Below are 56,664 nucleotides of genomic sequence, written 5' to 3'. Positions count from 1 at the left end.
CCCAGTTCGTCGCGGAGGCCCGCGCCAACCAGCTCACCGCGAACAGCAGCAGCACGACGACGTTGCCCATGCCGTGGATCGCGCCCACCCGCTTGGCGCGGGTGCCGGACGGGATGGCCCGCCAGTCCGTGAAGCCGAAGACCGCCGCGAGCAGGCCGCCGATGACGCCGGCGCCGATGGTGTACGCGGCGGAGATCTGGAATCCGGCGCGGTCCGTGATCAGGTACAGGATGTCGAAGATCACCGCCGTGGCGAGCAGTCCCAGCGGGAAGACGATCATCATGGGATGGATCCCGTGGCCCAACGCCTTGGCTCGACTCTCCACCGTGACCTCCCGACAGACGGATGCTGGCCGCGCGGGATACCCCTCTCAGGCGCGGGTACACCTACCGGTACCTGCCTTGTCGGTGGCGCCGGCTATGGCGTCCCGTACGGCGAAGGCGGAACGGCGGGTCCCACGGGCGCGTGCCGGCCGACCGCCTGCCGGTCGGCCGGTCCCCCGACGGAGGACCGGCCGCGACACGCCGGTGTGGCGAGGTCAGCCCCAGATGGCGGTCGCCCACTCCGGGTGGTCGACGAACGGGTTACGGTTGCCCTGCCAGCGCTCGTAGATCCGCTGGTTGCGGCGCTTCTCGAAGGTGTCCGGCGGGTCGGCCTGGTTCCACTGGAGCAGCACCGACATCTTGCCGTGGTACGGCGCGCTGCCGTTGTTGACCGACTGGTTCAGCTCCAGGTTGGGCCAGCCGTCGGTGCCCTCGTACCGGATCGCCATGTACATCAGCATGCGTGCCACGTCGCCCTTGACCGCGTTGCGCGGCTCCCACGAGTCGGCGTCGGTGTAGCAGCCCGGCGCCTCGGCGACGGGGCTGCCGCCGGTGTCGAAGTCCTTGTTGCCGCGCGTCGAGTTGACCGAGACGTCCTCCGGCCGGAGGTGGTGGACGTCCGTGCCCGGGCCGGTCGCGGTGCCGAAGTCGCCGTGCGACTTGGCCCAGACGTGCTCGCGGTTCCAGTCGTTCACGCCGCCGCCGTTGCTGCTCTTGCTCTGCGACCGGCCGGTGTTGAGCAGGATGACGTTGTTGGTGTTGGCCGGGTCCTGGTCGGTGTCCTTCAGCGCCTCCCACACCTGGTCGTAGGAGAGCTTCGTCTGCACCTTGATGATCGTGTGCAGCGAGCTGCGCAGCGCCGTGCCGGACTTGCCGATCGCGTTGGCGTAGTAGGTGGAGTCGTAGTCGCCGCCGGGTACCGGGGTGCTCGTCGGGACCGGAGTCGGCGACTGGCTCGGCGATGGCGTGGTGCCGCCGAGGGTCATCGCCGTCGGGTTCTTCAGGCCGCCGTGGCTGAAGTAGGCGGTGAGCGCACCGGTGGCGGTGATCCGTTGGCCCCGCAGGCCCGGGTTGGTGAGCAGCCCGAACGTGCTCCGGTAGGCGGCGGTGACCTGGACGTAGAGCATCCTGCTCGCGCCGGTCTCGGCGGCCGTGTCGGCGATCGCGATCGCGGTGTCCGAGGTGAAGCCGGACCTGAGCACCGTCGTGGTGCTGGTCGGCTGGCCGATGACGTAGCCGGTCACGGCGGCCGTCCGGCCGTCCTGCGCGGCGAGCGCCTGGGCCACGGTAAGGGGGCCGGCGGCCGACGCCGCCGCCGTCACCGCCACGGGCGCCACCAGGACGACGGCCAGCGCGAACGCCATCGCCAGCCTTCTGGGGCCCGAGCGGGTACTGCTCGTCGTATTCATGAGCAGCGATGCTAGCGGGGCGCGGGTGAACAGCGGGAGATCGGGACCGCAACTTTTCGGCGCGGCGGCTGCGGCTGCCCGGCGCACGGCCGCGCCGGAGCCGGCTGCCAGGCGCGCCGGTGCCGGCTACCGGGGCGGCGGGCCCGCGCGCAGGTAGGTGAGGGCCGCCAGCACCCGGCGGTTGGTGTCGTCGCTGGGCGGCAGGCCGAGCTTCGCCAGGACGTTGCCGATGTGCTTGCCGATGGCCGCCTCGGTGACGTGCAGCCGGGCGGCGATCGCCGCGTTGGAGTGCCCCTCGGCGAGCAGCGTCAGCACCTCGCGCTCCCGGGCGGACAGGGCCGCGAGCGGGTCGCGCGGGCGGTGCAGCAGCCGCCGCACCACGTCGGGGTCGACGACCGTGCCGCCGCCGGCGACCGTACGCAGCTGCCCGGCGAACTCGGCGACCTCGGCGATCCGGTCCTTGAGCAGGTAGCCGACGCCCCGGCCGTCGCCGCTGGCGAGCAGGGCGGAGGCGTACTCGGCCTGCACGTGCTGGCTCAGCACCATGACGGCGAGCCGCGGCCGTTCGGCGCGCAGGTCGACGGCGGCCCGCAGTCCGTCGTCGTGCAGGCCGGGCGGCATCCGGATGTCGGTCACCACCAGGTCCGGCTCGTGCGTCCGGACCGCGTCGCGCAACTGCGGTGCCGTGCCGACGGCGGCGACCACTTCGAAGTCGAACCGGGCCAGCAGGCCGGCGAGGCCCTCGCGCAGGAGGACCTCGTCCTCGGCGAGCACGACGCGCGTCATCGGTGGCACGGCAACTCCACCCGGACGAGCGTGGGGCCACCGGGCGGGCTGGCGAGCAGCAGCCGCCCGTCGACCGCGGCGACCCGGTCGGCGAGGCCGGTCAGGCCGGTGCCCCGCGCCGGGTCGGCCCCGCCGTGGCCGTCGTCGGAGATCTCCACGACGAGTTCGCCGTCGGCCTGGACGAGCCGGACCTCGGCCCGGGTCGCCCCGGCGTGCCGGACGACGTTGCCCAGCGCCTCCGACACCACGAAGTACGCGGTGCTCTCGACGAGTTCGGGCAGCGGCCGCCCGAGGTCGGCCTGGACGGTGACCGGGACGGTGGCCTCGCCGGCCAGCTCCCGTACCGCGCCGGCCAGGCCGAGGTCGGTGAGGCTCTGCGGGCGGATGCCCTGCACGATCTGCCGGAGCTCGACCATCAGGTTCTTGGCCTGGTCGTGCGCCACGGCGAGCGGGGCGGCGGACGGGGACGGTGGTGAGCAGGTAGGCCAGCGCGCGCCACGGCCACGGGGAGAGCAGGTATCCGGGCCGGCGCAGCGCCTCGGCCAGGCACAGGGGACGAGCTGTCGTCATGCCGCTGACGCTAACCGTGGGTCACGCGCCGACCCAGCCGTCTGGAGGTAGTTCCCGGGTAGGGCCAGCACTACCCGGTGGCCGGCGGGCACCGCGCCGGGCCAGCGGCGGTCGCGACGGTGCGGCGCCCCGCCGGGGGTAGGCTGACCTGCGTGGATCACGAAGACCGCATCGCCCTCTTCCTCGACTACGAGAACCTCGCGCTGGGGGCCCGCGACCACCTCGGAGGCGTGGCCTTCGACTTCCGTCCCATCGCCGACGCCCTCGCCGAGCGCGGCCGGGTGGTGGTGCGCCGGGCGTACGCGGACTGGTCGTACTTCGACGAGGACCGGCGGATGCTCACCCGGTCGCATGTCGAGCTCATCGAGATCCCCCAGCGGATGGGGGCCTCGCGCAAGAACGCCGCCGACATCAAGATGGCCGTGGACGCGGTGGAGCTGGCCTTCGAGCGCGGGTACATCTCGACCTTCGTGATCTGCACCGGCGACAGCGACTTCACCCCGTTGGTCCACAAGCTCCGCGAGCTGAACAAGCGCGTCATCGGGGTGGGCGTGGAGAACTCGACCTCGGCGCTGCTGCCGCCCGCGTGCGACGAGTTCCTCTACTACGACCGGTTGGAGGGCGTCGACATCCCTCCCGCCCGGGGCCGGCGGGGCCGCCCGGCCCGCCTGCCCAGCCCCGACGTGCCGCGGGTGGAGCAGGAGCCCGAGCCCGAGCCGCAGCCGGCGGCCGAGGAGCCCGGCCGGGACGTCGACACGCTCGCCGTGTTCGTGGCGCAGACCGTCGCCGGCCTCCAGGGCAGTTCGAGCGGCGAGGTGACGGCCTCGACGTTGAAGCGCACCCTGCTGCGGAAGGACCCGACGTTCAGCGAGTCCGACTACGGGTTCCGCACCTTCGGCGAGCTCATGCGGCACCTCGCCCAGCACAACGTGGTCGAGCTGGCGGAGGGACCCGCCAAGGGCGACCCCGAGGTCTCCCTGCCCGAGCACGGCGACCGGGAGGTGGCGTTCGGGCTGCTCGGCTCGGTGGTGTCGGACCTCGCCGGAGACGAGGGCGCGGTGGCCCTCTCCGGGCTGAAGAACCAGCTGCGCCGGGCGCGGCCCGACTTCAGCGAGAAGAAGCTGGGTTACCGCAGCTTCCTCCAGTTCTGCAAGGCGGCCGCCACCAGCGGCGTCGTCGACCTGCGGTGGAGTCCGGAGGCCGACGACTACCTGCTCACCCCCCGGGCCGCCTGAGCGGCCGCCGCCCGGCGGCGTCGTTCCTGCTCTCGCTCGTGCCGATGCTCGTGCTGTTCTTCCTCGCCCAGCGGCACTTCGTCGAGGGCATCGCCACCACCGGCCGCGAGGGCTGACCGCCGCGCCCGGCCCGGCCCGTCGCACGGGCCGGGCCGGGCCTCGGCGGGTCAGGGGATGGTCACGCCGTACGCGGCGAGGATCTCCATGATCGGCTGGTAGTAGGTGGTGCCGCCGCTGGTGCAGTTGCCGCTGCCACCGGAGAGGATGCCGAGGACGGTGCCGGTGCCGGCGGCGTAGAGCGGCCCGCCGCTGTCACCCGGCTCGGCGCAGATGTTGGTGCGGATCAGGCCGGAGACGCTGCCCTGGGCGTAGTTGACGGTCGCGTTGAGCCCGGTGACCGTGCCGCAGCGCACCCCCGTCGTGGAGCCGCTGCGACAGACCGCCTGGCCGACGTAGGCGTTGCCGGCGCCGTTGATGGTGAGCAGGCCGGGGTACGTGTAGACGGCGCTGGGGTGGGCGACCAGGCTCGTGTAGCGGACCAGCCCGTAGTCGTTGCCGGGGAAGCTGCTGCCCGTCCGGCTGCCGAGGACGGTGGTCTGCGCGCTGTTGGCGTACCAGGTCGCGCCGGCGGCGGTGCAGTGGCCGGCGGTGACGAAGTAGTAGGTGGTGCCGCTGCGGACGTTGGCGCCGAGGGAGCACCGGCCACCGCCGCCGTAGATCGCCTGCCCGCCGGCGATGAGGATGCGCAGCTCGCCCGGCTCGTGCCGGAGCACCGCACCGGCCCGGGCGGCGGTCGCGCGCAGTGCGGCGACGTCCCGGGCGGAGACGGTGTCGTCGACGGTCAGGGTCATCCGGCCGGTGGCGGGGTCGAGCCCCCAGGCGGTGCCGGCGGTGCGGACCTGCGCGAGCGCGGCCGTGGCGCGGCCGGTGTCGTGGTCGGGGGCGGCCTCGCCGTGGCCGGGGGCGGCCTGGGCGGGTGCCGGCAGGCCGAGCAGCAGCGCGGCGAGCGGGAGCAGGGCGAGCGGGAGACGACGCATCGAACCTCCATAGATTCGTTTCTGTCGATTCCCTACAGGATCCACCCCCGGCGTGACACGGACAAGCGGCTCGTCGTGCCGGCGACCCGTCCGCGGTCCGGCTACGGCAACGGGTGGGAGATGCCCCGGGCGTGGTCGGTGAGGGCCGCGCCGACCACGGTCGCCTCCAGCGGCAGCATCTCCAGGCAGCGGCGTACGGCGGCGGCCATCAGGGCGTTCGGCACCCGCATCGACAAGGTGCAGTGCGGCACCCAACGCCCCGGCCGGTAGTGCTCGACCAGCCCGATCCCGGCCTCGGCCAGCCGGCCATGCACCCGCGCGTGGTGCGCGAGCAGTTCGGCGGTGGGGGTCGGGCCCAGCCACAGCACCCGGCCGACGAACTGCCCGGCATGCTCGAAGCTCAGCCGCAGCGGCGCGGCCACCACCGTCCCGCGCAACGCCGCCGCGACCCGCTCCGGATCGAAGCGGGTCGCGACGGCGAGTGAGACGTGTGGCCGGTGACGCTGCTCCAGCAGCGACCGCATGCTCTGCACGCCCTCGGACTCCAGCGCGTCCCAGAGCACCCGGATCCGCCGGGTGGCGTCGGTGTCCAGGTAGAGCTCCAGCGCCGCGACCACATGATCATCCTAGGGTCGCGGTGGTCACGGCACGACGACGGCCCGGCCCTCCAGCGTGCCGTCGCGCATCTTCCGGTACGCGAGGACCGCCTCGTCCAGCGAGAAGGTGCTGGCCTTCGGCTTCACCAGGCCCCGGGCGCCCAGTTCGAGCACCTCGATGAGTTCCGGCCGGCTGCCCCAGTACGTGGTCTGGATGCTCACCTCGTACGGCACCGAGAAGAAGCCCACCGGCAGGGTGCCGCCGCCGATGCCGACGATGGTGAGGTCGCCGACGGTGCGGGCGGCGGCGGCGCCGAGCGCGAGGGTCGGGTCGGCGCCGACGAAGTCCAGGACCACGTCGGCGCCCCGACCGCCGGTGGCCTGGCGGATCTCCTGGGCGGTGTCCGCGCCGGAGAGCATGGTGAGGTCGGCGCCGCACTCCTCGCCGAGCTTCAGCGCCTCCTCGCGGGTGTCCACCGCGATCACCCGGGCCGCGGTGGTCGCCTTGAGGATCTGCACGCCGACGTGCCCGAGCCCACCCACGCCGATCACCACGGCGGTGCTGGTCGGGCCCAGTTTCGACCAGGACCGGCGGATCGCGTGGTACGGGGTGAGCCCCGCGTCGGTCAGCGGCGCCGCCAGCACCGGGTCGAGCCCGTCGGGCAGCGGCACGACGAGCCGGGCGTGCGGCACCAGCATGTACTCGGCCATGCCGCCGTCCAGGCCGAGGCCGCCGCCCCCGCCGGGTACCGGCGCCTCGGCGACGTTCTCGCAGTACGACTCGACGCCCACCCGGCACCGTTCGCAGGTGCCGCAGCCCCACGGCCCGTAGACGGCCACCGGCTGGCCCACCGTCAGCCCGCTCACCCCGTCGCCGAGGGCGTGCACCCAGCCGGCGTTCTCGTGGCCGAGGGTGAACGGCGGGTTCCAGGGCACCGTGCCGGCCTCGAAGTCGTGCATCAGGTGCAGGTCGGAGTGGCAGGCGCCGGCACCGCCGATCTTCACGACCACCTGACCCGGGCCCGGGGTCGGCTCGTCGACCTCGAGCAGTTCGGGCTCCGACTTCCAGTTGGGCAATCGCAGCGCGCGCATGACGCCTCCTGTTCTCCCGCTTCCGGTCCGCCTGCCGGCTGCCCGTTCCGCGAGAGCCCAAACGGCCCGCCGCGACCCTCCGTGGCGTGAGCCGCCGCAGGCGTGGACGTCAGGGCAGCGCCGTCGCGTCGGGCCGGGCGGCGTCGGAGGTTGTCGAGGGGGCGTTCAGGGCCATTGAGGCGGCGTTGTGGGCCATCGAGGGGGCGTCTGGGCTGGTCGAGGGGGCGGCCGGCGCTACGGCACGGCGGCCCAGGCCCCGGTCGACGGCGACGAAGAGCAGGCCCAGCAGCCAGAACGCGGCGGCGAAGAAGACCGCGCTGACGGCCACCCCGGCGTAGCCCAACTCGCCCGCGTCGATGAACGGGTACGGGTACCGGTCCACCACCAGCCCGCGCAGCAGCGCGAAGCCGAGGTATCCGAGGGGGAACGCCAGCCACCAGGCCGCGTAGCGCGGGCGGAGCCGGCCCCGGCGGTCGAACAGCGCCCAGTCCGCCACGGCCAGCAGGGGCACGACGGTGTGCAGGAACTGGTTGCCCAGCGCCTCGCCGAGCGTACGGTCGGCCGGCGGCATCGCGAACGGGCTGGCCGGGTTGGCCAACACCAGGTGGTAGACCACGCCGGTGATGGTGATGTAGAGCGTGACCGCGCCCTTGAGCGCCGAGGGCGGCTCGGGCCGGTCCTGCCGGGCCAGCCAGGCGGCGTATCCGGCGAAGAGCCCGACGGCGAGGTTGCTCTGGATCGTGAAGTAGGGCAGCAGGCCGGTGAGCGTGGCGGAACCGAGCGCGGTGAGCACGATCCCGGCCAGCACGCTGATCACGATCGCCAGGCGGAAGACCACCGCCACGCGTCGACGCCGCAAACTCATCGGGGCAAGCTACCAGCCGCCCGGAGCCGAGGTCACCGGCCGACGGCACGCGGGCCACGCCGCCGGGGGAGGGCGCGCCAGCAGGGGCGGGCCATGCCGCCGGGGGGAGGGCGCGCCAGCGGGGGGACGCGCCCCACCCGTCGGCCGCCCGGTCAGCCCGCCTTGCCGCCGCTCGGCGGGGCGGTTCGGCCGTGCGGTCAGCCCGCCTCGCCGCCGCTCGGCCTGGTGGTGTGGTGCCCCTGCGCTGGCGAGACGGGGACGGGGCCGGGCCGGGCCGGTCGCGCGGCCGTGGCCGACGGCGGCGCCGTGGGCGGCCCGGCCCGCCGGCTCGGGCCGACCCCGGGACGGCTGGTCGGGTCGGCTCCGGGATGGCCGGTCGGCTCCGCTCCGGGACGGCCGGTCGGGTCGACCCCGGGATGGCCGGTCGGGTCGACCCCGGGATGGCCGGTCGGCTCCGCTCCGGGTCGGCCGGTCGGGTCGACCCCGGGATGGCCGGTCGGGTCGGCTCCGGGTCGGCCGGTCGGGGTGACTGTCGGCCCGCCGGCGGGGCTGTCGTGCGGGGCGGGGCTCTTCGGCTCGCCGGCCAGCACCCGCTCGCAGTAGCCGGCCACCTCCCGGTGGCCACCGGCGGCGTGGATCAGGTCACCGAAGGCGGCGGCGTCCGGGAGATCGCCCGGGTCGTCACCGACGTCCGCCCGGTACGCCCGGCACAACTCCCGCACCGCCGCGCCCGGCTCCGGCCGACCGTCCACCCCGCCCGTCGGGGCGGACGGCGGATGATGGGCCCTCGTGGGCGCGGCACCCGTGGTGGGGGCGGGCCCGGGAGCGGCGGTGGTGGGTGCCGGACCGCGCAGCGGGTCGGGCAGCGCGCCCCCGGTGGCGGCGAGGGCCACCCCGCCCGTGAGGGCGAGGGCGGCACCGGCCAGCGCGGCGCGGACGCCGAACCCCGCGAGGGCGGGACGGCGGCGCGGCTCCGGCCGGCCGGGCGGGTTGCCGGCCCGGGCCAGCCGGTAGGCCCGTACGGCCGCCTCCTCACCGGCCAGTTCGTCGGCGTGGGGCGTGGCGCGGACCGCCGTCAACAGCGACGTGAGGGGATGCGGGCCGTCCTGCGGGTCGAGGACAGGGCCGTCGAGCAGCCGCTCGACGGTTTCCTGGTCCATCCGGTGTGCGTTCATCTCGTGTCCCTCAGCGCCACGGGCCGTCGGGCCGTCACACGGGTCGGGGTGTGACGTCCGACAAGTGCCGGGCCGGGGGCGGGACGGGACCGACCGGGTCCGCGGGTCCGCCCATGATCACCGGGTCGGTCGATTCGCCTCGCGCAGGATGCCCGGACGCCTGGTTTCCGCCAGCGGTTGCCGATTCGTCCGGTGCGCGGTGCACTGAATCACATGGGTGTGATCAAGGTGGGCACGTCGTCCTGGGCGGACCAGATGCTGCTGCGCTCGGGCTGGTATCCCCGCGCGGCCAACACCCCGGCCGGTCGGCTCGACTTCTACGCCGGGCGCTTCCCGCTGGTCGAGGTGGACACCTCCTACTACGCGGTGCCCGTGCCGGAGACGACACGAGGCTGGGTGGACGCCACGCCCGAGGGCTTCACCTTCGACGTCAAGGCGTTCAGCCTCTTCACCGGTCACCCGACACCGGTGGCGGCGCTGCCCCGCGACCTGCGCCCGGCCGGCGGCCCGAGCCGGATCCGCCGCCGGGACCTCCCCGCGGCCGCGTACGACGAGCTGTGGGACCGGTTCCGGGCGGCGCTGGACCCGATCGCGGCGGCCGGCCGGCTCGGCGCGGTCCTGCTCCAGTTTCCGCCGTGGCTGGCCCGTGGGGCCGCCGCCGAGCGGCGCATCGCCGAGCTGGCGGAGCGGTGCCAGCCGTGGCGGGTCGCCGTCGAGCTGCGCCACGCGTCCTGGTTCGACGGCACCGCCGCGCTGGACACGCTCGGGTTCCTGCGGGAGCGCGGGCTGTCGTTCGTCTGCGTCGACATGCCGCAGGGGCACGCCTCGTCGGTGCCGCCCATCCTGTTCGCCACGGCGGAGCTGGCGGTCGTCCGGTTCCACGGACACAGCACCGCCTGGGAGACGGGGGACAAGCAGGAGAAGTTCCGCTACGCGTACGGCGACGAGGAACTGCGCCGCTGGTCGGAACTCCTGGTCGAGCTGGCCGGGCAGGCGGGGGAGCTGCACGCGCTGTTCAACAACTGCTGCGGCGACCAGGCCCAGCGTGACGCCGCCCGACTCGCGGAGCTGCTCGGGGTCCGCCCGGCGGGACGCGACCGGGCGGGAGCCGGTTCGCCGTCCTGAGCACGCGCCGGCCCCACCCGGGATCGTCGGCGCGGCGCCAGGTTTCCCCGCCGGCCGCCCGGGTACCGGCGGGGCGTGAGCGACGGAAGGGGACGCGGTGATGGGTGAGCAGCGGCAGGAGCACCCCGGGGAGGCGACGCCGGGCGTACCGGAGGACGCGGCGGCGCGCGCGACCCGGGAGGCGCAGGAGGCGCACGGCGGCAGCATGGCGCCCGCTCTGGTGGACGACACCGGTCACCCGGTGACGGCGGACCCCGCCGAGGTCGCCGACGAGGACACCGCCGGCGGCTGACCCCGTGCTGGGAGGTCCAATTCCGTGGACCGGGCCGGTGCCCTCGGGCATGATCGCCGGATGGCGGCAACCTCCCGTGCGCTTCTGCGCTGGCAGTTCGACCTGACGTGGTCGCTGTTCGAGTACCACCTCGAGCGCCTCGACGCGGCGGACTTCCTCTGGGAACCGGCCCCGCTCTGCTGGACGGTGCGTCGCGACCCCGCCGGCGGCTGGACACCCGACTGGGCCGACACCGAACCCGACCCCGTGCCGGTCCCGACGATCGGCTGGCTGTCCTGGCACATCGGCTGGTGGTGGACGGTGACCATGGACCATCTCGGGGGACGGCCAGCACGGCAGCGCACCGACGTGCGCTGGCCGGGCGCGGGCGAGCCGACGGTCGCCTGGCTGCGGGGCCTGCGCGCCGAGTGGCTGGGGCACCTCGACCGGCTCGCCGACGCCGACCTCGACGGCACCGCGCCGTTCCCGTGGCAGGACGACCCGGGCCACACGGTGGCGCACATGCTCGCCTGGGTCAACGCCGAGCTGATGAAGAACGCGGCCGAGATCGGTCAGCTCCGGCTGCTGCGGGCGGCGGGGCGCGCCTGACCGCCGGGCCTTTCGGCGGGGTGGTCCCGTCCGCGCAGCTCGACGTCCAGGTCTCGGAACCACGCCTCGTGCAGCCCCATGCCGGGGCGTGCCGGTCAGGAACGTCGGCCCCTGGTCCGCAGCGCGTCCTCCGTCGGCTCCCCGACGTCGGCGGCGTCGGGGAAGGACCGTCGGGCCGGCGCCGGGTCGGGCGGCGCGCCGGGGCCCGCCGGCCGCGTGGGTGTCGGTTCGACCGGGCCGAAGCCGTGCCGGCCGGCGGGGCCGGACGGTCCGGCCGGCTCGTCGGCCCGCCGCTCCCCGCGCCGCCCCTCCGGCACGGCGGTCTCCTCGCTGCCCTCGTTCATGGGGTCGTGCTCAGCGACGCCCCACGGCGCCTCCACGTCCATGCCGTCCCTGGTCACCCAGGGCGTGGTCGCCTCCGGTGCGCGTCGGCCCCCGCCGCGTTCCTCTCCTGCCGTCATGGCCACCTCGCTGCTCGGTCCGCCGGTACCGGCCCCGAGTGCCCGTCACCGGGGCGGTCATGCCTCGCCGGCGCCCCGGGGTCGCGGTGCCGGTACGGGTGGGGACGCGCGCAGCGGCGCCCCGCCGCCGAGGAGTCGGCGGGACGCCGTCCGGCGGCACGTCGGTCAGCAGCGGCCGGATTTCGCCATCCGCTTCTGCCTGGCCCCACCCATCGCCATGAGCGCGCCCATCCCCTTCGGGGCGTTCCGCATGCCGCCGACGCGCCCGAGCATTCCCCGGAACACCTCGCCGGGCTTCTGCTGCTCGCCCATGTACGCGGTCATCACGATGAGCGCCCCGGTCATCGCCGGGATCGCCCACTGGAGCATCCGCATCTGCCGCTGGCACGACGCCACGTTCGACGGCGTGTGCGAGTTCGGCTCGGTGACCCCCTCGACCGCCGGCCCGCCCGCCTTCTCCAGCTTCATGCCGAGCAGTCGGCTGTAGCCGGTCACCGCCAGCGCGCCGACCGTCAACGCCGTCTTCAGCGTGCTCGCCCGGGCCACCCCCGACTGGGCGGCCACCCGGGGGCTCTCCGTCACCAGTTCCCCGACGGCCCCCGCCAGGTGGGCGCCGATCGCCGCGGCGTTCACCGGGGTCCACCGGGCCCAGCCGGCCGAGGCCATCGGCAACCGCTGGGTCGAGTCGTTCATCTGTGCCGCCGCGCCGTTGACGCCGAACGCTCCCATCAGGGAGCCCCCGAACCAGGCCGCCAGGCCCAGGTCGTGCATCGAGCGCAGTGCGGTGTGCCGTTCGGACATCTGATCCCCTTCCACCGTGTCGGGCGGTGCGGCATACCCGCCGCCCGGCCGGCTAATCCCGCCCGTGACCTGCCGATACGCCGCGGCGGCACAGATACCGGACCCGGAGCGTCGTCGCCGGGCCGGGCCGTCGCCGCAGCCGACCGTGCGCCCGTCGTCGGTGTCACCTGACCGGGGGAGCGGCCCGACGGTCGCCCCGCTCGTGTCGCGTCCCGCCAGGGTCAGCGGGCCGGCAGGTCGGTGGCGAAGCGGGCCACCCGGGCCGCCAGCGGGGCGCTCGCGCGTACCCAGGTGAAGTGGTCCATCGGGGCGCCGGCCTGCGCCGGCGTGTAGCGCTCGCGCGCGACGGGCGCCGCGGCCAGCTTCGCGCACAGGTGGTCGACGGTCTCGTGTGGGGTGTACTGGTCGTCGTCGACGCTGACCGCGAGGACGGGGGTCCGCAGCGCCCGGACGGCCGCCTCGGCGTCCACCCCGTCCAGCTGCGGGAAGCGCCCGGTCCGCGCGGTGTACGCCCAGTCCCGGATGACCCCGCGCGCCTGCCGGCCGCCGAAGCCCCAGCCCGGCCAGACGCCGAGCAGCCGGGCGGTCGCCGCGATCCCCTGGGTGTACGGCAGGACGCCGTACCCGCGCAGGCCCGGGTAGCTGCGCCACCACGGTACGCCGACGGCGACCAGCGCCAGCCCGTCGACGTCGTGGTCGCCGTGCACGGCGAGGTGCAGCAGCGCCGCCTGCCCGCCGAGGGAGTGCCCGAGCAGCAGCGTCCTGCGTCCGTCCCGCCGGGTCTTGAGCGCCGCCAGCGCGGCGCCCACGTCGGCGGCCAGTTCCGGGTAGCCGTACCGGCAGGCGCGGCTCGGCTTCGGGGTGCTCTCCCCGGTGCCGCGCAGGTCGGCCACCGCCACGGCCAGGCCGGCGGCGCGCAGCGCGGCGGCGAACGGCCGGTAGTAGCGCGCCCGGACGCCCATCGCGGGCGTGATCAGCACCAGCGGGGCGTCGGCGACGCCCTCCGGATCCGGATACACCTGTAGCCCGATGCGGGCCCCGTCGACCTCGACGAACTCCTGCCGATATTCCCCCGTCGCGTTCACCGGCCCAGGCTACGGCCCGAGGCTACCGACGGGTAACCGTGGGGTGGGGGGCGTCACGTCCCGGGCGTCGGCCTGGGGGCCCGCCCACCACCACCCGCGCTACGCCACCGCCGGAGCGGGCCGGCCGACCGTGCTGACCGTGGCGTACACCGTGCTCAGCTGCTCGGCGCAGCGCTTCCACGAGTACCGGTTGCGGATCCGGTCCAGTGCCGCCGTCGCGTACGCGAAGCGACGGACCTTGTCGGTGAGCAGCCGGCGGACCGCGGTGCCGAGGGCGCGTGGGTCCCGGGGTGGCACGAGGTCGCCGGTCAGGCCGTCGACCACGGTGTCGGCGATCCCGCCGACGTTCGTGCCGACGACCGGTACGCCGCACGCCATGCCCTCCAGCGGCGTGAACCCGAACGGCTCGTACCAGGGGGCGGCCACCAGCAGGTCCGCCGAGCGGTACCACGGGGCCAACTCCTCCCGGGCCAGCCCGCCCAGCAGCTTCACCCGGTCGGCGACCCCGCAGGACTCGGCGAGCGCGCGGAGCCGGCGGGCGAAGCCGTCCGCGGGGAGCAGCTCCGCCGGCGGGCCGCCGACCACCACGCACTCGGCGTCCGGCACGGCCGGCAGCGCCCGGATGACGTCCTGGATGCCCTTGCGCTCCACCAGCCGGCCGACGGTGATGATGCGGGGACGGGCCGGGTCGCGCGGGGCGACGGGCCCGTCGGGACGGAACAGCTCCTGGTCGACCCCGGCGGGGACCAGCGTCATCCGGGACCGGGGCACGCCGAGGCGGACCAGCTCGCCGACCTCGTCCTGGCACTGCACGATGATCCGGTCGGCGGCCCGGCCCAGGGCCCGCTCGTAGCCCACCCGGCCCGGTGGGCTGGTGTCCCGGGCGCCCTGCAACCGCCGCTTCACCGAGCCGAGGCTGTGGTACGTCAGCACCACCGGCACCCCGGTGCGCCGGCCGGCGTGCAGGGTGGCCAGCCCGCTCGTCCAGAAGTGGGCGTGCGCCACGTCCGGCGCCCAGCCGCCGTCGCGCCACTGACCGGCCAGCCAGCTCCCGAACTCGCCCAGGTGCGGCAGCAGCTCGTCCCTCGGTACCCGCAGCGCCGGGCCGGCCGGCACGTGGCACACCCGGTAGCCGTCCGGGGTGACGACGGAGTCGGGCGGGACGGTGGAGTCCCGGCGGGTGTAGACGCGGACGTCGTGCCCCTCGCCGGCCAGTGCGGCGGCGAGTCCCGCCACGTGCGTGTGCTGACCGCCGGACTCCTCCACCCCTCCGACGGCGAGCGGACTGGCGTGCTCCGAGATCATCGCGATACGCATGTGCTTCCTCCATCGGCCGGCCCGTCGGCGGGGACCCGGTCGAGCCCCGGGGCGTCTCCTCGCCGCCTGGCGGACCCCGCCGCTGGAGTCCCTACCCTCGGCCTTCCCTCCTAACCGCCGCCTGCCCGGCTCGTCCTGACGGACCGTCCGTCGGGTGTGGAGAGACCGGCGGGCGGCGGGGCGAACCGCCCCACCGCCCGTGACCGGCCGGTCGCAGTAGGTCAGGACCGGTCGTCGTGGAGCATGCCTGGCCCGAAGACCTCGTAGGCGATCCGCTCCACCGGCACCCCCCGGCGCAGCAGGCCGCCCCGGACGGTGTTCATGAACGGCAGCGGCCCGCAGAGGTGCACGTGGGCGTCGGGGGAGAGCGGGATCAACGCCGGATCGACCCGGCCGGCGATGACCTCGGCGGTCACCCCGGCCAGTTCGCCGTCGGTGAGGTCCTCGTACCAGAGGGCGGTGCGCAGGTTGGGCAGCGCGGCGTGCAGGCGCGGCAGTTCGCCGCGGAACGCGTGCGCCGCGCCGGCCCGGTCGGCGTGCACCAGCACCACCGGACGCTGCGGCTCGGTGGCGGCCAGGTGCTCCAGGGCGGCCATCGCCGGGGTCAGGCCGATGCCCGCGCTGACCAGCAGCAGCGGGCCCTCCCCGGCCACCGCGCTGACCTCGCCGAACGCCGGGCTGAGCCGGAGGACGTCGTCGACGCCCACGCGCTCGTGCAGGAAGGTGGAGACCATGCCGTCGGGGGCGTCGCCGACACCGCGTACGCGCTTGACGGTGATCCGCCAGTGGTCGGCGCCGGGACGGCCGGAGAGGCTGTACTGGCGGATCTGCTGACCGCGCCCGCCGTCGAGGTCGACGGCGACCGAGGTGTACTGGCCCGGGACGAAGCTGGGCACCGGGCCGCCGTCGGCCGGGACCAGGGTGAACGACACGACGTCCAGCGCCTCGGTGGCCCGGGCGACGACCCGCCAGTCCCGCCAGACCGACTCGCCCTCGGCCAGCCCGGCCACCGTGTAGAGGCGGGCCTCCCGGGCGATCAGCTCGCAGGCCAGCAGCCAGTAGACCTCGTCCCAGGCCGCCGCGACCTCGTCGGTGACGGCGTCGCCGAGCACCTCGCCGACGGCGGCGAGCAGGTGCCGGCCGACGATCGTGTACTGGGTGGCGGTGATGCCGAGCGAGGCGTGCTTGTGCGCGATGCGGTCCAGGATCGGGCCCCACGGTGCGTGGCTGCCGCCGGTCAGGTGCTCCGCGTACGCGACCACGGCGGCGGCGAGGGCGGCCTTCTGCGTGCCGGTGGCCTGGTTGCTGCGGTTGAAGATGTCCAGCAGTTCGGGGTGCGCGTCGAACATCCGCTGGTAGAACCGGCCGGTGATCGCCTCGCCGCGCGCCTGCACGGCGGGCAGGGTCGCCGTCACCACTGCTGCTGAGGACTCCGAGAGCACGACTGTCTCCTTCTGGGCTGAACCGCTCGGGCCCCGACAGCAAAACAGGTATTAGAAATACCTCTTCAGGGCCGAAGGTCCCGGGTCGAGGGTCGTCCGGATCACACCCGGGGTCCGGTCGGCCGTGGTGGGCGGTCGACAGCGCTGGCTAGGGTCGAGGCGTGAAGCTCAACCGGTCCACCGACATGGCGCTGCGCATCGCCATGCTCGCCGCCGCGAACCCGCGACGGATGACCGTGGACGAGCTGTCCGACCAGCTCGACCTGCCCCGCCACCACGTCGCCAAGGTGGTGCAGCGGTTGCAGCGGCTCGGGGTGCTGGTCACCATCCGGGGCCGTTCCGGCGGGGTGGCCTTCGCCGAGGACGGCGGGAACGCCACGGTCGGGCACGTGGTCCGGGCCTTCGAGGGCGACGACGAGGTGGTGTCCTGCGACGAGCCGGCCTGCTCGCTGCGCGCGGCCTGCCGGCTGCGGGGCGAACTGCGCCGCGCCCGGGACGCCTTCCTCGCCGTGCTGGACGACGTGACCCTCGGCGAGCTCGTCGCCGGGCCGACCGGCCCGGCGCTGCTCGCCCTCGGCCTGCCCCGCCCCCGGCCGGCGCCGGGCGCGCCGCCGTCCCCGGTTGGCCGGCAGGCCGTACCCGATCCTGTCTGAGGAGCGACGATGTCCCGTGGCACGGTCTCCCACCCGGTGTTCGCCCGGGTGTTCGAACGGGCGAGCGTGGCGATGGACGCCGCCGGCGCGGCCGCTCACCGGCGGCGCCTCGTCGCCGGCCTCGCGGGCCGGGTGGTCGAGGTCGGCGCCGGCAACGGCCGCACCTTCGCGCACTACCCGGGCACCGTCGAGCGGGTGCTGGCGGTGGAGCCGGAGCCCCGGCTCCGAGCGGCGGCCCGGGAGGCGGCGGGCACGGCTCCCGTACCCGTCGAGGTGGTCGACGGCCTCGCCGAGGCGCTGCCGGCGCCCGACGGCGACGCCGACGCGGTGGTGTTCTCCCTGGTCCTCTGCTCGGTGGCCGACCAGGCCGCCGCGCTGCGCGAGGCACGCCGGGTGCTGCGGCCCGGTGGGCAGGTGCGCTTCTTCGAGCACGTACGCGCGCAGACCCCCGGCCTGCGCCGCGTTCAGCGGCTGGTCGACGCGACCGTGTGGCCGCTGTTCTGCGGCGGCTGCCACACGGGCCGCGACACGGTGGCCGCGATCCGGGCGGCGGGCTTCACCGTCACGGAACTGGACGCGTTCCGCTTCCCCGCCAGCCGACTCCCGGCCCCCGCCGCCCCGCACGTGCTCGGCGTGGCCACCCGCGACTGACCCACCCTCACTTGTGGCCGCGCCGGCCGTCCATGACCGCGCCGGCTGTCGGTGACCGCGCCGGCCGTCCGTGACCGCGCCGGCCGTCCGTGACCGCGCCGGCTGTCCGTGGCCGCGTTGGTCCGCGCGGGCCCGAACGTGGCGGAACCCCGCGCCAGGCGGCACGGGGTTCCGGGACGCGGTCGCGGTCAGGAGACCGTGATCGAGCCGTCCCCGGCGCGGACGCAGGCCACGGAACGCGCACCGGTGGTGGCCGCGCCCGTCAGGCACTGCCCGAGCACCTGGTGGCCGGCGGCGTTCGGGTGCCACGACTCCTGGCAGGTCTGGAAGTAGCTCACGCAGGTGTTCGCGATCCGCTGGATGGCGATCTTGTCCTTGCCGGAGAGGCTGGTGACGAAGACGCCGTTGGGCGGGCTGTCCTGCAGCCGGATCGGGGTGGCCAGGGTGCCGGCCGGGCTGGTTCCCGACTCGCAGAGCCGGGCGCCGTCGAAGGCCCGCTGCACGTTGAGGTAGACCAGGTCCGCGCCGGGGAACTCGGCGGCCAGAGTGTCCCGGGTGGACTTCACCATGGTGCCCAGCCCCTGCGAGAAGCGGTGCCCCGGCAGCAGGCTGGCCCGGTGGATCGGGCAGCCGGCCGCGTACCGCTCGGCGCCGAGCGCGCGGAACTTGTCCCGGGTGTCGTCCCGGCTGTCCTCCTCGTGGAACCCGGGGGCGAGGTCGAACGGCAGCGGGTTGGTGTAGTCCTGCAGGACGATCCGGTGCTGGCCGTCGGCGTCGATCTCGCGCAGCGTGGCGAGGAGCTGGCGTACGGCCGAGGTGGTCTCCGCGGTCGCGGCGCTCCACTGGGCGGCGGTGGCCAGGTCGGCGTCGGTGCAGGGCTTCTGCTCCACCGGCCCGCCCAGGTAGGCCCAGAACTCCCACCAGCCGGTCCAGGCGTCGGCGATGAACCGGTTGGCGCACTTCTCCGCGACGCTGCCGAAGGTGAACGAGCTGTTGTTCGAGCCGAGCCCGAGCAGGACCAGGTCGATGTCGTGGGTCCGGCCGACCGCGCGGAGCTGGTCGAGCTGGGCGGCCACCTGACGGCCGTTCGCCCGGGCCGAGGAGGCGGCGGCGATGTCGTGCGGCTGCCCGCCGGAGCAGGCGAGGTTGAACCGGTCCTGGATGCCCGGCAGGTTGGCCCGGTGCAGTGAGGCGTTCGCCGAGCGGTGGCAGAAGAACGCGTTGTTGTTCGCGGCGGTCCAGCCCGGGAAGCCCTGGGCGACCCCGTTGGCGTCGGCCACCGGGGTGTACGCCCCGGCGCCCTCGCCGCTGATGAAGCTGTCGCCGAGTGCCACCGCGGCGGTGGGCGGGGCTGCCGAGGCCGGGGCGGACAGCCCGACGGCGGTCGACAGCGTGGCGGTGGCCACGGCGAGCGCCGCCGCGAGCGCGGTACGACGGAACCTGGACATCACGTCCTCCATCTGTCCATCGAAATATGAAAGATCCTCTGAGAGCGAGATCACATCATCCGGACGCGACGGGCGTCAATGGACCGGTAACAGAAACTTTCGATGGCGGACACGTCCGCCCCGGCGCGCCGCCCGGTTCCGCCGCCGGGCGGAGGCGGTGGGCCGTCGGGTGGCGGGGTCGCGCGACCGGGTGGGGCGGGCGACCACGGGTCGGCGTGCCGCGCCGGGAACGCCGGCCGGGGTGCAGTTGTTGTCACCGTTGGACCCACCCGCCGCCGGCTCGTTCGCAAACCGGTCACGGTGGCACCGATACGCCGGAACAGGACGGTACGCGCGACCCCGCCGCCCGGTCCCGCCCCGCCACCAGCCGCGTGCCTCGCTGCGGGGCGCCGTCGTCCTGTCGCATCTCCCGGTTAGGCTCGCTGCGGCGCGCCGGCCGACCCGCGACGTCGGACGCGGCACCACATCGCCGAGACCTGGGAGTACGACCAGTTGACCGCAGAGCCTGAGACCCTGTACGGGGCCGACGACCTCACGCACCTCGAGGGGCTGGACGCCGTCCGCAAGCGGCCCGGCATGTACATCGGCTCCACCGACAGCCGTGGCGTGGGTCACCTCGTCAACGAGATCCTCGACAACTCCACCGACGAGGGCGTCGCCGGCCACGCCACGAAGGTGGAGGTGACGCTGCACGCCGACGGCTCGGTCCAGGTCGACGACGACGGGCGGGGCATCCCCACCGACGTGCACGCCAAGTCCGGCATCTCCGGCGTCGAACTGGTGCTCACCCGGCTGCACGCGGGCGGCAAGTTCGGCGGCTCCGGCTACAAGACCTCCGGCGGTCTGCACGGCGTCGGCGCCTCGGCGGTCAACGCGCTGTCCCGCCGCTTCGACGTCACCGTGCGCCGGGGCGGCAAGGTCCACGCGATGTCGTTCCGGCACGGCGTGCCCGGGATCTTCGACGGCGACGGGCCCGACGCCGCGTACACCCCGGGGCCCGGGCTGCAGATCGTCGGCGCGATGAAGCGCGGCCAGCGCACCGGCACGTCGATCCGCTGGTGGCACGACACGCGCTACTTCGAGACCGGCGCCACGCTGGACGCCGACGCGGTGCGGTTGAAGCTGCGCAACACCGCGTTCCTGGTGCCGGGCGTCAGCTACACGCTGCGCGACCACACCGGCGAGGAGCCGACCGAGGAGAGCTTCCACTACCCCAACGGCCTCACCGACATGGTGGAGTTCCTCGCACCGGCCGGCGACCGGCCCGTCTCCGGCATGCTGCTGGTCACCGGCGAGGGCACCTACCGCGAGAACGCCGCCGACGCCAACGGGGTCATGCAGTCCAACGTGCAGCGTCGGGCCGAGGTCGAGGTGGCCTTCCGCTGGGGCACCGGCTACGAGCGCACCGTCGAGTGCTTCACCAACACCATCCGCAACGCGCACGGCGGCACCCACCGCAAGGGCTTCGAGCGGGGCCTGGCGCGTACCCTCGCCGACGCCGTCCGCAACACCCGTGGCCTGCTCAAGGCCAAGGAGGACCCGCCCACCCTCGACGACGTCCTGGAGGGCATGACGGCCGTCGTGCACGTCCGGATCCCCGAGCCGCAGTTCACCTCGCAGACCAAGGACGAGCTCTCCACCGCGGGCATCACCAAGGTGATCCAGACGCTGGTGGAGCAGCACCTGAAGGCGTGGCTGGAGGACCGCCGGACCAAGGCCGAGGCGCGTACTGTCCTGCAGAAGATCGTCGACGCGGCCCGCGTACGGCTGACCCAGAAGCAGCAGAAGGACGCCGCCCGGCGCAAGACCGCCCTGGAGGGCGCGTCGATGCCGCCGAAGCTGGTCGACTGCCGCGCCACCGGAGTCGATCGAAGCGAGCTGTTCATCGTCGAGGGCGACAGCGCGTTGGGGTGCTTTACCGGCGACACCATGGTGGCGCTCGCCTCGGGCGAGGCCAGGTCCTTCGCCGATCTGGCAGCCGACTGGGCTCAGGGAGTGACCCACTTCGGCTACACGACCAACAAGGCTGGCCGCGTGGTGATCGCCCCTCTGGTGGAACCGCGTCTGACCAAGCAAAACGCTGCGCTCGTCCGGGTCACCCTCGACAACGGCGAGTCGGTGCGGTGCACGCCGGACCACCTCTTCCGGCTACGTGACGGCTCATACCGGCGTGCCGACGCCCTGGCTCCCGGCGAATCGCTGATGCCGCTGTACCGAAGCGTCTCCAGCAAGGCCGAGGGACACAAACTGCACGGATACGAACGGATCTGGATGAACGACCGCGAGGAGTGGGTCTACACCCACTACCTCGCGGACGCGTGGAATCTCCGTCACGGAAAGGACAGCACCGCCTACGGCAACGTCCGTCACCACGTCGACATCAACAAGCGCAACAACGATCCGCGGAACATCCAGCGCATGACCTGGGCCGACCATTCGGCACTGCACGCCGCGATGATGGGCGAGCACGTCCAGGCGGGCTGGCGTGAGTGGTTCGACAACGGTGGCCGGGAATTCAAGTCCGCCATGCTCACCGCTCAGTGGCGTGATCCTGCCTTCCGCGAGGCGTGCCTTGCCCGGCTGTTCGCGCTCAACGAGTCACCCGCGTTTCGGGCGAAGATCGAACAGGCCTTCCAGGACTGGTACAACGCGCTCAGCGACGACGAGCGACGCGCCTACGCCGATCGGATGCGCGACCGACAGGCGCAGTACTGGTCGAAGCCCGAGCACCGGGAGGCCGCCGCGGACCGCGTCCGCAGATACTTCGCCGATCCCGCTCGTCGCCAGGAGTGGCGTGACCGTGCGGTACGGCAGTGGGACGATCCCGGGTTGCGTACCTGGCGTTCGCGAAAGAGCATCGAACAGTTCGCCGACCCCGCCGAGCGGGACCGCCAGCGCAACGCGGTGCTGGCCTGGCATGAGGGTAGTCCGGAATTCGGCGAACGCCACTCGCGTCTGATGAAGCGGCGGATGTCGGACCCGGCTACCGGCCACCTCGCCAAGGCTCAGGCTGGCCGGGCCGCATACGTGGCCAACGTGCCCCGGGCGGAACGGGTGGGTCGTCAGCAGGAGGGCAGGCGCCTGGCAGCACTTCGGCGTCTCGCGCCGCTGCTGGCGCTGCCGGACGCCGAACTGGCGCAGGCGTACGAGGCCGAGCGCCTCCGGAGTGCGCGCACCGGTCTGCGGTTCGACCGGCTCCTCGCTCTCTACGACGGCGACTACACCCGTCTGCGGGAGTCGGTCGGCCTGGTCAACCACCATGTCGTGTCGGTGGAGCGACTCGACGAGACAGCAGACGTGTATGACCTGACGATTGAGGGCTACCACAACTTCGCCCTTGAGGCCGGAGTCTTCGTCCACAACAGCGCGCGGGTTGCACGCACCGCCGAATATCAGGCGCTTCTTCCGATCCGGGGCAAGATCCTCAACGTGCAGAAGGCCAACCTCCAGCAGGTGCTGGACAACGCCGAGTGCGCCGCCATCGTGCAGGTGCTCGGCGCCGGCTCCGGCCGCACGTTCGACCTGTCCGCCATGCGCTACGGCCGGGTGCTGATCATGGCGGACGCCGACGTGGACGGCGCGCACATCCGCACCCTGTTGATCACGCTCTTCGCCCGCTACATGCGACCGCTGATCGAGGCCGGCCGGCTCTACGCGGCGATGCCGCCCCTGCACAAGATCACCACCAGGGGGCGCAACCCGCAGACGATCTACACCTACACCCAGGCCGAGATGGAGGCGACGGTCCGCAAGCTGGAGAAGGCCGGCAAGCAGATCGTCACCCCGATCCCGCGGTTCAAGGGTCTCGGCGAGATGGACGCCGACGAGCTGTGGGAGACGACGATGAACCCGGCCACCCGGGCCGTCCGCCGGATCACCCTCGACGACGTCGACGCCGCCGAGCGGATCCTCGAACTGCTGATGGGGGAGAAGGTCGAGCCGCGCCGCAACTGGCTGATCGACTCCGCCGACCGGGTCGACCGCGAGGCGATCGACGCATGAGCACCACCCGCCGAGAGGGAAGCTGAACGATGGCACGCCGCAAGGACGACCGCGCCAAGGCGGACCTGTCCGCCTTCGACCAGGCCGGCGCGCGGGTCTTCGACAACCCGCTGGTCACCGAGGTCTCCGACTCCTACCTGGAGTACGCCTTCTCGGTGATCCACTCCCGGGCCCTGCCCGACGCCCGCGACGGCCTCAAGCCGGTGCACCGGCGGATCCTCTGGTCCATGTACGAGCAGGGCCACCGCCCCGACCGGGGGCACGTGAAGTCCGCCCGCATCGTCGGCGACTGCTTCGTCGCCGGGGCCCTGGTCTCGACGCCCGAGGGCCTGCGGCCGATCGAGGATGTCGACGTCGGTGACCTCGTGTTGGACGGCGACGGGGCTGCCATCCCGGTGGCCGCTGCTTATCGGAATCCGGATTCGGAGCTGGTCCGGGTCACGTGGAGTAACGGCCACACCATGGTCGTGACGCCCGGACAGCGTTTCCGTGTGGTGGATGAGGACCTGGCTGTCCGGTGGGTGGAAGCCCGAGACCTGACTGGGCATTTCACTGTCGCGTACGGGACGCGCCGCGGGGCGGCACCGGCACCGGCACCCGCATCCGGCGGTGACCCGTACGACTATGTCCGTGGGCTCGTGGTGGCCGAAGGTTTCGCCGTCGATCGGTCTCGCGACGCTGACGGCCGCGTACGGCTGCACATGTGCGACGTCGAACCGCTCGACGTCGCCCACGGATGGGCCATCGAGAACGGGTTGAACGCCTCCCGAGGCAAGCGCGAAGCAAGCAATCCGCGCCATCGCGACCAGCACATCCTCACCTTCGCCAGGCACGAGGGGCTGCTCGAGGCCGGCACGCCACTCAGTCACGCGAAGCGCGTGCCCGACGACGTGCTCGCAAATCGTTCCGCGTGGTCGCCGTTCCTCGCCGGCTTCTTCGACGGTGACGGCTACATCCGCAAGCGTTTCCGCGAACTCGTCTTCGTGAGCACCAGCGAGGTGTTGGTGCGTCAGATCTACTCCATGCTCGCCGACCTAGGGGTGCACGGTCACCACTGGAACAGCGGACGCGACGGCCACCGCCCGCTTCTCGGCCTCTCCGTCACCGGCCGGGATGCTGCTGTGGTCGCCGAGTTGCTCCTGCCCTGGGTACGCATCGGTTACAAGAGCGACGGCCTCCGGCGGGTGGTCGAGCTCGGCTATCGATACGGGGGCAAACAGGGCAACGACCGCCTGCCGTGCCGGCCGGTGATGCAGGAGTTCACCACTGCCCATCAGGGCGGTGGATGGTTCCGCGACGAGGACGGCAACGCCTTCCGGGCGTCCCTGTCAGGCCCTGGGAGCAAGGTGCGGTACGGCAAGGACCGCAACGGTCTGCCCTTGTCGGAGCGGTCGTTTCCGCTTTGGCGCGCGGAGCGGGACGGTTGGGTTCGCAAGCTCCGGCGCATCGGTTCGCCCCTCGCCGGCCGACTTGAGGCGTTGGCTGGGCGGTCGTTCCTGCGGGTTGTCTCTGTCGAAGCCGTGGCGTCCGCTACCACCTACGACATCCAGGTCGACTCCGACGAGCACGCCTTCGTAGCTGAGGGCTACGTGGTCCACAACTGCATGGGCAAGTACCACCCGCACGGCGACACCGCGATCTACGACGCGATGGTGCGGCTGGCGCAGAGCTTCTCGTTGAACGTTCCACTCATCGACGGGCATGGAAATTTTGGGAGCCCGGACGATGGACCGGCGGCCTCGAGATACACCGAGGCCCGGATGTCGCGGGAGGCGATGCTGCTCGTCGGCGAGCTGGGCGAGGACACGGTCGACGTCGAGCCCAACTACGACGGCTCGCTGACCCAGCCCACGGTGCTGCCCGCCGCGTTCCCCAACCTGCTGGTCAACGGCGCGTCGGGCATCGCGGTCGGGATGGCGACCAACATGATCCCGCACAACCTCGGCGAGGTGGTCTCCGCCGCCCGCTGGCTGATCAACCACCCGGACGCCACCCTCGACAAGCTCATGGAGTTCGTCCCGGGTCCGGATCTGCCCACCGGTGGGCTGCTGCTCGGGCTCGACGAGGTGCGTCGGGCCTACGAGACCGGGCGCGGCGTCGTGCGGATGCGGGGCAAGGTCGAGATCGGCCCGCTGGAGGGCAGCCGGGGCCGGCAGGCGATCACCGTCGTGGAGCTGCCGTACGGCGTCGGTGCCGAGAAGGTCATCGCGGCCATCACCAACGAGGTCAACAAGACCAAGCGGCTCACCGGCATCGCCGACGTCAAGGACCTCACCGACCGGGAGAACGGCACCCGCCTGGTCGTCGAGTGCAAGGTCGGCGTCAACCCGCAGGCGCTGCTCGCCGACCTCTACCGGCTCACCCCGCTGGAGCAGTCGTTCGGCGTCAACAACCTGGTGCTGGTCGACGGCCAACCGCAGACCCTCGGGCTGAAGGCGCTGCTGGAGGTCTTCCTGGCCCACCGCTACGAGGTCGTGACCCGGCGCAGCTCGTACCGCCGGCGCAAGCGCCAGGAGCGGCTGCACCTGGTCGACGGCCTGCTGGTCGCCCTGCTCGACATCGACAAGGTGGTCAAGCTCATCCGGGCCAGCGACGACGCGCAGGCCGCCAAGGACGGCCTGATGCGCCAGTTCGGCCTCTCGGACATCCAGGCCACCTACATCCTGGACACTCCGCTGCGCCGGCTGACCAAGTACGACCGGATCGAGCTGGAGGCCGAGCAGGAGAAGCTCCGCAAGGAGATCGCCGAGCTCTCCACCATCCTCGACGACCCGAAGGTGCTGAAGAAGGTCGTCTCCGACGAGCTGGCGGCGGTGGTGAAGCAGTTCGGCGCACCGCGGCGCACCACGCTCGTCGACGGGGATCTCAAGGAGGTGCTGGCCGCGTCCGCGCCGGCCGGTCCGCTGGAGGTCGCCGACGACCCCTGCCAGGTGATCCTCTCCGCGACCGGGCTGGTCGCCCGGACGGCGGCGGAGTCGGAGGAGGCGTCCGAGGGCCGCCGGCGGCACGGCCGGGCCAAGCACGATGCCGTACGCGCCGTCGTGCACTCCACCGCCCGGGGGAAGGTGCTGCTGGTGACCAGCGCCGGCCGGGCGTTCAAGGTCGACGTGCTGCCGTTGCCGGTCCTGCCCGAGCAGGCGGGGACGGTGTCGCTGCGCGGCGGGATGGCCGCCGCCGAGCTGGTGCCGCTGGAATCGGGGGAGACCGTGGTCGGGCTGGCACCGCTCGGGCCGACGGCCGAGGGCTCCCCGGGCCTCGCCCTGGGCACCCGGCAGGGCGTGGTCAAGGTCTGCGCACCGGAGTGGCCCGTCCGCTCGGACGAGTTCGAGGTGATCGGCCTGCGGGAGGGCGACGAGGTGGTCGGGGCGACCTGGCTCACCGACGGCACGGAGACGCTCACCTTCGTCACCTCGGAGGCGTCGCTGCTGCGGTTCGCCGCCGGACTGGTCCGGCCACAGGGGACCAAGGGCGGCGGCATGTCGGGCATCAACCTGCCCGCCGGTGCCCGGGTGGTGTTCTTCGGGGCGGTCCGCACCGACGACCCGGGCCACGGCGAGCCGATGGTGGTCACCTCCACGGGTGCCACGGTGAAGGTGACGCCGTTCCAGTCGTACCCGGCGAAGGGGCGGGCGACCGGCGGCGTGCGCGCCCACCGCTTCCTCAAGGGTGAGACCGACGTGGCCGTCGCCTGGGTCGGGTCGCGTCCGGTGGCCGCCACCGCCACCGGCGAGCCGGTGGAGCTGCCGGCGGCGGACCCGCGCCGCGACGGCTCCGGCTTCGCCGTGATGCTGGGCCCCACCGTCGTCGGCCACCAGATCGAACGCGACTGACCCAACCGGCCGGGGGCCGGCCGCTGACGCGGCCGACCCCCGACTCGGCGCGTTGATCATGAAGTTGTTGTCACCCCGCCCGGCGTGTCGCGACAACAACTTCATGATCAACGGGGCGGAGCGGGGGGCGGGGTGGGGCGCCGGGTGGGGGTGGGGGTGCGTAGGTGGGTCAGTAGGCGCATGCCGTGGTGGACGGTCAGGGCGGCGGCGGTGCCCAGGGCGATGCCGTTGAACGAGAGGTCGCCAGCGGTGAGGGTGTAGTTGGCCGCGCCGACGATCACCGCGACGGCGGCGGTCATCAGGTTCACCGGGTCGTGGAAGTCCACCCGGCTCTCGATCCAGATCCGCGCGCCGAGGATGGCGATCAGGCCGTACAGGGCGGTGGTGGCGCCGCCAAGGACGCCGGCCGGCACGGTGAGGATCAGCGCGCCGAACTTCGGGCTGAGCCCGAGCAGCACCGCCGTCAGACCGGCCACCCAGTACGCGGCGGTGGAGTAGACCCGGGTCGCCGCCATCACGCCGATGTTCTCCGCGTAGGTGGTGGTGCCGGAGCCGCCGCCGGAACCGGCGAGCATCGTGGCCAACCCGTCGCCCATGAACGCCCGGCCCATGTCCCGGTCCAGGTTCCGGCCGGTCATCGCGGCGACCGCCTTGACGTGCCCGGCGTTCTCGGCGATCAGCACCAGGATCACCGGGATCACCAGCACGACCGCCCGCAGGCTGAAGCTCGGCGCGTGGAACTCGGGCAGGCCGACCCACGCGGCGTCCCGCAGGCCGTCGACCGCCTTCGGATCCAGGTCGCCGAGCACGGCGGCGAGGACCCAGCCGACCACCACCCCCAGCAGGATGGAGAGTCGGGCCAGGAAGCCCCGGAAGGCCACCGTGGCGAGCAGGATGGCGGCCAGCGTCACCACCGCGATCAGCGGCTGCGCCTTCACGCCGGTGCCGCTCCCGTCGCCGTCCCAGGCGACGGGAGCGAGGTTCAGGCCGATCAGCGCGACGATCGACCCGGTGACCACGGGCGGCATCAGCGCGTCGATCCAGCGCGACCCGGCGAGCTGGACGACCAGCCCGACGGCGGCCAGCGCCACGCCCGCGACGACGATGCCGCCGAGCGCCGGGCCGATGTCGCCGCCGGCCTTGGCCGCCAGCACCGGCGCGATGAAGGCGAAGGACGAGCCGAGGTACGAGGGCAGCCGGTTGCCGGTGATCAGCAGGAACAGCAGCGTGCCGAGCCCGGAGAAGAAGAGCGTGGTGGCGGGCGGGAAGCCGGTGATCAGCGGCACCGTGAAGGTGGCGCCGAACATCGCGACGACGTGCTGCACGCCGACGCCGAGGGTCCGCGGCCAGGAGAGCCGTTCGTCGGGGTGGACCACGTCGCCGGGGCGGATGGACCGGCCGTCGCCGTGGACCGCCCACGGGGACCAACGGGAGCGCGGCTCGGTGGAGGACTGGGTCATGGAACGCCCTTCGCGTCGTGGAGAGGTGACGGGGGCGCAGGTGAAACCCAGGAGTCGTTTCTAGCAGAACCCCCACCCCACCTCGTCCGTCACCCTCCCGCGGTCCCCACGTCACCGCGCCCGGGACCTGAGTGCGCCACCGGGTTCGATGCCTGGGCAACCCCGCCGACTACGGGACCGTCGCTGGCGACCCGGCCCGCCGCGCGGGTGGGACCGGTCCGGGCACGGGGGAGCCGGCAGGGGCGACCGTGCGCGTGATGGTCGCCCCTGCCGTCACCTGGGGCTGAGGACCCGGTCGCGCCCCGGCCCGGGCTGGCGGACGAGCGCCGGCGCCGGATGCGTCGGTCGCAGGGTGAGCAGGCTGCCCACCAGGCCGGAGAAGAGCATGACCACGCCGATCGCGATCGCGGTGGCCGCCGGGAGCACCACCCGCAGCGTCTCGCGCGGGTCGAGGTCGCCGAACCCGTCCAGTCCCCAGTAGGCGACCGCCCCGCCGGTGCCGGCGACGCCGGCGACGAGCAGCAGTAGCCCGATGGTGACGCTGGTCTCCAGCCGCAGGAGGCGGATCCAGCGGTCCGACGTGCGCTGCCCGACCAACCCCTCCTGCCGGCCGTAGATCTCGGCGAGGCCGCCGAAGAGCACGAGTTGCACCCCGACAAGCATCATCAGGCACGCGTACACCAGGGTGGCGACGTCGAGCCGGACCGGACCGAGGGCCAACGGGCCCGGGGTGAGCGCCGCCACTCCGGCCAGCCCGAGCCCGGCCAGCGCGCCGCCCGGCCGGACCAGGGTCTTGCGCGGGGCGAACACCAACAGGAACCGCAGGTGCCGCCAGCCGTCGCGCCAGGTACGCAGGTGCGGCGGGCGGGACCGACCGTCGGGCGACAGGGTGGTCGGCACCTCGGCGATGTCGTAGCCGGCCAGCGCGGCGCGCACCACCAGCTCGGAGGCGAACTCCATGCCCGGCATGCAGAGCCCGAGCGCGCGGATCCGCTCGGCGTGGAACCCGCGCATGCCGCAGTGGAAGTCCCGGACCTTGCGTAGCCCGAACAGCCGCCGGCCGAGCCAGCTCAGGACCGGGTTGCCGAGGTAGCGGTGCAGGGGCGGCATGGCGCCCGCGGCGATGCCGCCCCGGAACCGGTTGCCCATCACCACGTCGTGCCCGGCGCGCAGCGCCTCGACGAACGGGCCGAGGTCCGCCAGCGCGTACGAGTCGTCGGCGTCGGCCATGATGATGAACCGGCCGCGGGCCTGGTCGATGCCGTTGAGCAGGGCGCCACCGTAGCCGCGGATGGGCGCGTGCACCACCCGGGCGCCGGCCCGCTCGGCGATCTCCTGCGACCCGTCGGTGGACCCGTTGTCGGAGACCAGCACCTCCCCGACCACCCCGCACTCGTCGAGCGAGCGCAGCGCCTTGCGTACGCAGACCTCCAGGGTCTCAGCCTCGTTGAGGCACGGCAGCAGCACCGTGACCTCGATCTTCGATTCGTTCGTCATGCTCCCCGTTGCTTTCTGCCGTGGTGGGGGCGAGCCGGTCCGGCTCGCCGTCGGCCGGCGTGGGCCGGTCCGTCGGTTGAGGTGCCGACCGCAGCCGCTGCCAGCCGACCGCGGCGGCGATCGGGAGGAACGCCAGCGCTGGCAGGCCGTAGCGGTGGTCGAACATCGAGGTGGCCACGGAGAAGACCATGATTCCGAGGCCGACGCCGGCGTACAGCAGGCCGATCATGCTCAGTCGCAGCCGGCCCCGGCGCGGCCACACCGCCCCGACCAGCGCGATCAGCACCATGGCGGCCAGGGCCGGCGGCGGGGTGACCGCGTACCGTCCGTAGCCGTGCAGGAACCGGCTGGCCGCGTTCGGCTCGACGTCGCGCGACGGCGCCGGTTGCCACCGGTAGTCGGGGCTGGCGGTGCGCGGCACGCAGTCACGGTCCGCCGCCCAGTCGGTCGGCGCGGGCTGCGGTCGCCACCAGTTGGCCAGGCACGCCTCGGTCGGCGCGAGCGGGGCCGGCCAGAAGTAGCGGGCGGTGTCCGACGCCACGGCGGCCACATAGTCGCCGGGCTGCTGCCGGAGCACCTCCCGGGCGAACTCGTCGAGGTCCTCGGGCCGTTCGGCGGCGCGGATGGGGCTGTCCCGGTTCCAGATGAACCAGTCGGGCCGGGCGGGACGCTGGCCCAGCGGCTGCGTCGGGCACAGCTTTCGCAGTCCGGGCCGAAGTTCGAGCCGGTCGCAGTCGGCGATCTGGGCCGTCCGGCCGTAGAGGAACTTCCCGCCCTCCAGGCCGAGCGCGCCCTTGACGGTACCGATGCCGGCGAAGGCGACGCCGAAGAGGACGACGATGCCGAGCAGGTACGCCGCCGGGGCCCGCCAGCCGCGCCACGGTACGAGCAGGAACAGCAGCAGGGCGCCGAGCGCGGCGACGCCCGTGGGCCGGGTCGCCATGCCCAGCGCGACGGCGACGCCCGCGCCCAGGCCGGCGATCGTCCCGGGCCGCTCCCGCCACACGAGCAGCAGCACCGCCACGGCCAGCGCGGTGGTGAAGAGCGTCTCGGTGAGCAGGTACTGCTCCAGCGTGAGCTGGGTGGCGTCGAGCAGGACCGGCGCGGCGGCGAGCGTGGCCAGCCAGGGGCCGCCGCCCAGGCGGCGCAGCAGCAGGTAGGCCGCGACGCCCAGGGCGAGCCCGGCCAGGTGTTGCAGGGCCACCACCGAGGCGACGGTGCCCGTCCATTCGAAGCCCTTGAGCAGCCACGGGTACGTCCACCGGGCCGGCATGGCCGGCCATTCGGCGGCCCGTCTGAGGTACGACCCGGAGTCGCCCTGGAACCACAGCGCGGGCGGGTACGCGGCCATTGTGGTGATCCGCAGCGCGACACCGGCGGCGAGCACGACGACGAGGCCGACGTGGCGGCGCAGCAGGGCGGGAAGGGAACGCGGACCGGCCCACCGCGCGGTCGGGCGTCCAACGAGCACGGAAAGCTCCCGAAGACAGCGCAGAGTGATTGGCGCGGTCAAGCTAGCACGATGGACGGTGACGGTGGGTGTACCGACCCGGCACGGGGGCCGACATTCGGCGCCCGCCATCTGCCGTTCACGCGCACGAAACGGTCGAACCGCCACCGATCCTGCGGAGCTTCGTCCGAACGGCCGCGTCGCGGGCGCCGACCGGACGGCCTGGCCCTCCGCTCGGCCACGGCGCGATCCGGCCCGGAGGAAAGGTCGGCTCAGGCGACGCCGACGGGCCGGAACTGGACGCTGACCCGGGGCCCGACGGGCCGGGTGGTCTTGGGTACGGCGTGCTCCCAGGTGCGCTGGCAGGAGCCGCCCATCACGACGAGGTCGCCGTGCCCGAGCGGGAAGCGCAGGCTGGCGCCGCCGCCCCGGGGCCGCAGCAGCAGCGTGCGGGGCGAGCCGAACGAGACGATGGCGACCATGGTGTCGGTGTGCGCGGAGCGGCCCTGGGTGTCGCCGTGCCAGGCGACGCTGTCCCGGCCGGAGCGGTACAGGCACATGCCGGCGGTGACGAAGGGCTCGCCGAGCTCGGGGGCGTAGTGCCGGGTGAGGGCGGCGCGCGCCTCGGTGAGCAGCGGATGCGGCAGCGGGCGGTGGCCGGCGTACCAGCAGAGCAGCCGGGGCACGTCCACCTCGGCGTCGTACATGGTGCGGCGTTCGGCCCGCCAGGGCACGTCCCGCAGCAGGGTGTCGAAGACCTGGTCGGAACCGGCGACCCAGCCGGGGAGGTGGTCGACCCACGCGCCGGGGGTGAGCGGGTGCCGGCGCAGCCGGCCGCCCAGCGGGCCCAGCGACGGCTGCGCGGCGGTGAGGTCGAGCATCGACGGCTGGTAGGCGGCCCCGGTCATCGACCGAGCGTACCGCCCGTTGGCACAGGTGTACGACGACGGGGTCGGCTCGTCGCCCGCCGGTCACCTGGCGCACACGTCGGCGTCGCCCGGCGTGGGGTCAACGGTTCAGGATCCGGCGCACCGGGCCGCCGACGGCCCGCTTCACCCGGCTCCGCAGGCGCTGCTCGCGGAGGGTCTCCGCGTCGGCCTGCAACCCGGTGTTGCGGTCGTGCAGCCACTGGATGCGCTCCAGCAGCACACCCGGAGCGGTCGCGCCGGCCGGGCGCACGGCGGGCGGGAAGGTGGTGGCCCGCACCTGCGCGTCGAACCGGGCCGCGCTGTCGCCGTCGGCGAAGGAGTTGCCCAGGTTGTGCTTGGCGAGGAAGGCCAGCATCGTCTCGTAGCGCGCCTTGTGGCCGTCGTTGAGCGCCGTGTAGTCCGCCTCGTCGTAGAGCTGGGCGGCGTCGATGTCCGCCGGCACGTCCTTCATCACCCGGTGCGGGATGTCGAAGTAGCGGGCGAGTTCCAGGGTGCGCGAGTCGTGCGCGAAGAGGTAGCCGGGCGTGCCGGCGACCAGCGCGGTGATGGTGCCGTGGATCCGGGTGCCGAACGCGAACTCGAACCCGGAGAGGTAGTCCATCCAGGTCCACGGGTCGACGAACATCCGCACCTTGTCCTCGGTGAACAGCGGGTGCGAGGTGTGGATCGGGATGGCGCTGGACTTCCCCCGGTCCTCGGGGGCGTCGCCGTAGAGCAGCGTGCCGAGCGTCTTGAGGTCCTGCGGCAGGTAGCGCAGGTTCGGGTACCGCTCGTGGTGCCGGGCGATGATCTTCGCCATCGACTTGACGTACGGCGAGACGGTGAGCGCGAGCCGGTCGTCCGGCGCCAGCGCCGGCTTCCGCTTCTCCACCCGGAGGTTGTCGGCGTGCAGGAACATCGACGGGCAGCCGATCACGTCGACGGCGGAGAAGCCCAGGGTGCGCAGGTAGCCCTCGGTGATCTCGCCCCGGACGCCGATGCTGGGCGAGCGGTCCAGCACCGCCCGGACGAACCGGGTCACCACGTCGTCGATCGGGCGCAGGTACTCCCGGTCGCCGTGGACGTCGGTCTGTACGCCGACCCCCAGCACCACTACCGGGATCTTCAGCCGCTCGATGAGCTTGGTCATCGCCTCGACGCGGTGGGCGTAGCTGCGCCGGAAGGCGTTGGCCAGCGGCACCACGTAGACGTCGTACCGCTCGTTGATCATGTCGGCGTCGCGCGGGTTGACCTTGAACTCGGTCGAGGTGATCTCGGCGGTGGCGGTGCGCAGCAGCTTGTGCGCGGCGTGGCTGAAGACGAGGTTGCCGTTGTTCTCGCCGATCCAGTTGTGCTCGTAGCTTTCCTCTGGCGAGTAGACGTCGAACGGGCCCTTCTTGGCCCGCATCAGGATCCGCCGATGCATGTGCCCCGCCTCTCGTCACCTCCGGGTCACGGAATATTAGGCCACGGGCCGACGTGGGCATAGCCGGCCGTCACCCCGTCACGGGACGGGACGCCACGATCACCCCCGTCACGGGACGGGACGCGACGATCACCCCGGATGGGGCGCAACGGTCGCTTCCGGACGGGACGGAAGGATCAGCAGGAGCGGCGGGTATGGTGCCCGGCGGGCGGTGCCGACCGGAGCCGCAAGGGGCGTCCTCCCGGGACGCCCGACGACGGGGTCGAGGAGGAGACGTACGTGCTGGTGACCCTGCGGATCGTCGGGATGCCGGCATGAACGACGCCGCGACCGTCACGCCGGCCACCCGGCCCGCGTCCCCGGCCAGCCGCCTGCCGTCGCTGACCGGGCTGCGCTGGGTCGCCGCCCTGCTCGTCTTCGGGTTCCACGTCGCGACGATGGGCATCATCGCCGAGCCCGGCCAGAAGGCCGTCGTGGACTGGGCCTTCGCCCTCGGCCTGTCGGGCGTGCAGTTCTTCTTCATCCTCAGCGGCTTCGTGCTGGTCTGGTCGGCCCGACCCACCGACACCCGTCGGGCGTTCTGGCGGCGCCGGGTGGCCAAGATCTGGCCGAGCCACGTGGTGCTGTGGGTGGCGGCCCTGGCGGTCGCGGCCTGGTTCGCCGACCCCGTGGACCGGTTCGTCGCGGTGGAGAACCTGTTCCTCCTCCAGGCGTGGGACCCGCGGCCGGGCCACTTCTACAGCATCAACACGGTCAGCTGGTCGCTGTCCTGCGAGTTCTTCTTCTACCTCTGCCTGCCGTTGGCGCTGCCGCTGATCCGCCGGGCCCGGCCGTGGGCCCTGTGGGCCGTCGTGGTCGCGGTGCCGCTGCTCATCCTGGCGCTCTGGCCGGCCCAGGCGCTGGTGCCCGAGGAGAGCCGCTGGTGGTTCACCCAGGTCTTCCCGCCGGTGCGGTCGCTGGAGTTCTGGATGGGCGTCGCCGCCGCCGAGCTGATGCGGCGTGGCCGGTGGCGTGGGCCGGGCCTGCCGCTGGCCAGCCTGCTCTTCGTGGTGACCTGGGTGGTCGCCGCGCAGTGGGTGCGCGCCGAACTGTGGGCGGCGCTGCTCTCGGTGGCGTACATCCTGGTCATCGCCGCGGCGGCGGACGCGGACGTGCGCGGGCGGCGCTCGCCGTGGCGGTCCCGGCCGATGGTCTGGCTGGGCGAGGTCTCCTTCGCCTTCTATCTGGTGCACGTCCTCGTGATGATCACCGTCCTGCGGCTCACCGGCGACTGGGGCGTCGGCTTCACCGGCTGGTGGGGGCCGGCGGTGGTGCTCGGCTTCCTGCTGGTCAACCTGGCCCTGGCCGGCCTGTTGCACCGTCTCGTCGAGACGCCGATGATGCGGCTGCTCACTCCGCGCAGGCCGGTCCGGACGCCGCGGGACGGGGACGGCGCCGGGAAGGACCCCGGCGGCCGCGGGGCGGCGCCGGGGGACCGGGGCAACGCCGTGCCGCGCCCCCGGGCCGCCGACCCGCAGGACGACCACCGACCGACGTACGCCGACTCGCGCTGAGACGCCCCGGCGGCTGGAGAGTCCGGGCGACGAAATCCCGACCGTTTCGGTGACGCCGGTCACCACGTCGGCGAACCGGTCATCCGGCGCGGCCCGGTCGATTCCCGCCGGGGTTTCGGCGCCGATGTCCGCCACTTGTCCCATTGTCGCCCGGAGGCGCGCACAGAAACGGTCGTCCCATTGAGTCGCGTCAGTGGCGAAGTGCCCGCAAAAATTGTTTGCCGATCAAGGTTTAGGCAGGTGGGGCGGGGTTGGCAGGGCGTGGGCCGGCCAGTAATGTCGGCGCGTCCGGTGCGGTACCCGATCGCCAGAGGCGACGCCGCGCCGACCCGCCTAATCGTGAACGACGAACCGGGGACCCAGTGCTCGTTGGGGTGAATCCGTGGGCCGTGGGCCCGTGGTAGGGCGTTCTTCCCGCCCGAATCCGTCAGCTAACCCGGTCGGCGGTGTCGGAAGGAGTTCCATCTTCATGCCACACCCGTACACCCCTCGGTTGTGCCGCCGTCTCCACGGCGCCGCGGTGACCGCGCTCGTCCGCCCGCAGGTCATGAGCTGACCCGCCGGTCACCGTCCGTCGCCCGGCGTCCCGGGCGCATCCCCTGAGTGGCCCACCACCCGCCCGGACGCCCGTCCGCGCGGTCGGTCCGCCCTGCCCTCGGCGCGGACCGACGGCCGCTACCCCGAGCCCGTGGAGGAAACCGTGAAGCACCACCTCAAGCGACAGCTGCGTCGCCTCACGTCCGAGCGTCCGTACCAGCTGGCCGCCGCGTCCGCCGCGGCGCTCGTGCTGGCGTCGGGCACGGGCGCGCTGCTGGCCGGAACCGACGAGGCCCCCGCCGCCGCGCCGGCCCCGGTGGCCGCGACCGAACTGCGGGACGACGCGGCGGCCTCGCGCAGCCAGGCCCGGGTCGCGCCCGCCCCGTCCAGCGCCGCCCCGGCCGCGTCCAGCGCCGCCCCGTCGGCCAGCGCGTCCAGCGCCGCCCCGGACCCGGACCTGACCCGCAAGCCGGAGCCGCCGAAGCCGCCGGCCGCCAAGAGCCTGGACTACGACTACCAGGCCCAGACGACCTTCTACAACTGTGGTCCGGCGGCCGTCCGGCACGCCCTCAGCGCCGCCGGCATCGCGCGCAGCCAGGACGCCCTCGGTGCCCAGTTGGGCACCGACCAGATGGGCACCGACTCGGCCCAGGACACCACCCGCGTGCTGAACGCGACGGTGAAGGGCGAGCCGTACCGGACCCGGATGATCCCCGGTGGCGCCGCCACCCCGGCCCAGATGGACCGGCTCCAGGCCGACGTCGTCGCGGCCATCGCCGACGGGCGGGGGGTCGTGGTCAATGTCGCCGGCAGCGCCACGGACACCGACGGCGGCTGGCACTCCTTCCCCGGCGGCCACTACATCGCGGTGGTCGGCTACCAGGACGGGGGACGGCTGGTGAAGATCGCCGACTCGGCGAACCCGGCGACCGCGTCGTACTGGATCAGCACCATCGCCCTGGCGAACTGGGCCGCCACCCGCGGCTACTCCGCCTGAGCGACGCCGTCGGGCGTCGGCTCCCCACCCGGGGGGTCGGCGCCCGATGTCGTGTCCGGGTCACGGCCCTCGCCCGCGGCGTCCGACGGGTGGCACACTGCGCCCATGGTCGATGAGTCGGGTGACCGGGACGGCCGGCGGGTGCTCCTGCTGCTGCACGGCATGGGCGCGACCGGCGACGTGTGGCTGCCCTGGGCGCCGCTGCTGGAGCGTCGGTGGGCGGGGCGGTGGCTGGCGCCGGACCTCGCCGGCCACGGCTGGTCGCCGCCGCTGCCGGAGTACTCCTTCCCGGGGCTGGCCGCGCGGATCGCCGCGGGGCTCGCGGCGGGCGACCGGCTGGTCGTGCTGGGGCACTCCCTCGGCGGGGTGGTCGGACTGGCGCTGGCCGCCCGGGGCGCCGGGCTGCCCGTCGACGCCGTCGTCGGGCTCGGCATCAAGGCCGTCTGGTCGCCGGCGGAGCTGGCCAAGGCGGGTGAGCTGGCGGCCCGGCCGGTGACCTGGTTCGCCAGCCGGGACGAGGCGGCCCGCCGCTACCTGCGGGTGGCCGGCCTGACCGGGCTCTTCGCCCCGGAGCACCCCGTCGTGGAGGCGGGGCTGCGGCAGGTCGACGGCCGCTGGCGGCTGGCGATGGACCCGGCCGCGTTCGGCGTGGGCGCGCCGGACCTGCCCGCCCTGCTGGCGGCGACCGACGTGCCCGTGCTGCTGGCCCGCGGCGAGCACGACCCCATGGTCACCGACGCCCAGCTCACGGAGCTGGGGGTGCCGGTCGCCACCCTGACCGGCCTCGGGCACAACGCCCACGTCGAGGCCCCCGAGGCGGTCCTGGACCTCGTCGAGCCGTACCGCTGACGGTGCCCCGCAACCGGCCCGGCCCACAGATCCGCCGTCGCGACCGGTGTGCCTCCCGGCCGGGGCGTCAGGTGGCGGGGAAGAGGGTCGCCTCGTCCGGGTCGAGCGGCAGGCCGGTCGCGCCGCCCGTGCGCGGGGCGGGCGTCTTCCAGCCCTCGTCGAGCTGGCGCCGTGCGGCCTCCAGGAACGCCTCGGCGTACGACTCGGCGGGGAAGTCGCCCAGGTAGCGGCTCCGGGTGGCCCACCGCGCCGAGGCCAGCGGATCGGTGTCCAGCAGCGCGGTCAGCACCTCGTCCACGTTCGCCATGTCTCGCCGCAGCACGTAGCCCGACCCGGCGAGCGGGAACTGCTCGGGGAACCGGTCGCCGGAGTCCACCATGTCGGTCACCGCGTACGGCTTGCCGGAGTAGAGGTAGTCGGAGATCACCCCGGACACGTCGGAGACCAGCGCGTCCGAGCGGTTCACGCACTCGGTCAGGGTCAGCTCCCGGCTGGCGGCGGTCCCGAAGACGTGCTGCCGGCCGCTGCGGGCCCGGTCGGCGGCCAGCAGTTCGGTGAGCCGACCCAGCTGCCGGGCGGAGGCCGGGTTCTGCGAGGTGTACGGGTGGGCCCGCAGGATCACCGTCGCGCCCCGGTCGAGCAGTCGGCGCAGCAGCGTCTCGGCCACCGGCAGGGAGCAGTAGTTCGCGTCCGCGTTGTGCCCGGTCCAGGTCGGCGTGTAGAGCACGGTCGGGTTGGCCCGCCCGTGCGCCGGCTCAGGGCTCACCTCGATCGACTCGACCTGCGGGCGGCCGACGACGACGAACTTCTCCGCCGGGATGTCCACCCCGGCGCGGGCGTACCGGTCGATGGCGGCCTGGCCGGCGACGAAGATCCGGTCGAAGATCGCCGAGACCGGGTTGGCGCTGGGGGCCTTGTCGCTGTCACCGTGGTGCAGCTGGACGTGGGTCAGCTGGGTGTAGCGGATGCAGTGGCTGTTCTTCGCGCCGTGGTTGACGTAGAACGCCACCCGCAGGCTCGGCACCAGCGCCTCGTCCATCGCCCTCGTGGTGGGGCAGTAGACGACGGGCGCGCTGGTGGCCGCGGCGACCAGGGGCAGGGACTCCGGCTCGCGCACCATCACCAGGAACGGCCGGCCGATCCGCTCCAGGTACGGCAGCCACATGGTGACCTGGTACTCCGAGCCGGGCGGCGCGGAGAAGTGGAGCAGGAACTCGGGCTGGTGCCGGCGCAGCGCGCGGGACACCGCCGAGCCGCCGGCCCCCGGCCGGAACTTGCGCCGGGCCAGGTCCAGCCCGACCGCCGCGGCACCGGCGGCGACCAGGGCGACGGCCGCCAGCGCGACACCGGCCGGCAGGCCCGCGACGGCCGCCAGCGCCAGCAGGGCGAGCAGCCCCGCCAGCGCGTCGCCGAGGCGGGCGGCGACCAACGGCGTCCACGAGCGCACCGGCAGGTTCGCGGCGCGCACCTCCAGGCCGCTGGCGTCGCGGAGCGGGTTGACCAGCAGCACCAGCCCCAGCAGGGCCAGCGCGGTCGCGGCCAGCGCGGGATCGAACCCGGCGTCGAGGCGGCGGGCGTAGCCGACCAGGATCGCCGCCGCGACCAGCGCGGTCTCGGCGGCGTTGTCGGCGCCCGGGCGCACCCGCCGCTCCCAGGTGGCCGCCGCGAGGGCGGCCACGGCGAGCCCCAGCCCCCAGCCGGTCGCCCCGGTCAGGGCGACGACGAGGAACGCCAGCACCGCCAGGCCGGTGGCCAGCGCGCGGGCGAGCAGCTTCCGAACCAGGTCACCACGCATGTCGGCTCCGATTCCCGCCGTGGCCCGACATCCGCGTCAGCCGGCGTCGGCCGGGCTGGCGTCCCGCTCCACCCGCGCCGACCCCGGCTGGGCCGGCACCTCGCCGGGCGCGCGACGCACGTCGATGACCTGGCCGGTGAGGTCCGAGATCAGCACGTCCAGCGACACCTGCGCCACGGTCTCGGCGGCGAGCAGGGTGTGCTCCGGCTCCTCGCCGAACGCCTTGGTGCGCATCGGCGTCGCGGTCCGCTCGGGGTTGACGCAGTTGACCCGTACGCCGAACTCCGCCCACTCGTCGGAGAGCGCCTGGGTGAGGTTGACCAGGGCCGCCTTGGTGGAGGAGTAGAGCGCGTAGTCGGCGCGGCCCCGGGTGTAGGAGCTGGAGGTGTAGAGCAGCAGCTGGCCCTTGGTCTGCTGGAGGTAGGGCAGCGACTGGCGGGCCACGATTACCGGCCCCACGAAGTTGACCTGGAGGACCCGGTCCATGGTCTCCTGGTCCATCTCGGACAGGGGACCCTTCTCCAGGATGCCGGCGGTGACCACCACGTGGTCGATCCGCCCGGTGGCCTCGAAGGCGGTCTTCAGCGCCGCCTCGACGTCCTCGGCGCGCTCGACGTGGGTGCCGGTGCTGGAGCGGCTGAACGGGAATACCTGCGTGCCGTAGCGGCGGGCCAGCTCGGCGAGGTCGTGGCCGATGCCGTAGCTGCCGCCGAAGACCACGATGGTCCGGCCGGTCAGCTCCTCGGTGTAGCTACGCTCGTCGGTCACCCGGGGCGCCTGCGCGGCGGCGAGCTGGAACAGCTTGTCCGCCAGGTGCACGTCGACCGGGTGGGTGACCTTGATGTTCTCGTCGGAGCCGTCGATGACCTTGATCGGGGTGCCGGGCAGGTAGCGCAGCACCACCCCGCAGTCGTCGGTGGCGGCGAAGTGCGGGTCGTTCTCGGCGTGCCGGTAGGCCTCGCGGATGGTGCCCGAGCGGAACGCCTGCGGGGTCTGGCCCCGGCGCAGCGAGGAGCGCACGGGGATGTCGGTGATGCAGTCGTCCTCGTCGACCTGGACGATCGTGTCGGCCGACGGGATGGCCACGTCGACCGCCGAGTACGTCCAGAGCGCGTTCACGCACTCCCGCACGATCCGGCCGCTGACCAGGGGCCGCACCGCGTCGTGGAAGAGGATGTTGCAGTCACCCTCGCCGACGGCGTCGAGCGCGATCCGGGTGGTGGCGTTGCGGGTGTCGCCGCCCTCGATCACCTTGTTGACCTTGCGGAAGCCGGCCTTGTCGACGATCTGCTGGGCGTCGGCGACGTGGCCGGTGGCCATCAGCACGATGATCTCGTCGATCTCGGGCGCCGCCTCGAAGACCGCGAGGGTGTGCTCGATGATCGGCTTACCGGCGATCTTCAGCAGCTGCTTCGGGATGCCGAGGCCCAGCCGGGTCCCGGTGCCGCCGGCCAGCACCACCGCCACCGTCCGCGAGGGCCGCCACGGCACCGGGGTGTCCGGTGTGGCGTCCGAGCCAGTGGTGTGGTCCTGCGTCATTGCCGAATCCTCACTCTCGGGGATGGTGAACAGAGGTTTTCGCCCGCGCGGCGGCGGGATGAACCTTAACGCGCGGGCCGCGTCGCCCCAACGGGACGACGCGGCCGTCCGGTGCCGTACGTGCGCCGGACCCTACTTGCCGTTGGCGAACGCCTCGTACGCCCGCAGCACCTCGTCGGTCGGGCCGTCCATGCGCAGGACGCCCGATTCCAGCCAGATCGTCCGCTCGCAGGTGTCCCGGATCGAGGAGAGCTGGTGGCTGACGAGGAACACCGTGCCGGCGCTCTCCCGCAGCTCCCGGACCCGCTGCTCGCTGCGCTTGCGGAAGCCCTTGTCGCCGGTGGCGAGGGCCTCGTCGATGAGCAGCACGTCGTGCTTCTTGGCCGCCGCGATGGAGAAGCGCAGCCGGGCCGACATGCCGGAAGAGTAGGTGCGCATCGGCAGCGAGGCGAAGTCGCCTCGCTGGTTGATCCCGGAGAACTCGATGATCTCCGGGGTCTGCCGCTGCACCTCCGCCGGCGGCATCCCCATGGCCAGGCAGCCCAGCACGACGTTGCGCTCGCCGGAGAGGTCGTTGAGCAGGGCCGCGTTGACCCCGAGCAGCGAGGGTTGCCCCTGGGTGTAGACGGCGCCGCGGTTGACCGGCAGCAGCCCGGCGATGGCCCGCAGCATGGTCGACTTGCCCGAGCCGTTGCTGCCGATCAGCCCGATCGCCTCGCCCCGGTACGCGGTGAAGCTGACCCCCTTGACCGCGTGCACCTCGCGGATGTTCGGGGCCGAGCTGCGACTGACGATCCGCTTGAGCGCGCCGACCGGGCCGCCGCCCCCGCCCGCGCCCTTGTGCACCCGGTAGATCACGTGCGCGTCGTCGACCACCACGGTGGGGATCCGCTCCTGGATCCGGGGCAGCGTCACGGTGACGTCGTTGGACGACTCGAACTGCTCAACCACGGCCGTACTCCTGTTCGCCCCGCCAGAAGTAGATGAAACCCCCGACGCCCATCACGATCGCCCAGCCCACCGCCGCCAGCCAGAGCTGGAGCAGGGAGGAGCTGAGCAGCGGTGCCTGCTCCAGCAGCGAGACCCGGGCCAGCTCGATGTAGACCAGGGCCGGGTTGAACTCGACCAGCCGGGCGGCCCAGGCCGGCAGCTGCTCCTCGAAGAGCGCCACGCTGTAGAGCACCCCGGAGCCGTACATCCAGGTGCGCAGCACGAAGGGCATGACCTGCTTGAGGTCCGCCAGCTTCGCGCCCAGCCGGGCGACCGTCATGGTCAGCCCGGCGTTGAAGACCGTCTGGAGCAGGATCGCCGGCACCAGCAGCAGCCAAGCCAGGGTGATCGGCTCGCCGGTCACCAGCACGATGGCGACGAGCACCACCATCGAGCCGAGCAGCTGCTGGAACTGGGTGACCGTGACGGCCAGCGGCAGGCAGGCCCGGGGGAAGTGCAGCGCCCGGATCAGCCCGAGGTTGCTGGTGATGGACTGGGTGCCCGTCTGCACGGCGGTCTGGGTGAAGTTGAAGATGAACAGACCGGTGCAGAGGTAGGCGATGAAGTTCGGGACACGGTCCTGCTCCAGCACCAACCCGAAGATGAGGTAGTAGACCGCCGCGTTGGTCAGCGGGGTGAGCACCTGCCACAGCTGCCCGAGCCGGGCGTTGCTGAACGAGGCGACCAGCTTGGCGTTCGCGTACGCGGAGATGAAGTGCCGGTAGCGCCAGAGCCGCCGGGTGTACTCGCCCAGGGACGGCCGTTCGCCGGCGAACCGCAGCCCGTACCGGGCGGCCAGTTGCGCCTGGGAGAGGCCGGAGTCGGGATCGGCCAGCGCGGTGTTGGCCATGGGATGGCCGCTCCGATCTTTCGTGACGACGGGTGGGGCGCGACGATGGATCCGAGCGTGGAGCGCCGCCTCGCCGCTGCGTGGACAGTAGTCCGAAACACGTCGGGACGCAACCGTACCGTCGTTGCGCTACATTGTTCCTCGTGACAGCCGAGACGAGCTCCAGGTGACGACCGGGAAGAGGCGGGCGCCGGCCGGCGCGGCAGTGCTCCGAGACGACATCACCACGGCCATCCGCCGTGCCCTGATGCAGGAGCTCGCCGCGGTCGGCTACGGCCGGCTCTCCATCGAGGCGGTGGCCCGGCGGGCCGGGGTCAGCAAGACCGCAATCTACCGGCGCTGGAACTCGAAGCTCGACCTGGTGCTGGAGATCGTCGCCGCGGCGGCCACCGGCAGGCTGCCCGCGCTGGACACCGGCACGCTCCGCGGCGACCTCGAGCTGCTCTTCCAGGTGGTGGCGCACGCGTTGCGGCACCCGCTGGCCTCGCAGATCATTCCCGACCTGCTCGCCGAGGCCGCCCGCAACCCGACCATCGACCAGACCCTGCAGAAGGTGCTGCGCGCCCGGCAGCAGGAGCTCGGCGGCCGGCTGATCGGCCGCGCCGTGCAGCGCGGCGAGCTGCCGCCCGGCACCGACCCCGAGGCGGCCGTCGACCTGATCGTCGGCCCGCTCTACTGGCGGCTGGCGATCTCCCGGACCCCGCTCACCGACGCCTACCTCGGCACGCTGGTGGAGGCGGTGGCCACCGGGCTGGGCGCGGGCGCCGGCGTGCCCCGCCCCCGCGACGCGGCGGCGGACGCGGCGCCCGCCTGACCGCTCCCGGCCACCCTCTCGGCGCCCGCGCCCGACTCTTCCGGCGGCCGTGGGTGCCGCGCCCGCACCGATCCGGGAGCGCCGCGGCCGCCGCCCACGTGCGCGGCCGGGTCAGCGCGGGGCGTCGACCGGCAGCCGGGAGACGATGTGCCGGGCGATCTCCAGCGAACTGGTCGCGGCGGGGGAGGGCGCGTTGAGCACGTGCACCTGCCGCTCCGCCTCGACGATCAGGAAGTCGTCCACCAGGCCGCCGTCGGGCAGGATCGCCTGCGCGCGCACGCCCGCGCCCGCCCGGACGATGTCCGCCGGAGTGAGCTCGGGCACCAGCCGGGCCAGGCTCGCCGCGAACCGCTTCTTCGACAGCGACCGGGTCACCTCGGTCAAGCCGTACCGGTAGTGTCGGCGCGCCAGCGCCCACAGCCCCCGGTAGGTCAGCTCGTCCCACACGTCGCGCGGGCTGAACCGGCCCCAGGAGTAGCCCTCCCGGGCGGTCGCCAGCACAGCATTCGGGCCGGCGTGCACGGTGCCGTCGATCATCTTGGTCAGGTGCACCCCGAGGAAGGGGAACTGCGGGTCCGGCACCGGATAGATCAGCCCCCGCACCAGGCCCTGCCGCTGCGGCACCAGCTCGTAGTACTCGCCCCGGAACGGCACGATCCGCACCGGAGTGGGCACGCCGGCCAGCCGGGAGATCCGGTCCGCGTGCAGCCCGGCGCAGTTGATCAGGACGTCCGCGACCACCTCGCCCCGGGTGGTGTGGACCACCACCCCGTCCGGCCGGTTGGCCACGCCGGTGACCTCGGTCTCCGTGCGCAGCTCCGCCCCGCCCGCCGCGAGCAGCTCGGCGAGCTTGCGGCAGACCGCCCCGAAGTCGACGATGCCGGTCGAGGCGACGTGCAGCGCGCCGACGGTGGCCACGTGCGGCTCGTGTTCGGTTGCCTCGGCGGCGTCGATCAGCCGCGCCGGCAGACCGTTGGCGAGGGCGCGCTGGTGCAGGTCGTGCAGCCGGGGCAGCTCCGCGGCGTCCGTCGCCACGATCAGCTTCCCGCAGATGTCGTACGTGAGCCCGTGCCGCTCGCAGAACTCGACCATCGACGCGCTGCCGGCCCGGCACATGGTCGCCTTCAGGCTGCCGGGCTTGTAGTAGACCCCGGCGTGGATGACGCCCGAGTTGTGGCCCGTCTGGTGGGCCGCCCAGCCGGCTTCCTTCTCCAGCACGGTCACCTGGTCCCCGGGCCGGTCGGTGATCAACCGGTGTGCCACCGCGAGCCCGACGATGCCGCCACCCACCACTACGAACCTGGTCATCTCATCTCCCCTGCCGGACGCCGCGACCGATGGTAACCAAGCCCACCCGGCGCGCCCGAGTCGCGGAAGATCCGCCCGGTTGGCCTAGACTGCTCCGGGTCCATCTCTCTGGGAGTCTCATGTCTGAGGTCATCGCGCTCGGTCAGCCCACGGTCGGCGAGGCGGAGCTGTCCGCGATCGCCGAGGTCTTCGCCTCCGGCTGGCTCGCTGGTTCCGGGCCCACCTGTCGTCGTTTCGAGGAGCGCTTCGCCGCCGTCACCGGCACCGGTCACGCGCTCGCCACCAGCAACTGCGGGTCGGCCCTGCACCTCGCGCTGCTCACCCTGGGTGTCAAGCCGGGCGACGAGGTGATCGTCGGCGACTACACCTTCCCGGCCACGGGGCACTCGGTGATGTGGACCGGCGCCAAGCCGGTCTTCGCCGACGTGCGGCCGGACACCTGGACGGTCGACCCGGCCGCCGTCGAGGCCGCCGTCACTCCGCGCACCGTCGGCATCATCGCCGTCGACGCGTTCGGGCAGCCGGCGGACTACGACGAGCTGCGTGCCATCGCCGACCGGCACGGGCTGTTCCTGATCGAGGACGCCGCCTGCTCCGCCGGCGCCACCTACAAGGGCCGGCCCGCCGGCAGCCTGGCCGACGTCGCCACCTTCAGCTTCCACGGCCGCAAGGGCATCACCGCCGGCGAGGGCGGCGCCTACGTCACCGACCGCGAGGACCTCGCCGCGCACGCCCGCAAGCTGCACACGTACGGGGTGGAGGGGGCGCTCACCCGCGCCGAGCTGTCGCACCTGCCGATCCCGACCTTCACCGAGCTGGGCTACAACTACCGGCTCTCCGACATCTCCGCGGCGATCATGATCGCCCAGCTCGACCGGCTGCCGGAGCTGCTGGCCGCCAAGCGCCGCACCGCCGCCCGCTACGGTGAGCTGCTCAAGGACCACGAGCTGATCACCACCCCGTACGAGGCACCCGACCGCGAGCACCCCTGGCAGTCGTACGTCGTCACGCTCGCCCCCTCGGTCGACCGGGGCGCGGTGGCGCTGGCGCTGCGGCAGCGCGGCGTGCAGTGCACCTTCGGCACGTACGCCTCGCACGTCCAGCCGCTCTACGGCCAGACCACGCCCTGCCCGGTCTCGGCGGACCTGTTCGCCCGGCACCTGGCCATCCCGATGCACGCCAACCTCACCGACGTCCAGGTCGAGACCGTCGCGGCCGCGCTGATCGACGTCGTCACCACCGCGGCCACCAGCCGCTGATCCCCCCAGGAAGGACACGCTCCGCCATGTCGAAGCAGACCGTCTTCATCACCGGAGGCGCGGGTTTCATCGGCCTGCACGTGGTACCGATGCTGTTGGAGAAGGGTTACCGCGTCCGCATCTTCGACAACATGTTCCGCGGTGACCGGGACCGCGTCGCGGAGCTGGTGGCGACCGGTGACGTCGAGCTGATCGACCAGGACGTCCGCTACGGCGGCGCCGTGCACGCGGCCATGAAGGGCTGCGACTACGTGATCCACCTCGCCGCCGTCTCGATCAACAAGAGCCAGGCCGACCCGCACGAGTCGATCGACATCAACATGGTCGGCAACCACAACGTCTTCGCCGCCGCTGCCGAGCACGGCGTCAAGCGGCTGGTCTTCGCGTCGTCGGCCTCGGTCTACGGCGACCCGCAGAAGCTGCCGATGCACGAGGACGACCGGCTCGACCCGCTCACCCCGTACTGCATCTCCAAGCGGGCCGGCGAGGACCTGCTCGGCTTCTACCAGCGCAGCAAGGGCCTCAACTGGATCGCGCTGCGGTTCTTCAACGTCTACGGCCCGGGCCAGAAGCCGACCGCCTACTACACCTCCGTGATCAACCACTTCGTGAAGCGGTTGAAGAACGGCGAGCCGCCGGTCATCGACGGCAAGGGCGAGCAGTCGATGGACTTCATCCACGTGCACGACATCGCCCGCTCCGTGGTCGCCGCGATGGAGGCCGAGCAGGGCAACGTGCCGGTCAACATCGGCACCGGCATCGACACCTCGATCGCCACCCTCGCCGAGATCCTGATCAAGGCCGTCGGCGTGGACGTGCAGCCGCAGTTCAACCCGCGCGAGGTGCTGGTCAGCCGGCGCGCCGCCGACGTCACCCGGGCCCGCGAGGTGCTCGGCTGGGAGTCGACCATCGCCGTCGAGGACGGGATGACCGACCTCATCAAGACCGAGGTCGCGTGACCCAGCCCTCGTCCGCCGGGGGTCCGTCGTCGCACGGGCTCCCGGCGAACCCGTACAACCCGCACGCCTGGGTCATCGGCGAGCCCGTGATCGGCGCCGGGACGTGGATCGGCGCGTTCACCGTCATCGACGGCTCCGGCGGGCTGACCATCGGAGCCGGCTGCGACATCAGCTGCGGCGCGCAGATCTACACCCACTCCACCGCGCGGCGTTGCGTGTCGGGGCGTGCCTATGCTTCGGTGGACCGGGCACCCGTGGTGATCGGCGACCGGGTGTTCATCGGGGCGAACGCGACCGTGATGATGGGCGTGACCATCGGCGACGGCGCGGTCGTCGGCGCGGGGGCCGTGGTCACCAGAGACGTGCCACCGGGGGCGGTCGTGACGGGGGTCCCCGCCCAGGTGGTCTCCACAGTCGAGTTGGACGGCGGCGATGTCCGGTTCGTCCCTGTAGCGGAGAGCTAGGAGCACCCCTCCCGTGCGTATCGCAGTCGTCAACAACTTCTTCCCGCCGCGTGCGGGCGGAAGCTCGCACCTGTCCGAGTCGCTCGCCAAGGGCTACGCCGCCGAGGGGCACGACGTGCTGGTGCTCACGGCCGCCTACCAGGACGCCCCGGAGGTCGAGGAGCGCGACGGCCTCCGGATCGTCCGGCTGCCGGCGTGGATGCTGCCGCAGACCCGGCTGGCCGTGAGCTTCGACATCTCCTTCACCAGCCGGCCCACGCTGCTGCGGCGGGTTCGCAAGCTGCTCGACGAGTTCCGGCCGGACGTGATCCACCAGCACGGCCAGTTCTTCGACCTGACCTGGGCGACCGCCCTCTACGCGCGCAAGCGCGGCGTGCCGGCGCTGCTCTCCATCCACACCCGGCTGGAGAACCCGCAGGCCCGCTACGCGAAGGTGTTCCGCGGGCTGGACGCCACCATGGTCAAGCCGTTCATGTGGCGGTCGAAGCCGCGGCTGGTGGTGATGGACGTGCTCATGCAGGAGTACATCGAGTCCCGCTACCGGGGCGCGCACTCCGGCCTGGTGCCGATCCCGGTCGGGGTCGACCCGGCCTGGGTGCTCGGCGGCAACGGCCAGCGGGTCCGCGAGCGGCACGACCTGGGCACCTCGCCGGTGATCCTCTCCGTCGGGCACGTGATCCCGCTGCGCGACCGGGTGGCCCTGGTCGAGGCGCTGCCCGAGGTGCTGGCCCGGGTGCCGGACGCGAAGCTGCTCGTCTGCGGCCAGATCTACTACGGGCTCTTCGCCGAGCGGGCCCGCGCGCTCGGCGTCGAGCACGCCGTCGTCACGGCGGGCAAGGTGCCCAAGAACGAGATCCCCGACTACCTGGCCGCCGCGACGGTGGAGTCGCACGAGCAGGGGCTCGGCCTCGGCACGGCGACCCTGGAGGCGATGGCCGCGGGGGTGCCCGTGGTGGCGCCGGCGCGGGCCGACAACTTCCCCGGCATCTCGCTGCGCGACGGCGAGAACGTGCTGCTCTGCCACCCGGGCGACGTCCGGGGCCTGGCCGAGCGGCTGATCGCCGCGCTGACCGACCCGGCCCTGGCCAAGCAGATCGGGGTCAACGGCCAGGCGCTGATCCGGGAGCGGTTCAGCCTCGACCGGGTGCTGCACCGGCACCTGGAGGTGCTCACCGAGATGGCGGCCGCCCGCCGCCGCTGACCGTACGCCGAAGACGCCGGTGCCCCCGACCAGGACTGGTCGGGGGCACCGGCGTCTGACGTGCTGCGGATCCCGGGCGGGCGGCGGCCTCAGCGGGTGCGCGCCGGCGCGGGGGAGGGCTCGGCGGCCGGACCCGGGGCGGGCAGCTGCTCGGCGGTGGCCGGCGCCGCGGGCTCCCCGTGCGTCGCCTCGACGTCGGGCGCCCCGCCCGGACGGCGCAGCTGACGCACCCCCGACAGGGCGGCGATGCCGGCGGCGAGCAGGTCCGCCACCGTGAAGATCAGCCGTGAGGCCAGCGCGATCCCCGTCGCCGCACCGAGGCCGCCGGCGTCCGCGAGGAAGGGCGCCATGGTGGCCACCAGCACGGCCTCCCGCACACCGAGGCCGGAGGGGGAGAGGAACGCGAACATCCCGACGGTCATCGCGATGGCGAACGAGCCGATGCTGCGCAGCAGGCCGCTGAGGCCGGGGGCGGCCTGGGCGTTGGCCAGCAGCCACAGGTGCACGCCGAACAGGGTGTAGCCGAGGGCGCTCCAGCCGACCACGCGCGCCACGCCGGGCAGCGTCAGCCGGTGCTGCAGCGGCGGCCGGCGCAGCACCTTGAGCACGAGCTGGATCAGCCGGGTGAGCACGGCGGGGATCGCGCAGATCAGGGCGATCGGGAAGAGCACGGCGACGATGTAGAGCGCGACCCGCACCGGCTCGGCGTACTCGGCCCCGGTCTCGGCGGTCGCGTCCAGCAGCGAGGGGAGGCTGAGCAGGCCCACGCCGAGCGCGGCGACCACGCCGAGGCCCAACGCGACCAGCGTGGCCAGGAAGGCCCGCGCGCGCGGCAGGCCGGCCCGCCGGCCCAGCTCCATCTGCAGGACGTACGCCCACACGCTGCCCGGGATGTACTTGCCGAGCTGCCCGACCATGCAGATCCGCAGGGCGGCGGGGACCGACACCCGGTGTTCCAGGTCCGCCGCGGCGGCCCGCCACGCCATCGAGTTCGCGAACATCCCGGCGAGCACCGCCAGCACGGCGAGCACCACCGAGGGCCACGCGAGGTCGAGCCAGGTCTGCCGGACGTCCGGCCACTGGCTCACCACGCTCCAGGTCATGCCCGCCGCGATCGCCACGATCACCACGACGCGTACGCCCAGCGAGAGCCATCGGGACGGTCCCTTCGCCGCACCGGCGTTCTCGGCCGGTGCGGCCCCCGTCTCGACCTGCGTCGCGGTCTCTGCCACGGCCGTCCTGCCTTTGCGTCGCCCGGACCCCGTCGGGGTCGCCTGCACAATTCGCCGAGACTAGCGCAGCGGGGCGGTTACCACGAACCCGCCGGAGCGGCGTGCCCGGCGTGCGCCGGCTCTCGCCGCGACGGTCCAGATGTGCCTCGCAACTCCCGCGCTGCTACGGTCTGCAACGCTGCCCCAAACCCCAAGGAGAGCTCCTGTGATCCCGATTTCCGTCGTCAAGCTGGACGAGGCGGCCGAACGGTTGGCGGTCGAGGTGATCCGTTCGGGCGTCATCGCGCAGGGACCGATGGTGGCCCGTCTGGAGCGCGAGTTCGCCGATCTGGTCGGCGTCGAACACGCGGTGGCCGTCAACAACGGCACGACGGCGCTCGTGGCCGCGCTCCAGGTGCTCGACCTCCAGCCGGGCGACGAGGTCGTCACCAGCCCCTTCACCTTCGTCGCGACGCTGAACGCGATCCTGGAGGCCGGCGCGACGGCCCGGTTCGCGGACATCCGCGAGGACGACTTCTGCGTCGACCCGCAGGCGCTCGCCACCGCCGTCGGCCCGCGCACCCGGGTGCTGATGCCGGTCCACCTGTACGGCCAGCCCGCCGACATGGACGCCATCGCCCCGTTGGCCGAGCGGCACGGCCTCGGCCTCGTCGAGGACACCGCGCAGTCCCTGGGCGCGACGATCTCCGGCCGCGGCGCAGGCAGCTTCGGGCTCGGCACCTTCTCCCTGTACGCCACGAAGAACCTCACCACCGGTGAGGGCGGCATGATCACCACCAACGACGCGGGCCTCGCCGACCGCCTGCGCGTGCTGCGCAACCAGGGCATGCGGCAGCGCTACCAGTACGAGGTGGCCGGGCACAACTACCGGCTCACCGACCTGCAGGCCGCGCTCGGAATCCCGCAGATCGCCGCGTACGGCGAGAACGTCAAGCGCCGCAAGGACAACGCCGCCCGGCTCTCCGCCGGCCTGGCCGACGTCCCGGGGCTGCGCCTGCCGGCCGAGCTGCCGGGCCGCTCGCACGTCTGGCACCAGTACACCGTGCTGGTCACCGACGAGGCCCCGGTGGGCCGGGACGAGGTGATCGCCCGGCTGACCGAGCGCGGGGTGGGCTGCGGCATCTACTACCCGAAGACGGTCTACGACTACGACTGCTACCGGGACCACCCCCGCGTCGTCGCCGACCCGGCGCCGGTGGCCGAGGACGTCGTACGGCGGTGCGTCTCGCTGCCGGTGCACCACCACCTCAGCGACAGTGACCTCGACCAGGTGGTCGAGGCTGTCCGGGCGGCGGTGGGCGCGTGACCGCCAAGCTGCGTTTCGCCCTGGTCGGCACCGGGGTGATGGGCTCCCTGCACGCCCGCGTGATCGCCCAGTCCGACCGGGCCGAGCTGGCCCGGGTGATCGAGCCCCGGCGTTCCGTCGGCCAGCAGATCGCCGAGCGGTACGGCGCCGGCTGGGCCCCGGACGCCGACGACCTCTCCGACGTCGACGCCGTGGTGATCGCCGCGCCGACCGAGTTCCACCACGGCCTCGCCGGGCAGGTGCTCGCCGCGGAGAAGCCGCTGCTGATCGAGAAGCCGGTCTGCGGCAGCCTCGCCGAGACCGAGGAGATCGTCGCGGTCTCCGAGAAGCGTGGCGTGCCGCTGCTGTGCGGGCTGCTGGAGCGCTTCAACCCGGCGGTGCTGACCGCACTGGCCCTGGTCGACCGCCCCGTGCACCTGACGGCCACCCGGCACTCGCCGTACGCGCCGCGGATCCGCACCGGGGTCGCCTGGGACCTGCTCATCCACGACGTCGACCTGGCCATCCAGGCGTTCGGCGGGGAGGAGCCGGCGGCGGTACGGGGGACCTTCGGGCACTTCCACCCGGACTCGCTCACCGAGGCCGAGGACGTGGCGGAGACCGTGCTCAGCTTCGGCAGCGGCGGGCTGGCCAACGTCTCGGCCAGCCGGATCGGGCAGCGTAAGGTCCGCACGCTGGTGATCAGCGAGGTCGACCGGCTGGTCGAGGCGGACCTGATCCGCAAGCACGTCACCATCTACCGGCACGTCTCCTCGGACGCGGCCACCCCGGACGGGCGCGGCTACCGGCAGCAGACCATCATCGAGGTGCCCGAGCTGCTCACCAACCGGGAGCCGCTCGCCGCCCAGCTCGACCACTTCGTCGACATCGTCGCCGGCACCGCCGACGCGGACGCGGAGCGGCAGCGGATCCTGCCCGCGCACCGGGTGGTCGGCCGGCTCTTCGCCGACAACGGGCGCTGACGCACACCGACAAAAGGGCGGGGCGACCACGGTCGCCCCGCCCTTTTCCGTCGACCGGTCCGGTCCCGCGCCGGCTCAGCCGCCTTCGGCGCAGCTCCGGCCGGCGTCGGTGACCTGGTAGATCCTGATCCGACCGAACTTCTGGGTCAGCTCGAGGCGGTCGCTGGCCTCCAGCCGCTTGCGCTCGTAGTGCTTATCCCAGGCGCCGGGCATGTTCCGCGTCCCGACGACCACGTAGGAGATGTTGAACCGGCGCACCTCACAGCCGGCCGGCCGGGCGTCGGCGTTGTCGACCAGCCAGTTCCAGGCGTCCCAGCGCCGGTCGTAGTTCTCCGTCGGCAGGCCGGGCAGCGGCGGGATGCCGAACAGCATCGGCACCTCGTAGTCGGCGTACGACCAGCTGATGAACTCGTGGTGCCGGTCGTAGGCGACCGTGCCGCCCCGCGGCGTGTTTTCCGCCAGCCACTCGTACGCGCGCACGTACGACTCGCCGACCGGGGCCCGGCCCTTCAGCGCGCCGCGCAGCGGCTGCCAGCTCGCCGGCACGGCGGCGAGGCCGAGCAGCACCACGACCAGCGCCGCCGCGGCGACGGCGGTGGGCACGTCGGAGCCGCGCAGCGCCTCGGCACGCCGGGCGACGCGGGCCAGCAGCCACTGCACCGCGATCCCCAGCACCACCGCCCCGGCCACCGCCAGCACCCCGTACACCGGGAAGATCATGGAGCGGACGCGTTCCCGGACGCCGTACCAGAGGCTGGAGAGCGTCATCGCGGCGGTCGAGTCGGAGGCGGTGGTCCAGACTCCGATCGCGGTCCAGATCACGCCGGCCGCGAACCAGGGTCGCGCCCAGCGCAGCCGGGGCAGCACGAGGCAGAGCACCGAGAGCAGCAGGCAGGGGATGACCAGCCAGAGGGCGATCCGGATGGTCGGTTCGCCGAGCTGGAAGTCGGCGCCGCCGACCCCCGGGTAGGCGAACAGGACGTACCGCTGCGGGTCGCTCACCCAGTACTCGAACGCCTCGTCGTACCGGCCGAGCAGGGCCGGCGGGTTGGACAGCCGTTCGCCGTTGGCGCCGGCCAGCACGCCGAGCAGCGGGACCAGCGGCACCAGGCCGGCCAGCAGCATCGCCCCGGCCGCCGCGGCGACCCGGCGCAGCACCCAGCGCCCGCGAAGGGCCAGCAGCATGCCGACGGCGAGGACCGCGATGAACAGCACGTCGTAGGTGTGGGTCATGACGATTCCGGCGCCGCAGAGGCCGGCGAGCAGGCCCAGCCGGACCGGGTGGGCGCCGCGCGCGGAGAGCGCGATCAGCAGCGCGATCGCCCCGGCCATGCAGGGGGCGGTCTGCTCGGTGATCCGGCCCGTGATCACCGACATCCACATCGGACCGAGCACGGCCGGCGCGGCGGCGGCGCTGGCCGCGACCACAGGCCGACCGCCGAGCGCCCGGACGCAGGCGTAGACGGCGGCGACCAGCGCGAGCGGCCCGACGAGGATCGACCAGGCGCTCATCACGGTGCTGATCCGTCCGCCGGAGAGCTCCGCCGCCTGCGCCCACGCCACGTTGGCCGCGAGCGGGTAGAAGGAGCAGGACAGCGCCGGCTCGGTCGCGCCCGTGGTGCAGGCCGAGGAGATCAGCACGCTGTCGGTGTCCATGATCCGCCGGGTGAGGAAGCCGTGGTTCATGGCGTCCCAGCCGGGCGGGGCGATGAGCCGGCCCAGCATCAGCCAGCCGAAGGCGACGCTGATCGCGGCGGGCACCGCGATGCCGATCACGTCCGCGCGTCCGGGCCGAACCGCGGGCAGCCGCAGCCGACCCGCCCGGGCCCGCCACCCGGTCGGCGCGTCGGTGCGGGAGGCGTCGGCGTGCCGGTCGGTGTCGGTGTCGCCGGCGGTCGCCCTCCGCTCGACCAGGCCGCGGCTCACCAGGCGGGAGGCGAGCACCGCGAGGCCGGCGAGGAGGACCTCGGCGGCCAGCACCGCCAGCGGATCGTCGGGGAGCCCGAGCTGGGGCAGCCAGGTCATGGCGAGGGTGACCAGGCCCAGGGTCAGGGCCGGGGCGGCGGCCCAGGTCGCCCACCGGTAACGGCCGGGAGGGAGCGCGAATCCGAGCAGCGCGCCGGGCACGACGGCGACGGCGAACGCGATCAGGGTCGTCAAACCGTGGATCCTTTCCAGCGGAACACGCAGGTCCCCGCGACGAATCGCGTGCGGGGCCTCCGGCGTGGCTGCGCCGGCCGGGTGGCGAGCGGCCGGACCAGTATAGGAACGTGACCTACCCGCCCCGCGCAGGCGAGCCCGCCATCGCGGACCCCGTCGGCTACGTCGCTTTCGTCGCGATCGTCCCGTCCCGGCTGCGGCCCAGTCGTAGGGAATCGTCCCGGTGTGCCGGTACCCGAGCGATACCGGTGCGTTCCTTCGCGTTAAGGTCACACCGGCGTGGTGGCGGGCAGGCCGCGGGCGCCGGTGCCGCCGCCGGTCGGTGACGACGAGGGACGGGCCGGTCGAGCGCGTCCACAGACCGTCCCCGTCGCGACCCGGGGCGCACCGCTGGTGTCCGGGTGCCGACGGCCGCCGCAGCGGGGAACTCGTGCCGTCACGGCGCCGGCGACAGCCGGTGAGCCAGTCGTCGACCTCTAGGGAGCTGGTCCTTGTTCGGCAAGTTGATGGGACCGACGGGAGTTGCCGCTCGCGGCGCGCTGCTGTTGGTGGCCTACCTGGTGATGCTCGCCGCCGGCCTGTACGGCTGGGTCGGCGTCTTCTCCGTCGCCGGGCTCGCCGCCCTCGCCGGCGAGTACGCGCTCGCCCGCTGGTCGCCCGCCACGCACGTGCTGCTGGAGAAGGTCGGGCTGCGCGGCGACTACCGCCAGCTCACCCGCGACCTCGCGGTCGTCCTGCTGGTGGTGGCGACGGTCCGCCCCGACGCGGCGGACCTCAGCCTGTTCCTGCTGCTGCCCTCCGCGGTGTGGCTGATCTCGGTCTTCGCTGGCGCCTTCGCCACGATGATCGACCGGCGCAACCCCCAGTCGGCGCTGGTCCGCAACATCGAACTCGGCCCCATGCGCGGGGCGCCCCGCCCGCCCGAGTGGGCGTCCTGGCTCGCGGGCGACCGGCTGGCCCTGGTGAACGTGGTGCTGGCGCCGGCCGCGGTGTTCGCGGCGGTGCTCGACAATCCCGCGCCGGTGTTCGGGGCCGGGGTGGTGGCGGTGCTCGCCGCCGCGCTGGTCGGCGGGCTCGTCGCGCTGACCTGGCTGCGGGGGCGGGGGATGGGGCAGGGCCCGCTGCTGCCGGCCGTGCAGCGCTGGCTGGACAGCCACCGCCCGGAGGTGGCCCTCTACTTCGCCGGCCCGGCGAAGGACGTCTACCAGGCCAACATGTGGCTCGCCCCGATCGAGGCGCTCGACCAGCGCGCGGTGGTGCTGCTGCGCAGCAAGGACGCGTTCCTCGAACTCGCCGACACCCGGCTGCCGGTGATCTGCGTACCGGCCGGGGTCGACTTCATGAACCTGGAGCTGGGCAGCGTGCGGGCGGCGCTCTACGCGGCGAACGTCGGGGCGAACATCCACATGCTCCGCGAGCCGGGCGTCAAGCACGTCTTCGTCGGGCACGGCGACAGCGACAAGCAGGCCAGCGTCAACCCGTACAGCAAGGTGTACGACGAGGTGTGGGTCGCCGGTCTCGCCGGCCGTGAACGGTACGCCCGCGCCGGGGTGGGCGTACTCGACTCCGACATCGTCGAGGTCGGACGCCCGCAGCTCGCCGGGGTGCACACCTTCGGCGCGGAGTCGGTCGACCGGCCGTTCACCGTGTTGTACGCCCCGACCTGGGAGGGGTGGCTGGACGACGACCCGTACCACACCTCGCTGGTGCTGATGGGCGAGCGGATCGTGCGGGGCCTGCTGGCCAGCACTCCCGGCGTCCGGCTGATCTACAAGCCGCACCCGCTGACCGGCTCGCGTGCCAAGGAGGCACGGGCGGTGCACGAGCGGATCGTGGAGCGGGTCCGCGCCGCCGGCGGCGACCCGGACGCCAGTTCGCTGGACGGTACGCGGCACCTCGTGGTCACCGGCCGGACGCCGGCCCTGTTCGACTGCTTCAACCAGACCGACCTGCTGATCAGCGACGTGTCCAGTGTGGTCTCGGACTTCGTGCAGAGCCAGCGGCCGTACGTGGTCGCCAACCCGAGCGGCCTGCCGGAGGACGAGTTCCGTCAGGAGTACCCGACCTCGCGGGGCGCGTACCTGCTCTCCCGGGACTGCGGGGAGCTGGAGAAGATCGTGACGGTGACCCGGGCCGGCGACGACCCGATGACCGAGGCCCGGCGGGAGCTGAAGACCTATCTGCTCGGCCCGGCCGAGGAGAACCCGATGGAGCGGTTCCGGGAGGAGATCGGGCGGCTCTGCCGCTGAGGCCCTGCTCGCGGAGCGCCGGACGACGACGACGGCGGGGGGGGGGGGGGCCCCCCCCCCCCCCCCCGGCGCCCCACAGGACGCCCCGCGCGGCCGGCGGGGGGGGGCCGGCCCCC

At 73.4% G+C, this 56,664-nt stretch carries 45 protein-coding genes, 6 pseudogenes and 1 riboswitch (1 of these 52 only partly in view); of the genes and pseudogenes, 24 read left to right on the top strand and 27 right to left on the bottom strand.

From position 1 onward, the window contains the following. The 4 genes and pseudogenes from ACPXCB_RS00730 to ACPXCB_RS00715 form a co-directional block, all read right to left on the bottom strand. A protein-coding gene (locus ACPXCB_RS00730) for a DUF2231 domain-containing protein (RefSeq protein WP_425871212.1) crosses the window boundary here: on the bottom strand, nucleotides 1-325 show its 5' portion. 173 nt of this gene lie to the left of the window's left edge; only the first 325 of its 498 coding nucleotides appear in the window; it begins with the start codon at nucleotides 323-325; its stop codon lies off the left edge, out of view. Nucleotides 326-538: 213 nt separating this feature from the next. Beyond that, nucleotides 539-1,687, bottom strand: a complete 1,149-nt coding sequence (locus ACPXCB_RS00725; protein WP_425871211.1) for an endonuclease — start codon at nucleotides 1,685-1,687, stop codon at nucleotides 539-541. A 171-nt stretch (nucleotides 1,688-1,858) separates the two neighbouring features. After that, nucleotides 1,859-2,527 (bottom strand): response regulator, encoded by a 669-nt coding sequence (locus ACPXCB_RS00720; RefSeq protein WP_425871209.1) that lies wholly within the window; start codon nucleotides 2,525-2,527, stop codon nucleotides 1,859-1,861. Then, nucleotides 2,515-2,985: pseudogene (locus ACPXCB_RS00715) on the bottom strand (sensor histidine kinase); the annotation flags it as partial. The pseudogene ACPXCB_RS00715 and the gene ACPXCB_RS00720, both read right to left, overlap by 13 nt. A 255-nt stretch (nucleotides 2,986-3,240) precedes the next feature. Here ACPXCB_RS00715 and ACPXCB_RS00710 point away from each other — a divergent pair. After that, nucleotides 3,241-4,323, top strand: coding sequence for an NYN domain-containing protein (locus ACPXCB_RS00710; protein ID WP_425871207.1), 1,083 nt, complete (start codon nucleotides 3,241-3,243; stop codon nucleotides 4,321-4,323). A gap of 167 nt (nucleotides 4,324-4,490) precedes the next feature. On the opposite strand, the gene ACPXCB_RS00705 is transcribed toward ACPXCB_RS00710, so the two are convergent. The 5 genes from ACPXCB_RS00705 to ACPXCB_RS00685 form a co-directional block, all read right to left on the bottom strand. Then, nucleotides 4,491-5,360, bottom strand: coding sequence for a S1 family peptidase (locus ACPXCB_RS00705; protein ID WP_425871205.1), 870 nt, complete (start codon nucleotides 5,358-5,360; stop codon nucleotides 4,491-4,493). Between the two features lie 101 nt (nucleotides 5,361-5,461). Continuing rightward, nucleotides 5,462-5,977, bottom strand: coding sequence for a 2'-5' RNA ligase family protein (locus tag ACPXCB_RS00700; RefSeq protein WP_425871203.1), 516 nt, complete (start codon nucleotides 5,975-5,977; stop codon nucleotides 5,462-5,464). A 24-nt stretch (nucleotides 5,978-6,001) separates the two neighbouring features. Further along, entirely contained in the window at nucleotides 6,002-7,048 is a 1,047-nt protein-coding gene (locus ACPXCB_RS00695) for an NAD(P)-dependent alcohol dehydrogenase (RefSeq protein WP_425871201.1), read from the bottom strand. 109 nt (nucleotides 7,049-7,157) lie between these two features. Continuing rightward, nucleotides 7,158-7,913: a Pr6Pr family membrane protein gene (locus ACPXCB_RS00690; protein WP_425871200.1), complete on the bottom strand. Its 756-nt coding sequence runs from the start codon at nucleotides 7,911-7,913 to the stop codon at nucleotides 7,158-7,160. A gap of 197 nt (nucleotides 7,914-8,110) precedes the next feature. Next, a complete protein-coding gene (locus ACPXCB_RS00685; protein WP_425871198.1) occupies nucleotides 8,111-9,088 on the bottom strand; it encodes a hypothetical protein in 978 nt (325 codons plus the stop codon). Between the two features lie 213 nt (nucleotides 9,089-9,301). Between ACPXCB_RS00685 and ACPXCB_RS00680 the strand changes: the two genes are divergently transcribed. From ACPXCB_RS00680 to ACPXCB_RS00670, 3 genes are all read left to right on the top strand, one after another. Further along, nucleotides 9,302-10,213 (top strand): DUF72 domain-containing protein, encoded by a 912-nt coding sequence (locus tag ACPXCB_RS00680; protein ID WP_425871196.1) that lies wholly within the window; start codon nucleotides 9,302-9,304, stop codon nucleotides 10,211-10,213. Between the two features lie 100 nt (nucleotides 10,214-10,313). Then, nucleotides 10,314-10,505, top strand: coding sequence for a hypothetical protein (locus ACPXCB_RS00675; protein WP_425871194.1), 192 nt, complete (start codon nucleotides 10,314-10,316; stop codon nucleotides 10,503-10,505). 60 nt (nucleotides 10,506-10,565) lie between these two features. After that, nucleotides 10,566-11,093 carry a DinB family protein gene (locus tag ACPXCB_RS00670; protein ID WP_425871192.1) on the top strand — a complete coding sequence of 176 codons (528 nt, stop codon included), beginning with the start codon at nucleotides 10,566-10,568 and terminating at the stop codon, nucleotides 11,091-11,093. 95 nt (nucleotides 11,094-11,188) lie between these two features. Here ACPXCB_RS00670 and ACPXCB_RS00665 read toward each other — a convergent pair whose 3' ends face one another. From ACPXCB_RS00665 to ACPXCB_RS00645, 5 genes are all read right to left on the bottom strand, one after another. Next, nucleotides 11,189-11,554 carry a hypothetical protein gene (locus tag ACPXCB_RS00665; protein ID WP_425871190.1) on the bottom strand — a complete coding sequence of 122 codons (366 nt, stop codon included), beginning with the start codon at nucleotides 11,552-11,554 and terminating at the stop codon, nucleotides 11,189-11,191. A 165-nt stretch (nucleotides 11,555-11,719) separates the two neighbouring features. Next, nucleotides 11,720-12,355: a hypothetical protein gene (locus ACPXCB_RS00660; RefSeq protein WP_311411379.1), complete on the bottom strand. Its 636-nt coding sequence runs from the start codon at nucleotides 12,353-12,355 to the stop codon at nucleotides 11,720-11,722. A gap of 221 nt (nucleotides 12,356-12,576) precedes the next feature. Next, nucleotides 12,577-13,440: an alpha/beta fold hydrolase gene (locus tag ACPXCB_RS00655; protein ID WP_425871188.1), complete on the bottom strand. Its 864-nt coding sequence runs from the start codon at nucleotides 13,438-13,440 to the stop codon at nucleotides 12,577-12,579. Nucleotides 13,441-13,539: 99 nt separating this feature from the next. Continuing rightward, a complete protein-coding gene (locus ACPXCB_RS00650) occupies nucleotides 13,540-14,757 on the bottom strand; it encodes a glycosyltransferase (RefSeq protein WP_425871186.1) in 1,218 nt (405 codons plus the stop codon). Nucleotides 14,758-14,978: 221 nt separating this feature from the next. Further along, a complete protein-coding gene (locus ACPXCB_RS00645; RefSeq protein WP_425872093.1) occupies nucleotides 14,979-16,247 on the bottom strand; it encodes a globin domain-containing protein in 1,269 nt (422 codons plus the stop codon). A gap of 113 nt (nucleotides 16,248-16,360) precedes the next feature. On the opposite strand from ACPXCB_RS00645, the gene ACPXCB_RS00640 reads away from it, so the two are divergent. Continuing rightward, nucleotides 16,361-16,852 (top strand): RrF2 family transcriptional regulator, encoded by a 492-nt coding sequence (locus ACPXCB_RS00640; RefSeq protein ID WP_425871184.1) that lies wholly within the window; start codon nucleotides 16,361-16,363, stop codon nucleotides 16,850-16,852. A 9-nt stretch (nucleotides 16,853-16,861) separates the two neighbouring features. Beyond that, nucleotides 16,862-17,503, top strand: coding sequence for a class I SAM-dependent methyltransferase (locus ACPXCB_RS00635; protein ID WP_425871182.1), 642 nt, complete (start codon nucleotides 16,862-16,864; stop codon nucleotides 17,501-17,503). 188 nt (nucleotides 17,504-17,691) lie between these two features. Here ACPXCB_RS00635 and ACPXCB_RS00630 read toward each other — a convergent pair whose 3' ends face one another. After that, nucleotides 17,692-18,951, bottom strand: a complete 1,260-nt coding sequence (locus ACPXCB_RS00630; RefSeq protein WP_425871180.1) for a hypothetical protein — start codon at nucleotides 18,949-18,951, stop codon at nucleotides 17,692-17,694. Nucleotides 18,952-19,416: 465 nt separating this feature from the next. On the opposite strand from ACPXCB_RS00630, the pseudogene ACPXCB_RS00625 reads away from it, so the two are divergent. From ACPXCB_RS00625 to ACPXCB_RS00600, 6 genes and pseudogenes are all read left to right on the top strand, one after another. After that, nucleotides 19,417-20,862 (top strand): annotated as a pseudogene (locus ACPXCB_RS00625) (ATP-binding protein); the annotation flags it as partial. Continuing rightward, nucleotides 20,857-22,308 (top strand): annotated as a pseudogene (locus ACPXCB_RS00620) (ATP-binding protein); the annotation flags it as partial. The pseudogenes ACPXCB_RS00625 and ACPXCB_RS00620, both read left to right, overlap by 6 nt. Nucleotides 22,309-22,314: 6 nt before the next feature. Beyond that, nucleotides 22,315-22,953, top strand: a pseudogene (locus tag ACPXCB_RS00615) (toprim domain-containing protein); the annotation flags it as partial. Between the two features lie 29 nt (nucleotides 22,954-22,982). Continuing rightward, nucleotides 22,983-23,243: pseudogene (locus ACPXCB_RS00610) on the top strand (DNA gyrase subunit A); the annotation flags it as partial. Nucleotides 23,244-23,414: 171 nt separating this feature from the next. Further along, a pseudogene (locus tag ACPXCB_RS00605) lies at nucleotides 23,415-24,053 on the top strand (LAGLIDADG family homing endonuclease); the annotation flags it as partial. 150 nt (nucleotides 24,054-24,203) lie between these two features. Further along, nucleotides 24,204-26,783, top strand: coding sequence for a DNA topoisomerase (ATP-hydrolyzing) (locus ACPXCB_RS00600; RefSeq protein ID WP_425872091.1), 2,580 nt, complete (start codon nucleotides 24,204-24,206; stop codon nucleotides 26,781-26,783). Between the two features lie 107 nt (nucleotides 26,784-26,890). Here the strand turns inward: ACPXCB_RS00600 and ACPXCB_RS00595 are convergent, their stop codons facing one another. The 5 genes from ACPXCB_RS00595 to ACPXCB_RS00575 all read right to left on the bottom strand — a co-directional run bounded on the left by ACPXCB_RS00595 (nucleotide 26,891) and on the right by ACPXCB_RS00575 (nucleotide 33,524). After that, on the bottom strand, nucleotides 26,891-28,243 hold the full coding sequence (locus tag ACPXCB_RS00595) for a uracil-xanthine permease family protein (RefSeq protein WP_425871178.1): 1,353 nt from the start codon (nucleotides 28,241-28,243) through the stop codon (nucleotides 26,891-26,893). A 273-nt stretch (nucleotides 28,244-28,516) separates the two neighbouring features. Next, nucleotides 28,517-29,740: a glycosyltransferase family 2 protein gene (locus tag ACPXCB_RS00590; RefSeq protein ID WP_425871176.1), complete on the bottom strand. Its 1,224-nt coding sequence runs from the start codon at nucleotides 29,738-29,740 to the stop codon at nucleotides 28,517-28,519. Then, nucleotides 29,682-31,211, bottom strand: coding sequence for a glycosyltransferase family 39 protein (locus ACPXCB_RS00585; protein WP_425871175.1), 1,530 nt, complete (start codon nucleotides 31,209-31,211; stop codon nucleotides 29,682-29,684). Before ACPXCB_RS00585 ends, ACPXCB_RS00590 begins: the two co-directional genes overlap by 59 nt. 251 nt (nucleotides 31,212-31,462) lie before the next feature. Further along, complete coding sequence (locus ACPXCB_RS00580; protein WP_425871173.1) at nucleotides 31,463-32,098, bottom strand: alpha-ketoglutarate-dependent dioxygenase AlkB; 636 nt, start codon at nucleotides 32,096-32,098, stop codon at nucleotides 31,463-31,465. Nucleotides 32,099-32,198: 100 nt separating this feature from the next. Beyond that, nucleotides 32,199-33,524, bottom strand: coding sequence for a polysaccharide pyruvyl transferase family protein (locus ACPXCB_RS00575; RefSeq protein WP_425871171.1), 1,326 nt, complete (start codon nucleotides 33,522-33,524; stop codon nucleotides 32,199-32,201). Nucleotides 33,525-33,662: 138 nt separating this feature from the next. On the opposite strand from ACPXCB_RS00575, the gene ACPXCB_RS00570 reads away from it, so the two are divergent. The 4 genes from ACPXCB_RS00570 (at nucleotide 33,663) to ACPXCB_RS00555 (ending at nucleotide 37,460) form a co-directional block, all read left to right on the top strand. Continuing rightward, on the top strand, nucleotides 33,663-33,842 hold the full coding sequence (locus ACPXCB_RS00570; RefSeq protein WP_425871170.1) for a hypothetical protein: 180 nt from the start codon (nucleotides 33,663-33,665) through the stop codon (nucleotides 33,840-33,842). Beyond that, complete coding sequence (locus ACPXCB_RS00565) at nucleotides 33,839-35,077, top strand: acyltransferase family protein (RefSeq protein ID WP_425871168.1); 1,239 nt, start codon at nucleotides 33,839-33,841, stop codon at nucleotides 35,075-35,077. The genes ACPXCB_RS00570 and ACPXCB_RS00565 overlap by 4 nt, the downstream gene beginning before the upstream one ends. Before the next feature lie 320 nt (nucleotides 35,078-35,397). Further along, nucleotides 35,398-35,538, top strand: a riboswitch (cyclic di-AMP (ydaO/yuaA leader). Nucleotides 35,539-35,765: 227 nt separating this feature from the next. Next, nucleotides 35,766-36,611, top strand: coding sequence for a C39 family peptidase (locus tag ACPXCB_RS00560; RefSeq protein WP_425871166.1), 846 nt, complete (start codon nucleotides 35,766-35,768; stop codon nucleotides 36,609-36,611). A 105-nt stretch (nucleotides 36,612-36,716) separates the two neighbouring features. Then, nucleotides 36,717-37,460: an alpha/beta fold hydrolase gene (locus tag ACPXCB_RS00555; RefSeq protein ID WP_425871165.1), complete on the top strand. Its 744-nt coding sequence runs from the start codon at nucleotides 36,717-36,719 to the stop codon at nucleotides 37,458-37,460. 67 nt (nucleotides 37,461-37,527) lie between these two features. On the opposite strand, the gene ACPXCB_RS00550 is transcribed toward ACPXCB_RS00555, so the two are convergent. The 4 genes from ACPXCB_RS00550 to ACPXCB_RS00535 all read right to left on the bottom strand — a co-directional run bounded on the left by ACPXCB_RS00550 (nucleotide 37,528) and on the right by ACPXCB_RS00535 (nucleotide 42,634). Next, nucleotides 37,528-39,255, bottom strand: a complete 1,728-nt coding sequence (locus ACPXCB_RS00550; protein WP_425871163.1) for a CDP-glycerol glycerophosphotransferase family protein — start codon at nucleotides 39,253-39,255, stop codon at nucleotides 37,528-37,530. Between the two features lie 36 nt (nucleotides 39,256-39,291). Further along, nucleotides 39,292-40,794 carry a D-ribitol-5-phosphate cytidylyltransferase gene (locus tag ACPXCB_RS00545; RefSeq protein WP_425871161.1) on the bottom strand — a complete coding sequence of 501 codons (1,503 nt, stop codon included), beginning with the start codon at nucleotides 40,792-40,794 and terminating at the stop codon, nucleotides 39,292-39,294. 132 nt (nucleotides 40,795-40,926) lie between these two features. Beyond that, nucleotides 40,927-41,745 (bottom strand): ABC transporter ATP-binding protein, encoded by an 819-nt coding sequence (locus ACPXCB_RS00540; protein WP_311412813.1) that lies wholly within the window; start codon nucleotides 41,743-41,745, stop codon nucleotides 40,927-40,929. Continuing rightward, nucleotides 41,738-42,634 carry an ABC transporter permease gene (locus ACPXCB_RS00535; protein ID WP_425871159.1) on the bottom strand — a complete coding sequence of 299 codons (897 nt, stop codon included), beginning with the start codon at nucleotides 42,632-42,634 and terminating at the stop codon, nucleotides 41,738-41,740. Before ACPXCB_RS00535 ends, ACPXCB_RS00540 begins: the two co-directional genes overlap by 8 nt. A 205-nt stretch (nucleotides 42,635-42,839) precedes the next feature. On the opposite strand from ACPXCB_RS00535, the gene ACPXCB_RS00530 reads away from it, so the two are divergent. Continuing rightward, nucleotides 42,840-43,448, top strand: a complete 609-nt coding sequence (locus ACPXCB_RS00530; protein ID WP_425872090.1) for a TetR/AcrR family transcriptional regulator — start codon at nucleotides 42,840-42,842, stop codon at nucleotides 43,446-43,448. Nucleotides 43,449-43,559: 111 nt separating this feature from the next. On the opposite strand, the gene lhgO is transcribed toward ACPXCB_RS00530, so the two are convergent. Next, nucleotides 43,560-44,756: an L-2-hydroxyglutarate oxidase gene (gene lhgO, locus ACPXCB_RS00525; protein ID WP_425871157.1), complete on the bottom strand. Its 1,197-nt coding sequence runs from the start codon at nucleotides 44,754-44,756 to the stop codon at nucleotides 43,560-43,562. Nucleotides 44,757-44,875: 119 nt separating this feature from the next. On the opposite strand from lhgO, the gene ACPXCB_RS00520 reads away from it, so the two are divergent. From ACPXCB_RS00520 to ACPXCB_RS00505, 4 genes are read left to right on the top strand one after another with little or no spacing between them, the layout of a single operon-like run. Continuing rightward, nucleotides 44,876-46,015 (top strand): DegT/DnrJ/EryC1/StrS family aminotransferase, encoded by a 1,140-nt coding sequence (locus tag ACPXCB_RS00520; RefSeq protein WP_311412816.1) that lies wholly within the window; start codon nucleotides 44,876-44,878, stop codon nucleotides 46,013-46,015. 26 nt (nucleotides 46,016-46,041) lie between these two features. Beyond that, nucleotides 46,042-46,974 carry an NAD-dependent epimerase/dehydratase family protein gene (locus ACPXCB_RS00515; RefSeq protein ID WP_132235770.1) on the top strand — a complete coding sequence of 311 codons (933 nt, stop codon included), beginning with the start codon at nucleotides 46,042-46,044 and terminating at the stop codon, nucleotides 46,972-46,974. Then, a complete protein-coding gene (locus tag ACPXCB_RS00510) occupies nucleotides 46,971-47,438 on the top strand; it encodes an acyltransferase (RefSeq protein WP_311412817.1) in 468 nt (155 codons plus the stop codon). Before ACPXCB_RS00515 ends, ACPXCB_RS00510 begins: the two co-directional genes overlap by 4 nt. 13 nt (nucleotides 47,439-47,451) lie before the next feature. Then, nucleotides 47,452-48,639: a glycosyltransferase family 4 protein gene (locus ACPXCB_RS00505; protein ID WP_425871155.1), complete on the top strand. Its 1,188-nt coding sequence runs from the start codon at nucleotides 47,452-47,454 to the stop codon at nucleotides 48,637-48,639. Between the two features lie 89 nt (nucleotides 48,640-48,728). Here the strand turns inward: ACPXCB_RS00505 and ACPXCB_RS00500 are convergent, their stop codons facing one another. Further along, nucleotides 48,729-49,871 carry a lysylphosphatidylglycerol synthase transmembrane domain-containing protein gene (locus tag ACPXCB_RS00500; protein WP_425871153.1) on the bottom strand — a complete coding sequence of 381 codons (1,143 nt, stop codon included), beginning with the start codon at nucleotides 49,869-49,871 and terminating at the stop codon, nucleotides 48,729-48,731. Nucleotides 49,872-50,076: 205 nt separating this feature from the next. Between ACPXCB_RS00500 and ACPXCB_RS00495 the strand changes: the two genes are divergently transcribed. Then, nucleotides 50,077-51,177: a DegT/DnrJ/EryC1/StrS family aminotransferase gene (locus ACPXCB_RS00495; protein ID WP_425871151.1), complete on the top strand. Its 1,101-nt coding sequence runs from the start codon at nucleotides 50,077-50,079 to the stop codon at nucleotides 51,175-51,177. Further along, on the top strand, nucleotides 51,174-52,139 hold the full coding sequence (locus tag ACPXCB_RS00490) for a Gfo/Idh/MocA family protein (protein WP_311412821.1): 966 nt from the start codon (nucleotides 51,174-51,176) through the stop codon (nucleotides 52,137-52,139). The genes ACPXCB_RS00495 and ACPXCB_RS00490 overlap by 4 nt, the downstream gene beginning before the upstream one ends. A 75-nt stretch (nucleotides 52,140-52,214) precedes the next feature. On the opposite strand, the gene ACPXCB_RS00485 is transcribed toward ACPXCB_RS00490, so the two are convergent. Continuing rightward, nucleotides 52,215-54,299: a DUF6541 family protein gene (locus ACPXCB_RS00485; protein ID WP_425871149.1), complete on the bottom strand. Its 2,085-nt coding sequence runs from the start codon at nucleotides 54,297-54,299 to the stop codon at nucleotides 52,215-52,217. Nucleotides 54,300-54,790: 491 nt separating this feature from the next. Here ACPXCB_RS00485 and ACPXCB_RS00480 point away from each other — a divergent pair, with 491 nt between their 5' ends. Next, complete coding sequence (locus tag ACPXCB_RS00480; protein ID WP_425871147.1) at nucleotides 54,791-56,548, top strand: CDP-glycerol glycerophosphotransferase family protein; 1,758 nt, start codon at nucleotides 54,791-54,793, stop codon at nucleotides 56,546-56,548. Nucleotides 56,549-56,664: the final 116 nt, after the last annotated feature.

The organism is Micromonospora sp. DT62, from assembly GCF_049847285.1.
GTDB classification, from domain to species: domain Bacteria; phylum Actinomycetota; class Actinomycetes; order Mycobacteriales; family Micromonosporaceae; genus Micromonospora; species Micromonospora reichwaldensis.
This window is presented reverse-complemented; position numbering and strand designations above follow the sequence as displayed.

Excerpts from the sequence above, each read along its gene's own strand:
- ACPXCB_RS00725 (WP_425871211.1), bottom strand. The coding sequence starts at position 1,687 with ATGGCGTTCGCGCTGGCCGTCGTCCTGGTGGCGCCCGTGGCGGTGACG.
- ACPXCB_RS00705 (WP_425871205.1), bottom strand. The coding sequence starts at position 5,360 with ATGCGTCGTCTCCCGCTCGCCCTGCTCCCGCTCGCCGCGCTGCTGCTC.
- ACPXCB_RS00695 (WP_425871201.1), bottom strand. The coding sequence starts at position 7,048 with ATGCGCGCGCTGCGATTGCCCAACTGGAAGTCGGAGCCCGAACTGCTC.
- ACPXCB_RS00690 (WP_425871200.1), bottom strand. The coding sequence starts at position 7,913 with ATGAGTTTGCGGCGTCGACGCGTGGCGGTGGTCTTCCGCCTGGCGATC.
- ACPXCB_RS00685 (WP_425871198.1), bottom strand. The coding sequence starts at position 9,088 with ATGAACGCACACCGGATGGACCAGGAAACCGTCGAGCGGCTGCTCGAC.
- ACPXCB_RS00680 (WP_425871196.1), top strand. The coding sequence starts at position 9,302 with ATGGGTGTGATCAAGGTGGGCACGTCGTCCTGGGCGGACCAGATGCTG.
- ACPXCB_RS00675 (WP_425871194.1), top strand. The coding sequence starts at position 10,314 with ATGGGTGAGCAGCGGCAGGAGCACCCCGGGGAGGCGACGCCGGGCGTA.
- ACPXCB_RS00670 (WP_425871192.1), top strand. The coding sequence starts at position 10,566 with ATGGCGGCAACCTCCCGTGCGCTTCTGCGCTGGCAGTTCGACCTGACG.
- ACPXCB_RS00665 (WP_425871190.1), bottom strand. The coding sequence starts at position 11,554 with ATGACGGCAGGAGAGGAACGCGGCGGGGGCCGACGCGCACCGGAGGCG.
- ACPXCB_RS00660 (WP_311411379.1), bottom strand. The coding sequence starts at position 12,355 with ATGTCCGAACGGCACACCGCACTGCGCTCGATGCACGACCTGGGCCTG.
- ACPXCB_RS00650 (WP_425871186.1), bottom strand. The coding sequence starts at position 14,757 with ATGCGTATCGCGATGATCTCGGAGCACGCCAGTCCGCTCGCCGTCGGA.
- ACPXCB_RS00635 (WP_425871182.1), top strand. The coding sequence starts at position 16,862 with ATGTCCCGTGGCACGGTCTCCCACCCGGTGTTCGCCCGGGTGTTCGAA.
- ACPXCB_RS00630 (WP_425871180.1), bottom strand. The coding sequence starts at position 18,951 with ATGTCCAGGTTCCGTCGTACCGCGCTCGCGGCGGCGCTCGCCGTGGCC.
- ACPXCB_RS00600 (WP_425872091.1), top strand. The coding sequence starts at position 24,204 with ATGCAGGAGTTCACCACTGCCCATCAGGGCGGTGGATGGTTCCGCGAC.
- ACPXCB_RS00595 (WP_425871178.1), bottom strand. The coding sequence starts at position 28,243 with ATGACCCAGTCCTCCACCGAGCCGCGCTCCCGTTGGTCCCCGTGGGCG.
- ACPXCB_RS00590 (WP_425871176.1), bottom strand. The coding sequence starts at position 29,740 with ATGACGAACGAATCGAAGATCGAGGTCACGGTGCTGCTGCCGTGCCTC.
- ACPXCB_RS00580 (WP_425871173.1), bottom strand. The coding sequence starts at position 32,098 with ATGACCGGGGCCGCCTACCAGCCGTCGATGCTCGACCTCACCGCCGCG.
- ACPXCB_RS00575 (WP_425871171.1), bottom strand. The coding sequence starts at position 33,524 with ATGCATCGGCGGATCCTGATGCGGGCCAAGAAGGGCCCGTTCGACGTC.
- ACPXCB_RS00570 (WP_425871170.1), top strand. The coding sequence starts at position 33,663 with ATGGGGCGCAACGGTCGCTTCCGGACGGGACGGAAGGATCAGCAGGAG.
- ACPXCB_RS00565 (WP_425871168.1), top strand. The coding sequence starts at position 33,839 with ATGAACGACGCCGCGACCGTCACGCCGGCCACCCGGCCCGCGTCCCCG.
- ACPXCB_RS00555 (WP_425871165.1), top strand. The coding sequence starts at position 36,717 with ATGGTCGATGAGTCGGGTGACCGGGACGGCCGGCGGGTGCTCCTGCTG.
- ACPXCB_RS00550 (WP_425871163.1), bottom strand. The coding sequence starts at position 39,255 with ATGCGTGGTGACCTGGTTCGGAAGCTGCTCGCCCGCGCGCTGGCCACC.
- ACPXCB_RS00545 (WP_425871161.1), bottom strand. The coding sequence starts at position 40,794 with ATGACGCAGGACCACACCACTGGCTCGGACGCCACACCGGACACCCCG.
- ACPXCB_RS00535 (WP_425871159.1), bottom strand. The coding sequence starts at position 42,634 with ATGGCCAACACCGCGCTGGCCGATCCCGACTCCGGCCTCTCCCAGGCG.
- lhgO (WP_425871157.1), bottom strand. The coding sequence starts at position 44,756 with ATGACCAGGTTCGTAGTGGTGGGTGGCGGCATCGTCGGGCTCGCGGTG.
- ACPXCB_RS00520 (WP_311412816.1), top strand. The coding sequence starts at position 44,876 with ATGTCTGAGGTCATCGCGCTCGGTCAGCCCACGGTCGGCGAGGCGGAG.
- ACPXCB_RS00515 (WP_132235770.1), top strand. The coding sequence starts at position 46,042 with ATGTCGAAGCAGACCGTCTTCATCACCGGAGGCGCGGGTTTCATCGGC.